The following is a 44,334-nucleotide window of genomic DNA, read 5'->3' on the forward strand; positions in this document are numbered from 1 at the left end:
GATCATGACCGCGCGCGCCGCGCTCGCCACCCATTATCCGACGATCGAGATGCTCCACCTGATCGGCGCGACCGACCGCCAGATCACCCGCTTGTTTCAGCGCCGCATCGCGATCGACACCGCCTATGGCATCGCGCTCGGCACGACGGTCGCCACCGCGATCCTGCTGCTGATCGGATGGCAATGGACCGGGGTGACCTCGGGACTCGCCGCGACCGCCTCGCTCGGCCCCGCCGGCTGGCTGCTCTTGCTGGCCTTGCCGCTATTGGCTATCGCGCTTGCAGCCCTTACCGCGCGGCAAACCCTGCTCAGCGCGCTCAAGAAGATTTTATGATCAAGCGCCTGATTTCCTTGCTCTTCCTGGCCTGGGTGCTTGGCTTCGCCTGGTTCGCGCTGCTCTTGCCGCTGCCCGCCAAGGATCAGAAGACCGACGCCATCGTCGTCCTGACCGGCGGCCCCGGCCGGATCGACCGCGCGCTCGAACGGCTGGAGGCGGGCGATGCAAAGCGGCTGCTGATCAGCGGCGTCGCGCGCGAGGTCAAACCGCGCGAACTCGCCGCAACCTATCACCGCCCGATGAAATTATTCGATTGCTGCATCGCACTGGGGTTCGAGGCGGAGGATACGCGCTCGAACGCGACCGAAGTCGCGACCTGGGTTGCGCGGCGCAACTATCAGAGCATCCGCCTGATCACCACCGACTGGCATATGCGCCGCGCCGAATATGAAATCGCCCGCGCAATCGGCGACAAGGTGACGATCCTGCCCGACGCGGTGCGCAGCCAGCCGAACTTCGCGACGCTGTTTCGCGAATATCACAAATATCTGGCGGGAATCGCCGGCGGATGGCTGGGCCTGTGAAGTATATGATCGCCCTGATCCGCTCGATCCTGTTCTGGATCGCCTTTTTCGTGATGAGCAGCATCAGCTCGATCGGCGGCGTTATCGCGCTGCCTATCTCGCATCGCGGCACCATTTTCTTCGTGCGCATCTGGGCGACGTCGCACCGCTATTTCTGCCGCTTCCTCCTCGGCCAGACCATCATCGTCGATGGTGAAATGCCCGACATTCCGGTGCTCTATGTCTTCAAGCATGAATCGGCGTTCGAAACGGTCGAGCAGCCGATGCTGTTCAAGCACCCCGCCGTGTTCGCAAAGGAAGAGCTGTTCTCGATCCCGGTGTGGGGTCAGGCGGCGCGCTTCTATGGCCTGATCCCGGTCGACCGCGATGGCGGTGGCAAGGCGATGCGCGCGATGCTCGGCGCCGCCAAGGCCGCGCTCGCGGCGGGCCGGCCGCTCTGCCTGTTCGCCGAAGGGACGCGCGTTCCGCATGGCGAGGCGCCGCAATTGCGCGCCGGTTTCGCGGGCATGTACCGCCTGCTCGGCGTGCCGGTCATCCCCGTCGCGGTGAACAGCGGCGTCGCCTATCCACCGCGCCGCTGGGTCAAATGGCCGGGGACGATTATCTACAAGGTCGGTGAGACGATCCCCGCCGGGCTCCCGCGCGAAGAAGCCGAAGCGCGGGTCCGCGCCGCGATCAACGCGCTGAACCCGCCCGAGGCGTTGTTGGAATCCTGAACGTCCCCCCCGCGAAGGCGGGGGCCACTGGCAACCTTGCGCTATCTCGATAGCGGCCCCCGCCTTCGCGGGGGCGACGATGGTATCAATGCTTCCGCCCGAAATCGGGCGCCGGATCATCCTGCCCCTCGGCGATGATCGACCGGCGGATCGCGCGGGTGCGGGTGAACCAGTCCTCCAGCTTGCCGCCATCGCCGCGGCGGATCGCCTGCTGCAACACCGTCAGATCCTCGTTGAACCGCTGCAGCGTCGCGAGCACCGCATCCTTGTTCGCAAGGAACACGTCGCGCCACATCACCGGGTCGCTTGCCGCGATGCGGGTGAAGTCGCGGAAACCGCCCGCCGAATATTTGATCACCTCGCTCTCGGTAACCTCTTCCAGCTCGCTTGCGGTGCCGACGATCGTATAGGCGATCAGATGCGGCAAATGGCTCGTCACCGCCAGCACCATGTCGTGATGCGCGGCGTCCATGACGTCAACCTTGGCGCCCAGCGCCTTCCACAGCGACGACACCGCCTCGACCGCATCGGCGGGGGCGTCGGCGCCCGGGGTCAAAATGCACCAGCGCCCCTCGAACAGCGTCGCAAAGCCCGCCGCGGGGCCGCTATTCTCGGTCCCGGCGACCGGATGGGCGGGAATGACGACATGATCGGGCAGCGTCTTGGCAAGCGCGGCGGCGACCCCCGCCTTCGACGATCCGACGTCGGAGATGATCGCATGCGACGCCAGTCCCGGCGAGATCGCCTGTGCGGCGTCGGCCATACCGCCAACCGGCACCGCGAGGATGACGATATCGGCATTTTCGACCGCCGCCGCCGGATCGTCCGCCAGATGGTCGCACAATCCGAGCCCGCGTGCGGTCTCGCGCACCGCTTCGCTCGCGTCATGGCCGGTCACGACGACCTGCGGCAGCCGTTCCCTGACCGCGCGCGCGATCGACGATCCGATCAGGCCCAGCCCGACGACCGCCACCCGTTCGACGCTGCGCGCCATCGCGCTCAGCCTTCCAGCGCGGCGCGGATCACCGCCGCGAGTCCGCGCGTCTCTTCTTCGGTGCCGATCGTCATACGCAGCGCATGCGGCAGTCCCTGCCCCGGCAACCAGCGGACGATATAGCCCGCGTCCATCAGCGCATTGTTCATCGCCTCGGCACTGACCTTGCCTTCGAACAGCACGAGCAGGAAATTGGTCGCCGACGGCACGACGCGCACGCCATGGTTGCCAAGGCTCTCGAGCTCGCCCGCCAGCCAGCGGCGCCATTCGGCATTCTGTGCGCGGCTGCGGTTGACGAAATCATCGTCGCCGATCGCCGCAATCGCCGCTTCCTGCCCGCAACGCGTGACGTTGAACGGCGCGCGAATCTTGTGGAGCGCCGAAATCACCTCGCTCGACGCATAGCCCCAGCCGATGCGCTCGGCAGCAAGGCCGTGGATCTTCGAAAAGGTACGCGTGACGAAAACATTGGCCGCAGTTTCGGCGAGCGCCAGTCCGGCGTCATCCTCATCGGGCTCCAGATATTCCGCATAGGCCTGATCGAGCACGAACAGCACATCGGCGGGCAGCCCGGCGTGGAGCCGCGCGATATCGGCGCGCGACGACAATGTGCCGGTCGGGTTGTTCGGATTGGCGACGAAGACGACGCGCGTCTTGTCGGTCACCGCCGCGAGGAGCGCGTCGACGTCGGTCGCATAGTCGCGATCGGGCGCCTCGACCGGCGTCGCGCCGACCCGGCGCGCGGCGATTTCATAGACCGCGAAACCATAGCGCACATAAAGCACCTCATCGCCCGGCCCCGCATAGGCGCTCGTCGCAAGGTGGAGCAGCTCGTCCGAACCGGTGCCATAAATGACACGCGCCGGGTCGAGGTCATATTTCGCCGCGATTGCCTCGCGCAGCGCGGCCGCGCCCGGATCGGGATAACGCGCCAGATCGTCCGCCGCGGCGCGAAACGCCGCGCGCGCCTTTTCGCCCGTGCCGAGCGGATTTTCATTCGCCGACAGCTTGACGAGCGGCCGGCCGTCGGCGCCCGCCGATTTGCCGGGAACATAAGGAGCGATGCCGCTGATCCACGGCTTCGGCTGCAAGATACGGGTCGTTTCGGTCATGCGCGGCGTTTAACGCGTGGCGGCGCTGAGTCCAGTCCGTTGACAGCCCGCCCGCGCGCCCTTAGCCCCGCCGCATCATGGCGAGCATGCTCCATCAGATCCAGCACCAGAGCGTGACGATCCGCGCGCCACTGCCGCTCGACAGCGGCCAGCGGCTCGATGCGGTCACCATCGCCTATCAAAGCTATGGCACGCTGAACGCCGACAAATCCAATGCGGTGCTGATCTGCCACGCGCTGACCGGCGACCAATATGTCGCGAGCGACCATCCCGCGACGGGCAAACCGGGCTGGTGGGCCCGCATGGTCGGTCCGGGCAAGCCGATCGACACCGACCGTTTCCACGTTATCTGCGCCAATGTGCTCGGCAGCTGCATGGGCTCCAGCGGCCCGGCCACCCCCGACGCGATAACCGCCCAGCCGCTCGCTATGCATTTTCCCGTCATCACCATCGGCGACATGGTGCGTGCGCAGGCAATGCTGCTCGATCATCTGGGGATCGCGCGGCTTCATGCGGTGGTCGGCGGGTCGATGGGCGGGATGCAGGCGCTCGCGTGGACGGTCCATTATCCGGAGCGCATCGCTTCGGCGGTCGTCATCGCCAGCGCGGCGCGCCATTCGGCACAGAATATCGCCTTTCACGAGGTCGGGCGGCAGGCGATCATGGCCGACCCCGACTGGCAGGACGGCCAATATTACGCCAGCAACCGCGCACCGGCCAAAGGCCTCGCGGTCGCCCGCATGGCGGCGCACATCACCTATTTGTCTGAAGCCGGGCTGACCGAAAAATTCGGCCGCCGTCTGCAGGCGCGCGACATCAAAAGCTTTGGTTTCGATGCCGATTTCCAGATCGAATCCTATTTGCGGCATCAGGGGCTGGCCTTCACCGATCGCTTCGACGCGAACGCCTATCTCTATATCACCCGCGCGATGGATTATTTCGACCTCGCCGATCCACACGAGGGACGGCTCGCCGGAGCGTTCGCTGCGGCAAAGGATGTGCGCTTCACCCTGGTCAGCTTCGACACCGACTGGCTCTATCCGACCAGCGAATCGCGCCGCGTCGTCCAGGCGCTGCAAAGCGTCGGCGCCGCAGCGAGCTTCGTCGAACTGTCGGCGCCGTTCGGCCACGACAGCTTCCTGCTCGACGTGCCCGCGCTCGACCGGATCGTCGCCGGCGCCTTGACGGCGAACATCTGACGATGGCGCTGCGTCCCGACCTTGCGACCATCGCCGGCGCCGTACCCGCCGGCGCGCGCGTTCTCGACGTCGGCTGCGGCGACGGCGAATTGATGGCGGCGTTGCAAGCCAAGGGCGTCGATGCGCGCGGGCTGGAGATCGACCCCGCCAATGTCACCGCCGCGATCGCGCGCGGCCAGTCGGTGGTACAGGGTGACGCCAACCGCGACCTCGCCGACTATCCCGGCGATGCCTTCGATTATGCAATCCTGTCGCAAACGCTGCAGACGACCGAACGCCCTGATCGCGTGATCGACGAACTTCTGCGCATCGCGCCGCGTGCCTTTGTCAGTTTTCCCAATTTCGCGCACTGGCGCGTGCGGCTCGCGCTGCTCTGGGGCGGCCGGATGCCGGTGACGCGGCTGCTGCCCGTTGCCTGGTACGAAACCCCGAACATCCACCACGTCACCGTCAGCGATTTTCGCGATCTCGTGGGCGGCAAAGGGATTTCGGTCGAGGCCGCATGGTATCTGTCGGGCGACCGGCCGACCAGCGACGCCGCAGCAAGCTGGCGCGCCGAACACGCCATTTTCCTGATCAGCCGCGCGGCTTCCTGATCCCGTCGGCGATCAGCGCATTGGCGCGGCCCGCGACGCCGGCAATATCTTCGCGCCGGTCCCACACGCCGTAACGCAGCCCCAGAAACACATTCATTCCCATGATCGCCCAGGCCTCGACCTCGCCGATCCCGCTCCTGAGCTCGCCCGCGTCGGCCCCGGCGGCAAGGCGTGCCGCAATGCGCTCCGCGGTCGTCGTATAATGGCCGCGAAAGCTGTCGGGATCGACGAATTCGGCCTCGTCGACGATGCGATAAATTTCCTGATGCTCGCGCGCGAAGTGCAGGAAGGCGGCCAGAGCGCGGCCCTCGGCGTCGATCGCGCCCTTTGCGCCCTCCATCGCCGGGGCGACATGGTCGCGCACCCGGCCCGACATGTCGGCGACAAGCGCCCGGAAGATCGCATCCTTTGAATCGAAATAGGTATAGAAACTGCCCAGCGCGGTGCCTGCGCGCCGCGTGATGCCGCTGATCGAGGCGTCGTGAAATCCACGCTCGCCAAACTCGATCGCCGCAGCGTCGAGCAATTTGCGCAGGGTCCGCCGGCCACGCTCGGTGCGCGGCGTCTTGTCGGAAGCTCCGGGCTCGTCCCCTGTCGCGACGTGCGGCTGATCCATGGCAGGCTGCATCCCTTCCCCGTGCGGTGCGCTCGCGCTGCCATCGTGGCTTTTCAGCACCACTGGCAAGCAAAAAACGCATCGCAATATTTCCAAGTTGAAACTTGGTTCACCTTTCATTATTGGATGCGGCGCGGCTTGGCAAGCACCGGGCCCGGAAAGTCAGAACAGAAAAATGACAAGGGTGACGAAGGGTCACCCGTCTATTGGGAGACTCGTTCATGCGTCCTTTCGCCCGCCAGCTTCGTCGTGCCGTCCTCGCCACCAGCGCTCTGTCCCTGCTCGCCTTCGCGCCGACCACCGCTTTCGCGCAGGATGAAGGGGCAAGCACCGACGCCAGCGACGGCGACATCATCGTCACCGCGCGCCGCCGCGACGAACGGCTGATCGACGTGCCGATCGCGGTCACCGCGATTTCGGGCGACGCGCTGGCCGCCGCGGGCGCGATCGACATCACCGACGTCGCCAATATGACCCCGAACACGACGCTCGAAAATTCGCGCGGTACCAATTCGACCCTGACCGCCTTCATCCGCGGCGTCGGCCAGCAGGATCCGGTTCCGGGTTTCGAGGCCGGGGTCGGCATCTATCTCGACGACGTCTATCTCAACCGGCCGCAGGCCGCGGTGCTCGACATCTACGACGTCGAACGCATCGAGGTGCTGCGCGGGCCGCAGGGCACGCTCTACGGCCGCAACACGATCGGCGGCGCGGTCAAATATGTGACCCGCGCGCTCAATCCCGATTCGCCCGAGCTTCGCATTCGCGGGACTCTGGGCACCTATAAGCAGGCCGATCTGGTCGTGACCGCCAGCGCGCCGATCAGCGACATCCTGCGCGTCGGCGGATCGGTGGCACGCCTGTCGCGCGGCGGCTTCGGCGATAATCTGAACATCGCGGGCCTTGAAAATTACAACAAGGACGTCTGGGCGGGGCGCGGTACCGTCGAATTCGGCGGCAATGGCGCGCCGGTGCTGATCCGCATTTCGGGCGATTATACCCGCGACAAGTCGGACCCGCGCAACGGCCACCGCCTCATCCCCGGGCTCGTCTCGGGCGCCCCGGTCCTCGACAATGTCTATGACACGCGCGCCGGCCTCAACAGCCCGAAACAGGATATCAAGGCCTATGGGCTGGCGATGAATGTCTCGGCCGGACTGACCGACACGATTACCCTCCGCTCGATCAGCGCGTGGCGCAAGGACACCAGCTTCACTCCGATCGACTTCGACGCGCTTCCCTCCGTCGATGTCGATGTGCCGGCGGTCTATCGCAACGAGCAGCTCAGCCAGGAATTCCAGCTGCTCTATGAGGGCGACCGGGTGAACGGACTGGTCGGTTTCTACTATCTCGACGCCCGGGCATCGACCTCGTTCGACGTGCTGCTCGGCCTTGCCGGCGCCGCCAATCCCCCCGCGCTCGGCGGCCCGCTGCCCGGCCTCAACGCCTATACGGCGGGCGACGTGCGGACCAAAACCTGGTCGGTGTTCGGCGATGTCACTTTCGATTTCACCGATCAATTGAGCCTGTCGGTCGGCGGCCGCTATACCAACGACCAGCGCAGCGCCTTCGTCTATAAGGCGACCCGGATCACCGGCCTCTCGCCCGAATTCGGCGGCACGCTGACCCCCGTCGCGATCGCTGTGGCGACCAACTTCCGCGGCGACCGCACCTTCAAGGAATTTACCCCCCGCGCTTCGCTGAGCTTCAAGTCCGACGAAAACAACATGGTCTATGCCTCCTATTCCAAGGGCTTCAAGGGCGGCGGCTTCGATCCGCGCGGATCGGGCACCTCGGCGCCGATCAGCAACCCGGCGGCCGGCCGTTCCTATGATGATATCTACAACTTCCTCGCCTTCGACCCTGAAAAGGTCGACAGCTATGAACTGGGTTACAAGGGCTCGCTGTTCGACCGCCGGCTGACGCTCAGCCTCGCGGGCTTCTACATGGACTATAAGGATGTGCAGATCCCCGGCTCGGTCGGCTGCCTTGTCGGCGGAGTCCAGAGCTTCTGCGGCATCACCACCAACGCGGCAAAGGCGCGGCTTCAGGGGATCGAGGCCGAAGCCAATGCGGTCCTCGCGCGCGATTTCGCGGGCGCGGGCTCGACCTTCCGCTTCAACGGCGCGCTCGGCTATGTCGATGCGAAGTACAAGCGCTTCATCGGCCCCACCGGCGCCGACGTCGCGGATATCCGCACCTTCCAGAACACGCCGAAATGGACGCTGTCGGGCACGATCGCTGCAGGCATTCCGGCGATGGGCGGCAATGTCGATGCCTCGACCACCCTGTCGTACCGCAGCCTGACGCATCAGTTCGAGGTGCCCATCCCCGCGCTCGATCAGCCGGGCTATATGCTGTGGGACGCCAGCCTCGTCTGGACGGCGGACAGCGGCGATTATTCGATCGGCATCCACGGCAAGAATCTGACCGACAAGCAATATATCACGTCGGGCTATAATTATCAGAATGCCGCCGGGGGCTCGACGCTGGGGCTCGAGGGCGTGCAGACCGCCTTCTACGGCAACCCGCGTCAGGTCTTCGTCACCGGCACGGTCAAATTCTGAGCCGGAACAGGGGCTGAACCGGCCAGCCAGATGACGACGGCGACGAAGGATATTGCGGGAGGGTCTTGCTCAGCCAAGCCCCTCCCCTAATCCACGTGCCGAAACGGCATATGTCCTTCCAGCCATTCCAGTTCCTGCGTTTCTGCCGCGCGCTCGCGTTCCAGAAACTCGGCAACCGCGCGGCGAAAGCCCGGATCGGCGATGAAATGCGCCGACCAGGTCGCCACCGGGCCATATCCGCGCGCAAGCTTGTGCCCGCCCTGCGCCCCCGCCTCGACCCGCGCCAGCCCGCGTGCGATCGCAATGTCGATCGCACGGTAATAGCATAGCTCGAAATGCAGATAGGGGATGTCGGTGAGGCAGCCCCAGTAACGCCCATAAAGCGTATCGGCGCCGACGAAGTGCATCGCCCCCGCCACCGGACGCCCAATCCCTTCGGCCCCCTCATAAGCGATCAGCAAAATCACCCGGTCGGCCATATGCTCGCCAATCAGGTCGAAGGCCTCCCGCGTCAGATAGGGCTGCCCCCATTTGCGCGCGCCGGTGTCCTGATAGAAAAGCCACATCGCGTCCCAATGATCGGGGCCGATCGCATCGCCGGTCAGCTCCTCGATCCGCAGCCCCTGGACCGCGCGGGCGCGCTCCTTGCGCAGCTGCTTGCGCCGCGCCGAGGTCAGCGTCGCCAGAAACGCCTCGAAATCACCATAGCCGCTGTTGGCGAAATGAAACTGGACGTCGCGGCGGACGAGCCACCCGGCCACCTCGAACAACGCCATCTGCCCGGGCGCGACAAAGGTCGCATGCGCCGACGACAGCCCGTTCTGCCGCACCACCGCCTCGGCGGCGCGGATCAACAGCCGGGCCTCCTCGTCATCCTTCGCGAGCAGGCGCGGCCCCGGCACGGGGGTAAAGGGCGCCGCAATCTGCAGCTTGGGATAATAATCGCCGCCCGCCCGCGCCCACGCATCGGCCCAGCCCTGATCGAAGACATATTCGCCCTGGCTGTGCGATTTAAGATACGCGGGGGCGGCGGCGACCAGCGCGCCGCCCTCATCCTCGACCAGCAAGGGCGCCGCCTGCCAGCCGGTCCCCGGCCCGACACTGCCCGAATTTTCGAGCAGCGACAGAAAATCATGGCTGACGAACGGATTGCCGCCATCGTGGAGCGCGTCCCACGCGCCCCGCTCGATCGCGGCGACCCCGGTGCCGAGCGAGATGGTCCGCGCGGGCGGTTCGGCTTCGGCCATCAGGCGCCTGCGTCCTACGCCGGGCGCACCGCGACGATCGCATCGACCTCGACCGCCGCGCCCAGCGGCAACACCGCAACGCCGACCGCGCTGCGCGCATGGCGGCCGACATCGCCGAACAGCGCCTCCATCAGTTCCGACGCGCCGTTCGCGACCTTCGGCTGCGCGGTGAAATCGGGGCTGCTGCTGATGAAGACGCCCAGCTTGACGATCTTTTCGACCCGCGACCAGTCGCCATCTACGGCCTTCCCGATCTGCGCGACCAGCATCAATGCACATAGGCGCGCGGCATCATAGCCCGACGTCTCGTCCATATCGGCGCCCAGCCGGCCGGTGACGACCGCGCCGTCGCGAAAGGGCAATTGCCCGCTGATGTGGAGCAGCCCGCCCACTTCGACGACGGGAACATAGGCGGCGACAGGCGCTGCGGGCTGGGGAAGTTCGAGGCCGAGTTCGGCGAGTTTGGCGGCGATATCCATGGGATCAGTCCTTTTCTGCAAGCGCGGGGGAGGGCGCGGGGATGTTTTCGGCGAGGCGCGCCAATATCCATTCGCGCGCCTCGGTCCAATCGTCGATTCGCGCATGGGCATGCCGCGCGGGCGCAATCTTGTCGGCAATCACGGGTTCGCCGACCAGATGGAGCCGCCACACGTCGGGCGCAACCTCTGCGACCGATGTATGATGCCCCGGAAGATCGTCGATGAACACCGCGACCGAGGGTTTATATTCCTCGATCAGTCGGCGCACCGGCTCGCCCTTGCCGCCGCGGCTGCCGATCACCGGCGCGTGAAAATCATGGAGCGCGAGCTGTTCGACGCGCGCCGCCTGATGTTCGGGGCCCACGTTAGTCAGCACGACGATATCGGCCTCGGCGCCGATTGCCGCCATCGCCGCCAGCGCCCCGTTGATCGGATATTGCCGCGCCATTTCCTTGCGGAAGAAACCGTCGAGCAACGGCCAGACCTCAGCCGCCTCCAGCGGCGTGCCGCATTCCTTGCGCTTCAATGCCCCGGCAAAGCTCGCATCCTCGATTCGGAACAGCACGCCATGTTCGGCGTCGACCCATTCGGCAAAGGGCACGACCATGTGCATCAGCACCTCGTCGCAGTCGGTGATCACCAGCGGGCGGTTCATATGTCCATTCCTTCCAGCCCCTCAAGGCGATGCGCCGCAGCGGCAAGATGTTCGGGTTTGACCTGCAATGCCCCGGCGCAGGCGACAAGATCGCTTTCATGCGCGGTCAGAAAGGACAGGATCGCCGCCAGCGTCGCACGCTCGCCCAGCGAATCGCGCAATTCACCGGGCGCGAGCCCGGTCAGCGCAAGCAGCCGTTCGGCGCGCGGCTCGTCGGCCAATATCCATCCGAGCGCACCCAGCGCCAGTGCCGCATCGTCGTCATCGAGCAAAGCATATGTCCCTTCATCGGGAGGCAATTGTGTCATGGCGCCGATTCGCCTAAACGGACCGCGGACGCAAGCGGGGAAAACGCAACATCATGGGTAAGACCATATTGGTCGTCGAAGATAATGAGCTCAACCTCCGCCTCTTCTGCGATCTGCTCAACGCGCATGGCTATCATGCACATCCCGTGCGCGACGGCCGCGACGCGTTGGCCAAGGCGCGCGAAGTGTCGCCCGACCTCATCATCATGGATATTCAGCTGCCGCATGTCAGCGGGCTCGAACTGATCGGCCAGATGAAGGCCGACCTGACCTTACGCGCCGTCCCGATCATGGCGGTCACCGCCTATGCCGGAACAGGCGACGAGGAACAGATTCGCGCCGCAGGGGCCGAGGCCTATGTATCGAAACCCATTTCGGTGATCAAATTCATCGAAAGCGTCGGGGCCTTCGCCTGACGAAAGGCGCCGGGCTGCGCCTGATCGCGCCGAGCGGTTAGCTTCACCAGAGCGCTGGCTTGGCCACCATCAACCAGAATATGGCGATCAGCCCCAGAAAGGCTGGCCACCCCAACAGAAACCACCAACGCATCGCCCGATCATAATCTGCGCCGAGCGGTTGTTGGCGTTCCGCCGCCAGTTGGGCAAGGCGCTGCGCTCTGATCTGCAAACCAACCACCGGCACCCAACATGAAAATGCCAGCAAATATAAGCCATAGGTGGTGACGAGCCAGGGCTCGGTCAGCGAGTAGCCCGCTCGATGAACAAGCCACAATCCGCTTAGGGGCTGCACAATCCCGCTGGTGCCGGTGAACAGCCAGTCGGCGCGCACCACCATCCGGCCGACCGCCGCGATCGTCGCGGGATCGCGCGTCAGATGCGCATTCCACAAATACCAGGCGGTCCCCGCCCCGAAACCGAACAAGATGGTGCTGCTGACGATATGCAGGATTTTCACCAGGAAATAGGGATCGATCATCGTTTGTCCCCGACCACGCCATGCACGGCGACCAGCAGCAATATCGGCAGATTTTTAATCAGCGGACCAAGCGGATCGAACCACAGATGGGGCAGGGCAAGGCCGATAACGACCGTATATCCGGCGATGAGGCCGATCTGGACAATCGTGCTCCAACGCGCCTTTCGATCGGACAGGACAAGAGCCGCAACCGCGATGTCGGCCAGCGAGGCGCCGATACGAAGCGGATCCGCCGCAGCGGCGGTCAGCCCCAGGCTGGCGACAAGATCGCGCGTCGCCTCCCCTCCATGGACGAAACCCAGCCATGCGGAGGCCAGCCACAACAGGATCAGCATGGCCCGGATCGCCGGGGCCAGAAAGAACAGGCGCGCATGCCATCGATCCTGAACCTCTGCCGGGCGGAGCAGGAGCGCGTCGTCGAGCCTCCGCTGTTCGAAACCGATTTGCCGGGCATAAGCCGCACTGTCGCCCGCATTCCCGGCCATAAGTTGCGCCAGACTGTTGCTGGCGATTGGCCCGTCGCCGGCTATATCCCCGATTCGGCCAAGCGCCCGCATTACGGGAAGAGGGATGGTCAGAAAACGGGCGCGGCCGAATCCCAGCCAGGCGCGGTAACGACGAAGCAGCGTGCGAAGGTCAAGGGTTTCGGGACCAACCGGCTCGAGTTGCTGCCCGGCAAAGGACGCATCGCCGCAAATCCTGACAACGCCCCGGGCCAGGTCGCCTACGTGGATCGGAGTAAAATCATATGTGCCTTGGCCCGGAAGCGGGATGAGCCCGGGCAAAGCCGCCATGCCGCGCAACAGCGATGTGCCGCCATAGCTTCCGTCGCCATAGACCAGCGAGGGTCGCAGGATCGTCCAGCGCACCCCAGAGGCGCGAAGCACTGCTTCACCCGCCAGCTTCGATTGCGAATAGTCGGTTCGAATCTCTGGACGTGCGCTGATCGCCGAAATCAACAGAATATGTTCGACGCCCGCCCGACGCGCGGCGGCGTATAGCGCCAAGGGCATATCGACATGGATCGCGGCCATTTGCGGCCCGCGCAAGATTCCAGCCGCATTGACGATGTGCGTGATGCCCCGAAACACATCGCTTTGGAAATGATCGTGCCATATCGCCTCGGCGCCTTGCCGGGCGAGGTCCATCTCGACGAAAACAGCCTGCGGAAAGCTGTCGCCCAGATTGCCGGCTTTGCGGACAACCGCGACGACATCATGCCGTTCCGCCAGCAGCGCGGCCATGATCTGGCGCCCGATGAATCCGCCAGCACCCAGAACCAATATGCGCATGTCGCCTTCCCTCCGGCGGAACATGTAGCGCCACCGGTCAGGATCGTCATTAGAAACAGGCACTTCGGCCTTGGAAACGCTCGTCGCAATTGCGAGGCGAAAAGGGGGCGACACAACGGGTCGCCCTCCAATCTGTCAATATCCTGCGCTTCGCAGGACCCGCAGCTTGGCTCAGGCTGGGCGGTTGCCGCCTTTGCGCCGCGCCGGATACGGCGACGCCGTCGACCCGCTCCACGGCGCGGCATAATGCACGGCCACGGCGGCGGCGGACGCTTCGGTCATGGCGGCCCAGACACGGCTGAGCCAGTTTGTTTCGGGGTGCTGGTTCATCGTCAATCTCCTTGCGTCCGGGCCGCCTTAAGGGGGGAGGGAGGGCGACCCGGACACCGCCCATCTACGCCGGAGCAAATGGCTATTGGCGCCGAAATTGAGCATGAAAGCGACTAATTTTCGCGCTATGAAGGCAATGATGCGAAAAATGATCGATCTCGACAATTTCGACCGCCGCCTGCTCGAAGAAGTGCGCCGCGACAATCTTCAGCCCGCGCGGGTGCTGGCGGACAGGATCGGCCTGTCACTGTCGGCGGTGCTCCGCCGTCTGCGCCGCCTGCGCGACGAGAAGGTGATCGTCGCCGACATCGCGGTGGTCAATCCGGCGCTCACCGGATCGGCACTGACGATGCATGTTCTGGTTCAAATGCAGCAGGCGGGGCCGCAGACGATGGACAATTTCGGGCGCGAGATCATGCGCCATCCCGAAATCACCGGCGCGTGGGACGTGACCGGCGACGATGACTTCCTGCTTAAGGTGCAGGTCGGCTCAATGGAGGATTACGACGTCTTCACACGCCGCGCGCTAGGCGAGGACAAGGGCGTCCACTCGTTCAAAACCCTTATCTCGATCCGCACGCTCGTCGAGGACGATGTATCGCGGCGCCCCCTGCGCGATCGGTAAGGGGGAATTGCCAATCCTCCCTGTGGCCGCAGGCCATGGGGAGGGGGACCGTCCGCGAAGCGGATGGTGGAGGGGCAAGCGCCAAAGCCCCTCCGTCAGCGCTGCGCCCTTGGCGCAGTTTATCCTGAGCGCCTGCAAGGCAGCCGAAGGGCGCTGCCACCTCCCCACGCCTTCGGCGCAGGGAGGAGTACGCCCGACATGTCCCGCGCGCACGAAAAAGGGCGGCGCAAAGGGCCGCCCCGGTCCCCGGCTTTCGCCGGGATGATACATGTCCGTCCCGCGCGCCTTTCAGCGCACGGGCCGATGCATCACTTGATCTTCGATTCCTTGAACTCGACATGCTTGCGCACGACGGGGTCATATTTGCGCACGGCCATCTTCTCGGTCATCGTGCGGGGATTCTTTTTCGTCACATAGAAAAAGCCCGTGTCAGCGGTGCTCACCAGCTTGATCTTGACGGTCGTCGGCTTGGCCATGGCCCTGTTCCTCGAAATATTGGCGCATCTGCCGCCGGGCGGCTTATGCGGCGGGACCAGGGCCCCGACTGCTTATGGTGAAAACATATAAGGGCCGCGCACGTGGCGCCGCCCCCGATATCCCGGCGCCTTTGGCGGGATTCGCCCTTTCTGTCAAGCGAAAGGCGTGAAGCCGAACAGTCGGCGGGCGGCATCGGCCACCCGCCATTTTCGCGCTCAGCCGTTGCGAATCTGGAAACGGACGGTCATCGTCTTCCAGCTTTCTTCGGCAACGCCGCCCCGCGTCGCGGGTTTGAAGCGCCATTTGGCGAGCGCGCGCCGCTTCGTTTCCTCGAAAAATCCCTGGCTGTCGGTGCTCACCAGTTCGACCGCCTTCACCCGGCCGTCGGTGCCGATCAGCACGCGGACCTTGGCCATGCCCTCGATCTCGCGCCGCTGTTCGCTCGCCGGATAATCGGGCTGGAACGCCCCCGCATAGCGCGGGTCAAGCTCGGCAAGAACCAGCGGCGGCTTGGGCAGCGGCGGCGGATCGACGATCGTCGTACCCGTTCCGCTTCCCGCCGGCGGGACATAGGGCTGCGACGGCGGCGCCGCGGGCGGATCCTCGGCCAGCGGCGGCAGAATGGTGTCCGGGGCCGTAAAGCGCGTCTCGGTCTGCTTCGTCTGCGGCTTTGCGTCAGGCTGCGGCTCGGGTGGTTTCGGCTTGGGCAGCGTGATCGTTTCCCACGGCTCCGATGCGATGTGCGGGGCCTGTTCGATGATCATCGGCGACAGCGCGACCGCAACGACCAGCGCGGCAGGCAGCCCGATCGCCAGCACCGCCGCCAGCGGGCGATGCCCCCCGCCCGAATCATAGGAACCGCGCCGGGAAAGCTCCGTCGCACCGACCGGTGCCGTCACCGTCTCGGGCGTCGCGACGATCGCCGAAATCAGGGGTATCAGGGTCATGGCCTCTCTCCTTGCCTAACGACCCGGCCGCGCCGCGTTCCGACCGCAGCTGTCGACGAGGTCAGATGCAAAGAGATATTATAACATTACTAACATTGTCAAGCGACCAAGTCGGCAAGCGCACCGCGCGCGAAAACGCGCCTTTTAGCTGGCGGAAAGCCGCGCCACCGCCTGATCCTTGGCGATCAGCGGCAGCAGCTCGGCCATGTCGGGGCCATGATCGCGTCCCGTCAACGCGCGGCGCAGCGGCAGGAACAGCGCGCGGCCCTTCGCCCCCGTCGCCTCCTTCACCGCAGCCGTCAGCGCGTGCCAGGGGTCTGCATCCCAGTCGATCGCGGGCGCGGCCGCGGCGGCGGCGGCCATCACCGCCCGATCCGCTTCCTCGGCGGGCGGCGGCGCAAAGGGGCCGTCGAACACTGGAGCCCACTCGGCGGCTTCGGCAACCGTCATCAAATTCGGGCGAATCGCGTGCCAGCGCGCAGGCGTGATCGCACCGGGCAGCCGATCCGCGACCGCCTCATGGTCGGTGTGGTGCAGGATCTTCTGATTGAGCAGCGCCAGTTCGGCTTCGTCGAAGCGCGCCGGCGCCCGGCCGAAGCGCGCGAAGTCGATGCTCTCGATCAGCGGTTCCAGCGATGTCACCGGCTCGACCGGATCGCTCGTCCCCAATCGCGCGAGCAGGGCCGCAAGCGCGATCGGCTCGATCCCAGCCTCACGCAGTGCCTCCATGCCAAGCGAACCCAGCCGCTTCGACAATTTGCCCTCGGTCCCGACGAGCAGCGCCTCGTGCGCAAACGCCGGCGGCTTCGCGCCCAGCGCTTCGAACATCTGGATCTGCGTCGCGGTATTCGACACATGATCCTCGCCGCGCACGACATGGGTGATCGCCATATCGATATCGTCGATCACGCTCGGCAGCAGATAGAGCCAGCTGCCGTCGGCACGCCGCACCACCGGGTCGGACATGGTTTTCGGCTCGAAATGCTGATCGCCGCGCACCATGTCGGCCCAGATGATCGGCGCATCATGGTCGAGCCGGAAGCGCCAGTGCGGCGCCACGCCCTCGGGCACCGGGGCATCGGCCGCCTTGCGCTCATAGACCGGGGGCAGTCCGCGTGAGAGCAGGATCTTGCGGCGGATATCCAGCTCCTCGGGCGTCTCGTAACAGGCATAGACGCGCCCGGCCGCCTTCAGCTTCGCAAACTCGCGCTCATACAGATCGAAGCGCGCCGACTGGCGCTCCTCGCCATCCACATCGAACCCCAGCCACGCCAGATCGGCACGGGTCGCATCGACATATTCCTCTTTCGACCGTTCGAGGTCGGTGTCGTCGATGCGCAGCAAAAAGCGCCCGCCATGCTTGCGCGCCCACATCCAGTTGTGGAGCGCGGTGCGGACATTGCCGACGTGAAGGGTGCCGGTCGGCGACGGAGCGAAACGGGTGATAACGGTCATGCGCGCGCCTATAAACGCTTTGACCGCCGCGTGGCGAGATTTATCCCGCACCGGCGCGCCGCTCCCTCCCTCGCTACCCCGTCCGAAAACCGTGGGTGATCGGATAGCGCCGGTCGCGCCCGAAATTGCGCGTCGACAGCTTTACCCCCGGCGGCGCCTGACGCCGCTTATATTCGGCGAGCATCAGCAACCGCTCGATCCGCACCACCGCCTCGCGGTCAAAGCCATATCGCGCGACGACATCGTCGACGCTCGCTTCCTCCTCGACCAGCATATGGAGCATGCGGTCGAGATCGGCATAGGGCGGCAGGCTGTCCTCATCCTTCTGGTCGGGGCGCAGCTCGGCGCTCGGCGGCTTGGTGATGATGGTGTCGGGCATCACCGGGGTCACCGGGTTGCGCGACAGGCGCGGCACATTCTCGTTGCGCCATTTCGACACCGCGAACACCGTCAGCTTATAGGCGTCCTTCAACGGATTATAGCCACCCGCCATATCGCCATAGATGGTCGCATAGCCGACGCTCATCTCGCTCTTGTTGCCCGTGGTCAGCAGCATCGGGCCGAATTTGTTGCTGAGCGCCATCAGCGTCACGCCGCGGATGCGCGACTGGACATTCTCCTCGGTGATATCGACGTCGCGATCGGCGAAGCTCCCCGCGAGCATGTGATCGAACGCCTCGACCGCCGGCGAAATCGCGATCGTGTCGAGCCGGCACCCGATCATCCGTGCGCAGCCCGCCGCATCGTCGAGGCTCGCCTGGCTGGTGAAGCGGCTCGGCATCATCACGCACCACACCTTGTCGGGGCCCAGCGCATCGGCGGCGATCGCGGCGCAAATCGCCGAATCGATCCCGCCCGACAGGCCGAGTACGACGCCGGGAAAATGGTTGCGCTCTACATAGTCGCGCAAGGACACGACCATCGCGCTGTAAATATCGGCGGGATGCGCCTCCCACTCGGCGATCGCACCGCTGTCGCAAGTCCAGCCATCATCGCTGCCCTTCGTCCAGCGGGTAACGCGCTCCTCGGCTTCCCAGTCGACCAGCCGGTGCGCGGCCGTGCCGTCGGCACCCAGCACGAACGAACAGCCATCGAACACCAGCTCGTCCTGCCCGCCAATGCGGTTCAAAAAGATCAGCGGCAGGCGCGTTTCGGCGACCCGGCTCGCGAACACTTGGCTTAGTCGCCGCTCGTCCTTGTCGATCTCATATGGGCTGCCGTTGACCGAGATCAGCAGCTCGGCGCCCTGATCGGCGAGATGGCGGCACACCGTCGGCAACCAGCCATCCTCGCAGATCGGCAGGCCTAGCTTCACCCCGCGCCATTCGACGATGTCGGGCAGCGGCCCGGGCGCGAAGACGCGCTTTTCGTCGAAAGTGCCATAATTGGGCAGCTCATGCTTGCGCCGCGTCGCCACGATTTTGCCGCCGTCGAGCAGCGCGACGATATTATAAAGCGCATCGCCGTCACGCTCGACCGACCCCACGAGCATCGCGGGACCGCCATCGGCGGTTTCAGCCGCCAGCCCGGCCAGCATCGCCGCCGCACGCTCGGCCAGCGCGGGCTTCAGCACCAGATCTTCGGGCGGATAGCCGATCAGCTGCAACTCGGGATAGAGGATCAGGTCGGCGTCACCGTGCCGCGCGCGCGTGGCACGCATCGCATCGGCATTGGCGGCAAGGTCGCCGACGACCTGCGTCATCTGGGCAAGGACGATGGTAAGCTTTTGGGTCATGGATGCGGTTTAGGACGAACCACCCGGAATTCAACCGCGGACCCGTGCGATCGGCCGTTATGGGGTGGGAAGTGGACATCAGCTCTCCACTCGAAATGGATGGCTTGGATTATCAGCGATGAACTTTGCTACGTCGCGAAACTGTTGTGGATAGGGTTCGACCTCGCGCCAGCCGGTATTGGGGAAGAACCGAAACCCGGCGCGCCACAGCGCCTCAACCTTTCTCCACTGATCTTCGTCCGTTTTCTTTGGGGCTTTGAAAGCTCGTCCCATCCAGCTCGCAGATTTTCCGCACTGCGGACAAGTTCCGGTGCTTTCCTCGGGCAGCTTCCACGATTTTCGACAATCGAAGCAAGCGTGAGCTACGAGATACTCCGGGCCGCGATGATAAGGCGGAACATAGGGGGCAGCGATGACCCTGTTCCCGATTGCCTTGCGCAACTCCATGCGTTCGGATTTGGACGGTGAGGGTTTCATTCGCCGAATAGTGCCGCAATCTTCCAATGGCTGCAATCGGTCGTAAGCTGCCCTGCTCAATCTCCGACCCCTTCGCTCGACCTTATGCATCCCCAAGCCCATCAAAGGCCCGAACACGACCGCCATGGCTTTAACCCCTTCCCCTATCGGTCCGCGCTGGCTAAGGGGGCGCGCAATCCCATCCCCGCGCGAAAGGGCTTTGCACCCCATGAAACTCATCTCCGGAAACAGCAACCTTCCGCTCGCCCGCGCGATCGCGGACTATCTGGAACTCCCGCTGACCGATTCCAGCGTCCGCCGCTTTGCCGATGAGGAAGTCTTCGTCGAGATTCACGAGAATGTGCGCGGTCAGGATGTCTTCATCGTCCAGCCGACCAATTTCCCGGCGAACGACAATCTGATGGAACTGCTGATCATCACCGACGCGCTACGCCGCGCCTCGGCGAAGCGCATCACCGCCGTCATCCCCTATTTCGGCTATGCCCGTCAGGACCGTAAACCCGGCCCGCGCACGCCGATTTCGGCGAAGCTCGTTGCCAATCTCATCACCACCTCGGGCGCCGACCGCGTCCTCGCGATCGACCTCCACGCCGGACAGATCCAGGGCTTCTTCGATATCCCGACCGACAATCTCTATGCCGCGCCGGTGATGAGCGCCGACATTCAGGCGCGCTTCGGCGGCAAGAATCTGATGGTCGTGTCGCCCGACGTCGGCGGCGTGGTGCGCGCCCGCGCGCTCGCCAAGCGGCTCGACAACGCGCCGCTGGCGATCGTCGACAAGCGCCGCGAACGCGCCGGCGAATCGGAAGTGATGAACATCATCGGCGACGTGAAGGGCCGCTTCTGCATCCTGATCGACGATATCGTCGACTCGGCAGGCACCCTCTGCAACGCCGCCGCCGCGCTGAAGGCCGCAGGCGCCGAGGGCGTCGTCGCTTATTGCACCCACGGCGTCCTGTCGGGCGGCGCGGTCGCGCGCGTCGAGGCGAGCGAACTCACCGAACTGGTGATCACCGACTCGATCCAGCCGACCGACGCAGTCAACGACAGCAAGAAGGTCCGCGCACTGACCGTCGCGCCGCTGCTCGGCGAGGCGATCAAGCGCATCGCCGACGAAAGCTCGGTCAGCAGCCTGTTCGACTAAGGCCCAGCGGGGCGCAATCCCCGCATTGCCATAGCATCGCTTTGCGCCCAGACTTTGCGTGAGGAACGTGAGGCATGGGGCATGACGATGGCAGACGAAGGTCGGCGGATTGCCTGAACAAGCGCCACCGCGCAGGCAGCGTTTCGTCCGGCGCATGCTGACGTCGCTGATCTTCCTGACCGGCAGTTTTGCGCTGCTCGCGCTGGCGCTGTGGGCGGCCTTTCCTTTGCCCTCGCTCGAGGGACGGCGCAGCAGTCAGGCGCTTGCGGACCAGACCACCCCCGTCGCTGCGGCGATCGCCCCGGTGTCGGCGCGGCATCCGGGGAAAAGCGGCATCTATCTGCTCCCCGATGCGCTCGACGCCTTTGCCGCGCGGGTCGAAATGATCCGCGCCGCGCGGCAGTCGGTCGATCTGCAGTATTATATCTGGCACAATGATCTGTCGGGCCGCATCCTGCTGTCCGAACTGGTGAAGGCCGCCGACCGCGGCGTGCGCGTCCGCCTGCTCATCGACGATAATACCACCGCCGGGCTCGACCCGATGCTTGCGGGCGCCAACGCCCATCCGGGGATCGAGGTGCGGCTGTTCAACCCGCTGACCCTGCGGCGCGTCCGCCCGGCCAATTATCTCTTCGCCTTTCCGCGCCTCAATCGGCGCATGCACAACAAGTCGCTGACGATCGACGGCGCGGTGACGATCGTTGGCGGGCGCAATGTCGGCGACGAATATTTCGGCGCCGAACAGGATGGGCTGTTCATCGACATGGACGCGCTGGCGATCGGCGCGGTGCTGCCCGCGGTGTCGGCGCAGTTCGACCAATATTGGAACAGCCGCTCGGCCTATCCCGCCGAACTGCTGCTCGCCGCCGACCGCGCCGTGCCCATGGACGGGCTGCGCGATCCGCCCGAATCGAATAGCCTTCGCGGCCGCCAATATCGTCAGGCGATCGCAGGGACCGCCTTCATCCAGGGCGCCATGTCCCAGACGCTGAACTGGCAATGGACCGACGTGCAATTGTTCAGCGACGATCCGGCAAAGGCGCTGGGGGCCGAACCGCCCGAATCGCTGCTCATCAACCGGCTGAAGCCCGTGATCGCCGATGCCGACGACAGCTTCGACCTCGTCTCGGGCTATTTCGTTCCGGCGACCTTCGGCACCGGCCTGCTCACCGGCCTCGCCGCGCGCGGGGTCGACACCCTCGTCGTCACCAACAGCTTTGCCGTGACCGATGTCCCGCTGGTCCACGCGGGCTATGTGAAAAAGCGCAAACCCCTGCTGAAGGCCGGCGTCCGGTTGTTCGAGGTTCGCCCCGGCCCGCAGGCCCCCGCCGAAGAGCCCGGACCCCGCGCCACCCGCTTCAGCGGCGGTGGCGAAAGCCTGCACGCCAAGACCTTCGTCATCGACCGCCGGCTGCTGTTCGTCGGCTCGTTCAATTTCGACCCGCGTTCGGCCGATCTCAATTGCGAAATGGGTTTCCTGATCGACAGCCCCTATTTGTCGGGACTGGTCGCCGACGGACTGCGAACGCGCCTGCCCGAACATAGCTATGCTGTCACGCTGTCGGCCGGGGACCGGCTGCAATGGAGCGACACGGCGAACGGACGGCGCGGCATATTGACCACCGAACCCGGAACGACCACATGGAACCGCACCGCCGTCTGGCTGCTCTCGCATCTGCCGATCGACTGGCTGCTCTGACATGATTTTGATCCGTGACAATCGCACCGCCGGGCGCCAAGGCGTCCGGTCATGACCCAACGGAGCCCCCATGCGCACTGACGATATCGCCCTCGCCCATCGCCTCGCCGACGCCGCAGGCGCCGCGATCCGCCCGCTGTTCCGCGCCGAATTCACCCATGAGGCAAAGGCAGATGCGTCGCCGGTGACCGAGGCTGATCGCGCCGCCGAAGCCGCGATGCGCCGCATCCTCGATGCCGAAGTTCCCCGCGACGGTATCATCGGCGAAGAATATGGCGCCGAACGCGCCGATGCGACGCGGCAATGGGTACTCGATCCGATCGACGGCACGGTCAGCTTCATGGCCGGCCGCCCGATCTTCGGCACCCTGATCGCGCTGCTGCAGGACGGCTGGCCCGTGCTCGGGATCATCGACCAGCCGATCAGCGGCGAACGCTGGGTCGGCGCGCTGGGCAAGCCGACTTTGTTCAACGGCCAGCCGGTGCGCACCCGCGCCTGCCGCGAACTTGCAAATGCGACCCTCGCAACCACCGGCCCGCAATATTTCAGCGACCATGACGCCGAACATTTCATGGGCCTCGCCGCGCAGACCGCGCACAAGCGCCTGATCTTCGGCGGCGACTGCTATAATTACGGCCTGCTCGCCAGCGGCCATATCGACCTCGTCGTCGAGGCGGGGCTGAAGCTTCACGATTATGCCGCGCTCGTGCCCGTAGTCGAGGGCGCCGGGGGCACGATGTGCGACTGGAACGGCGACCCGCTGAACGCCGACAGTGCCAATGAAGGTGGGGGCCATGTCCTCGCGCTCGGCGATCCGGCACGGCTCGAGGACGTGATCGAAGGACTGGCCTGCCACCATTGACCGGAAAGGATTGATCCATGGCTTTTCAGGGCAGCTGCCATTGCGGCGCAGTGACCTATAGTGTCGAAGGCGAAATTCCGGATACGGCGATGAGTTGCAACTGTTCGCACTGCCGGCGAAAAGGATTTCTGCTCGCCTTTGTCCCGATCGACCAGTTTCGGCTGACAAGCGGCGCAGACAAGCTCAAGTCATACCAGTTCAACAAGCATAATATCGACCATCAATTCTGCTCCGACTGCGGTTGCCAAGGCTTTTCGGTTGGCACCGGCCCCTCGGGCGAGAAGATGGCGGCAGTGAATTTACGCTGCGTTCCCGACGCCAACCTGGATGCTCTGACAATCCACAAAGTCGATGGCGCAAGTTTTTAGGAAAATTTCCAGTATCTTCGCTTTACACCCGCGACAATACTGCTACCGGCACCCCCGACGCTAAGGATAGCGTCCACTATATTTGGGGGAATAAATGAAAAGACTGATTTTGGCTGCGGCTTGCGCGGCCGGTTTTGCTGCGCCCGCACTCGCGAAGGAAGGCGAAAGCAATGCCAAGGCGGGCCTGCGCGTCGAAGCGCGCGCGGTCTATGAAACGCCGACCGTCAGCGACATCGATGACGAAGATGATGACGTCTACAAGCTCGGCAGCGCGGTGGCATTTGGCGGCGAAGTCGGCTTCGATGTCGCGGTCAGCTCGTCGCTCGTCGTCGGCCCCTATCTCACCCTCGAAAAATCGTCGGTCAAGACCAGCGACGGCACCGACTATCTGAAGGTGAAGGACAATCTCGCCGCGGGCCTGCACATCGGCTACGCCGTGGGCAGCAAAGGCCAGATCTACGGCAAGCTCGGCTATGCCAAGCTGCGTCTCGAAGCGCAGGTTGGCGCGTTCCGCGAGACCGCAAGCGGTTCGGGCGTTCAGGGCGCGATCGGCTATGAACATGGTTTTGGCGACAAATTCTATGTCCGGGCCGAAGCCGGTTATGGCGACAATGGCCGGATCGGCGGAATCAAGTTCCAGCGCCGCCACGTCGGCTTGGGAATGGGCGTTCGTTTCTGACGCGAATGAGCGGGGGTCCGGCAACGGGCTCCCGTTTCTTTTGATACCCGGCGTCGCTTGCATTTTCACGCGAATCCGTCTAGGCGCGCCGCTTCCGATTGTAACGACTGGCTGAAAGGGCTGCCATGTCGCTACGCAAACGGACTTCCTGAGGAGACCAAAATGCCCAAAATGAAGACCAAGAGCGGTGTGAAGAAACGCTTCAAATTCACCGCATCCGGCAAAGTGAAGCACGGCGTCGTCGGCAAACGTCACCGCCTGAGCAGCCACAATGCGAAATATATCCGTACCAACCGCGGCACCAGCGTGCTCAGCGAAGCGGATACGGCACATGTGCGCCTCTGGGCGCCCTACGGCCTGAAGTAAGGAGCCCCTGGAATGTCACGCATCAAACGCGGCGTTACCACGCGCGCCAAGCACAAACGCGTATTGGAACAGGCGAAGGGCTATTATGGCCGTCGCAAGAACACCATTCGTGTCGCCAAGCAGGCGGTCGAAAAGGCTGGCCAATACGCCTATCGCGACCGCAAGGTTAAGAAGCGCAACTTCCGCGCTCTGTGGATCCAGCGCATCAACGCTGCGGTTCGCGCCGAAGGTCTGACCTATTCGCAGTTCATGCACGGCGTTAAGCTGTCGGGCATCGAACTCGACCGGAAGGTCATGGCAGACCTCGCGATGAACGAAGGCGGCGTGTTCGCTGCGATCATCGCGCAGGCAAAGGCGGCACTGCCCAAGGCAGCTTAAGCCCCATCGCCAGACAGTTCAAAAAGGCGGAGCAGCTTCGGTTGCTCCGCCTTTTTTTCTGGGCGGAAACCTAGGCAATCGTCGAAATGGCTGCCCGCACCCGGCGTGCCTTGGGCAGCACCGAGCTGTCACCGCAGGCACCACATCCCGCTCGCCGTGCACAGGATCGCAAGGTCGAAGTGATGATCCCGAGGGACCAATCGGGCCGGGTCCACGCGCCCGATGTGGAAGAGGCGGTGCGGAGCTTTCGCCCCGCGCCGCCCCGACAATGGCCCCCAATGGCAAACCATCGCCCCCCGTCCGTGCCGAATAGCCGTGGGTCGCAGAAAGCCGCCGGCCGGAACGAAGCTCTGGAAAATTCGTCGTTTATTTCAGGTCCACACCAATCCCAATCCGTTGGTGCCAACGCCCGAAACTTCCCTCCTGTGCCCGCTCCCCCTCCCCAGCGGGACACTTTGTTATGCGCCAGTCCGCGGCAGCAAAATTGTAGAAACCCGACAATCAGGATACGGTAACATTGTTCTTTATCCGCCTTGTCAGCTAGATGTATCGATCATGCCCGGCCGAACAGCCTCGCCCTTCATCACGCCACCCGGCGTCCAGGTCGCCACGCGCTTCTTTCCCCTGTCGGCAAAGCTGGCCCCCTATGTCAGCGCAATCTATATGAGCGATATCGCGGTACCGGCCGGCGAACGGATCGAAGATTATCTGCATCCCGAATGGGCGAATTTGCGCTTTGTCGAGGGCGAGGTGCCGATCGCGGCGATCGGCGACGCCGCCCCGGCCGCGATTCCGCGATTCACCGTTACCGGCCCGACGAGCCACGCGACCTATTTCGCTGCGGGCAATATGCGCGTCTGGGGCATCGGCATCCTGCCGATGGGCTGGGCGAAGTTCATCCCGTTGCCCGCCGAGGATCTCGCCGACAGGTTTTGCGATGGCGCCGAACATTCCGCCTTTGCGGCCTTCGCCCCGCTCCTTGGCGCGCTGCCACAGGCGAGTAGCACCGAAGCGGCGGCGGCGATGATCGATGCCCATATGGTCGGCCTGCTGGCGGCCGCACCGCCCGACGATCCCGCGATTCTCGCGGCGCACCGTGCGCTGGTCGATGATGATCTGGCGAGCGTCGCCGATCTTTCGGCCAAATTGTCGCTGTCCGAACGCTCGGTCGAACGGCTGAGCCACCGCGCCTTCGGCTTTTCGCCAAAACTTTTGCTGCGCCGTCAGCGCTTTTTGCGCTCGCTCGGACGCTTCATGCTCGACCCCTCGATGGCGTGGATCGACGCACTCGATCATCAATATTGCGACCAGGCGCAATTCACCCACGACTTTCACCGCTTCATGGGGATGAGCCCCCGCGCCTATGCCGCGCGGCCAAAACCGATCCTCGGCGCGGCCGCCTTTGCCCGCGCCGCCGCTGCTGGCGCTGCGGTTCAGGGACTCCACAAACCCGCCGGATAGCGCCGTTCGGGGTTGACCCATGCCGCGCCTTCGGTGCAAGCGGCGGCAAGGCAAAGGCGGACTCCCCGCACCCAATAAACCGACAAAGAAGCAAGCGGCGGCGCAGCATGCGTCCCGCCGCGGCAGGACGAATGACGATGAGCGAACTTCAGGCGATGCAGACCCAGCTGGTGGGCGACATAACGACAGCGGCCGATCTGGATGCGCTGGAAGCCCTGCGCGTCGCCGCGCTGGGCAAGGCCGGAAGCGTCACCGCGCTTCTGAAGACGCTTGGCGGCCTGTCGCCCGAGGAACGCCAGTCGCGCGGGCCGGAGATTCAGGGGCTGCGCGAAGCGGTGACCGCGGCGATCGCGACGCGCAAGGCGGCGCTGGATGCTGCTGCGCTCGACATCAAGCTCGCCGCCGAAGCGATCGACATGTCGCTCCCCGCCGACACCGCCCCGCGCGGCAGCGTTCACCCGGTCAGCCAGGTGATGGACGAGCTCGCCGAAATCTTCGCCGACATGGGCTTTGCCGTCGCAACGGGCCCCGAGATCGAGGACGACTGGCACAATTTCACCGCGCTCAACATTCCCGAGACGCATCCCGCGCGCGCGATGCACGACACTTTCTATTTCCCCGACACGAACGCGGACGGGCAGAAAATGCTGCTGCGCACCCACACCTCGCCGGTGCAAATCCGCACCATGATGAACGAAGAGCCGCCGATCCGCATCATCGCGCCCGGCCGCGTCTATCGCAGCGACAGCGACGCAACCCACACTCCGATGTTCCACCAGGTCGAGGGTCTGGTGATCGATCGCGGCATCCATATGGGCCACCTCAAATGGACGCTCGAAACCTTCCTCAAGGCCTATTTCGAACGTGACGATATCGTTCTGCGCCTCCGCCCCAGCTATTTCCCCTTCACCGAACCATCGGCCGAGGTCGATGTCGGCTACCGTCAGGAAAAGGGCCGCCGTATCGTCGGCGGAAACGGCGACGACGAAGGCCATGCGTGGATGGAACTGCTGGGCAGCGGCATGGTCAACCGCCATGTGATCGCCAATTGCGGGCTCGATCCCGACGAGTGGCAGGGTTTCGCATTCGGGGTCGGGGTCGATCGGCTCGCGATGCTCAAATATGGCATGGACGACCTGCGCGCCTTCTTCGACGGCGACCTGCGCTGGCTCGCCCATTACGGATTTAACGCGCTGAGTGTTCCGACGCTCAGCGGAGGAATTTCGGCATGAAGATCACCCTCGACTGGCTGAAAGCCCATCTCGAAACCAATGCGACGGTCGATGACGTCGTCGCCACGCTGAACCGCATCGGCCTCGAGGTCGAAGGCGTCGAGAATCCGGCCGAGAAGCTGACCGGTTTTCGCGTCGCCAAGGTGCTGACCGCCGAACGCCATCCGCAGGCCGACAAATTGCAGGTGCTGACCGTCGATACCGGCGACGGCGGTACTCCGCTGCAGATCGTCTGCGGCGCGCCCAATGCGCGCGCCGGTCTGGTCGGCGTGCTCGGCCTGCCCGGTGCGGTGGTTCCCGCGAACGGCATGGTGCTGAAGGTGGCGGCTGTCCGCGGTGTCGAATCGAACGGCATGATGTGCTCGACCCGCGAGCTGGAACTCGGCGACGATCATGACGGCATCATCGAATTGCCCGCAGATGCGCCGATCGGGGCGAGCTTCGCCGACTATTCGGGTGCAGGCGAGCCGGTGATCGACATTTCGATCACTCCGAACCGGCAGGATTGCATGGGCGTGCGCGGAATAGCGCGCGATCTCGCGGCCGCCGGGCTTGGCACGCTGAAACCGCTCGACGTCCCGACGATCGTCGGCGAAGGCACCCCCGCGACCGAAATCCGCACCGACGATGTCGAAGGTTGCCCGGCCTTCTTCGGCCGCACGATCAGCGGCGTCACCAATGGACAGGCCCCCGAATGGATGCGCCGCCGCCTCGAAGCCGTCGGCCAACGGTCGATCTCGGCGCTTGTCGACATCACCAACTATGTGATGTTCGATCTTGGCCGCCCCAGCCATGTCTATGATCGTGCGCAACTGAGCGGCGCACTGGTCGCCCGCCGCGCCCGAAATGGTGATACGGTGACCGCATTGAATGGCAAGCTATTCACCCTCACCGACACGATGACCGTGATCGGCGACGATCATGGCGTTCACGACATCGCGGGCATCATGGGCGGCGAGCATAGCGGATGCAGCGATACGACGACCGACATCGTCTTGGAAATCGCCTATTTCACTCCCGAACGCATCGCGCTGACCGGACAAGCCCTCGCGCTGACCAGCGATGCGCGCAGCCGCTTCGAGCGCGGGGTCGATCCCGCCTTCCTCGATGATGCGACCGCGATCGTCACGGGCCATATCCTCGCCATCTGTGGCGGCACGCCGTCCGCTGTAACCCGCGCCGGAACGCCGCCCGCGGCAACGCACCAAATCGACTATGACCCGGATCTGTCCGAAACCTTGGGCGGCATCGCGATCGCGCCCGAGCGCCAGCGCGACATATTGACCACGCTCGGCTTCGGCGTGGTCGAGCAGGGCAGCCGCTGGCAGATCGCCGTGCCGAGCTGGCGCCGCGACATGGATGCCGCGCCCGACGTCGTCGAGGAAGTCACGCGCATTCACGGTTTCGATGCGATTCCGTCGACTCCGCTGCCCCGCAGCGAAGGCGTCGCAAAGCCGACCGCAACCGCCGACCAGCTGCTCGAGCGTCGCATGCGCCGCGCGGCGGCGGCGGCAGGTTGCCACGAAGCGGTGACCTGGTCTTTCATCAGCGAACGCGAGGCTGCCCCCTTCGGCGGCGGCGCATGGAGCCTCGCCAATCCGATCAGCGAAGACCTCAAGGTCATGCGCCCGTCGCTGCTGCCCGGCCTGCTCGCCGCGACGCAGCGCAACCAGCATCGGGGCGCAACCAGCATCCGCCTGTTCGAAATTGGTCGCCGCTATCTCGCGGATGCCGAGCATCCCACGCTGGCGATCGTCATGGCGGGCAACAAAAGCACCCGCAGCTGGCAGACCGGCAAAGCCGCGCCATTCGACGCGTTCGACGCCAAGGCTGCGGCCCTCGCGCTGCTCGAGGCGGCAGGCGCGCCGACCGACCGGTTGCAGGTGATGGAGGCGGTCGCCGAAGGCAGCATCTGGCATCCGGGCCAGTCCGCAACGCTGCGGCTCGGTCCCAAGGCGGTGCTCGCCGAATTCGGTGCACTCCACCCGCTGCTGACCCGGGCCTTCGACGTCGAAGGCCCGGTGATGGCGGTGCAGATTTTCCTCGATGCGATTCCGGCGAAGCGCGCGAGCGGTCCGGCGCGGACCGCCTTCACCCCGCCCGCCCTGCAGTCGGTACGCCGCGACTTCGCCTTCCTCGCCCCCGACGCACTGACCGCCGCCGATCTGGTGCGCGCAATCCGCGGCGCCGACAAGGTGAGCATCGTCGACGCGCGCCTGTTCGACCGCTTCGCCGGGCAAGGCGTGCCCGAAGGACAGGTCAGTCTGGCCGTCGAGGTTGAACTGCAACCGCAGGACAAGAGCTTCACCGACGCGGACCTCAAAGCGATCGCCGACAAGGTGGTCGCGGCGGCGGCGAAAGCGGGAGCGACACTGCGCGGCTGACACGGCCTCGCGCCGACGAGACAAAAAAGGGAGAGTTTTGCCATGGACACCCGCCACCTCGTCGACCGCGAGATCGCGCCTATCATCGACCTGTTTCCGCGGGTTGAACTCGATTCAGCGCCGATCACCGACATCCGCGCCAGGGCGGCACAATCCTATTCGATCTTGCCGCCCCCGGTGATTGCGCCCGAAGAGATAATGGTGCCGTCAATCCACGGCGGGCCTGACATTCCGGTTTTCCTTTATCGCCCCGCCGAAACCCGCACCGGCGGCGGCGCGATCCTCCACATCCATGGCGGCGGCATGGTGATGGGGTCGGTCAAACAGATGCAGGCGGGGCCCGCCGCCATGGCGGCCATGGCCGGCGTACCCGTCGTATCGGTCGAATATCGCCTCGCCCCCGAACACCCCTTTCCCGCGCCGCAGGAGGATTGCCATTCGGCGCTGACATGGCTCGCGGGCCGGGCGGATGATCTGGGTTTCGACGCGAGCCGGATCGTCGTCGCCGGCGAAAGCGCGGGCGGCGGTCTTGCTGCGGCGCTCGCCATCATGGCGCGCGATTTGGGGGGCCCGGCCATCGCCGGGCAGCTTCTCACCTATCCGATGCTCGATCACCGCACCGGCGGCGACGCCTGCCCCTATTGCAATCCCACGACCGGCGAGTTCATCTGGACGCGCGCGAGCAACCGCTTCGGCTGGCGCGCGCTGCAGGGCGACTATAGGGCAGACGACGCACGGCGCGGCTGGTTTTCACCGAGCCTTGCCGATGATCTGACGGGCCTGCCCCCCGCCTATATCGCAACCGGCAGCCTGGACCTCTTCTTCGACGAGAATCTGGATTATGCGCGCCGCCTCACCGCGGCGGGCGTTCCCGTCGATCTGCACAGCTATGCCGGTGCGATCCATGCCTTCAACGCGATCCCCGACGCCGCGCTGTCGCAACGCTTCAACGGCGGGTTGCTCGCCGCGGCGGCAGCCATGGCAGGCCCGCCGGCGGGCTGAACCCAGCGCGGAGAACATGGTTTTCGGTCAGACGCGGCCCTATATATCCTTATCGACGATGCAGGATCGGGTATGGCGAGCCACAACCAGTATCAGCTTTTCGAAACAGCGGCAGGCGTGGCAGCGATCGGCTGGCAGGGCGCCGCGATCACATGCTTTCGCTTGCCCGCCCCCCACGCGTCCGAAGCCGAACGATCCCTCTTGCGCCGCCTGCCCGGCGCGGCGCGTGCAGAGCCCCCGGCCGGCATCGCCACGGTCGTCGCGGCCGCGATTCGCTATTTCGAAGGCGAGCGGGTCGAGTTTTTCGAGACCACGGTCGATCCGGGCCCGCAGCCACCCTTCTTCGCACAGGTCTATGCTTTCATCCGCACGCTCGGCTGGGGCGAAACGACCACCTATGGCGCTGTTGCACGGGCGCTGGGCGCGGGTCCCGAACACGCCCGCGCGGTCGGACAGGCGATGGCGACGAACCCCGTTCCCCTGATCATTCCCTGCCACCGCGTCATGGCGGCGGGCGGCAAGATCGGGGGTTTCTCAGCGCCCGGCGGCTCGACATCCAAAGCTCGGATGCTCGAACTCGAAGGCGTGCCGATCGCCATGGCGCCGGTTCAGCACGGGTTTGATTTCTAGGCCGCGACCGCCGCATCGCTGTTGTTGGCCGCCGCCTCCAGCATACGCTTTTCCAGGCTCTTTACCCGCGCGGCACTGTCGATCTTGTCGCCCAGCAAATCGGTAACATAAAAGGTGTCGACCGCACGCTCGCCATAGGTGGCGACATGCGCCGAATGCACCGTCACTTTCGATTGGAAGAGCGCATAGGCAAGCTGGTTGAGCAGCGCGGGGCGGTCCTGCGCATTGACCTCGATCACCGTGAATCTGTTGGAAGCCTTGTTGTCGACGAAGACATTGGGGGCGATGGTGAAAGCCTCCGCGCGCGGGCGCGGCAACGCGCGGGCCGTGAGCTTCGGCAGCAGTTTCTGGCGGCCGGCCAGAGCATCCTCGATCGCGCGCGTCAGCCTGACAATCTGTTCGGCCTCCGCAAACGGCCGGCCGAGCGGATCCTGGACGAGGAAATTGTCGAGCGCGAGGCCGTCGCGCGTCGTGTGGATGCGCGCGTCGATGATATTGCCCCCGGCGAGGTGGATTCCGCCGGCTATGCGATAGAAAAGCCCCGCATGATCGGCCGCCAGAACCATCACCAACGTCGCGCCGCGATCATCGTCGGGAACCGCGGCGATATGCAGCGGCGTGTTGCCCGCGTTCTGGATATGGATCAGATTGGCGGCAATGACCTCAACGGGTTCGGCAATCCAATAGCTTTCGGGCAAGCGGCGGGCCAGATTGGCGAAGGTCTTTTCGTCGAGCCGGAGGAGTTCGGCGACCGCTTCCTTCTTGCTGGCGATCCGCACCTCGCGCCCGCGCTGCTTGTGGCCGAGCCGCAGCACCTCCTCCGCGGCGTCATACAGCTCGCTCAAGAGCTGGCGCTTCCAGCTGTTCCACACCCCGGGGCCGACCGCCCGAATATCGACGACGGTAAGGACGAGCAGCAAGCGCAGCCGTTCGGGCGATTGCACCTGCCCCGCGAAATCGAGGATCGTCTTGAAGTCGGCCAGGTCGCGCTTGAACGCGGTTGCCGACATCAGCAGGTGATAGCGCACGAGCCACGAGACGGTTTCGGTCTCCGCGTCGCTGAGCCCAAGGCGCGGACAAACCCGCAGCGCAAGTTCGGCGCCAAGCACGCTATGATCGCCGCCGCGCCCCTTGGCGATGTCGTGGAGCAGCACCGCGACATAGATGACGCGGCGCGACTGGATCTGTTGCAGGATCGCGGTCGACAGCGGATGGTCGTCCTTCAGTCGTCCCTGTTCGATATCGGCGAGCAGACCAATGGCGCGGATCGTATGCTCATCGACGGTGTAGTGATGATACATGTCGAACTGCATCTGCGCGACGACGCGCCCGAAATCGGGCACGAAGCGGCCGAACACGCCGGCCTCGTTCATCCAGCGCAGCACCGTTTCGGGATCGCGCGGGGAGCTCAGCACATCGAGGAACAGCGCATTGGCGCGCGCGATCCGCCGCACCCCGCGCGCGTCGATCAGCTTCGCGTCGTGGCGCGCCTGGCGCATCGCCTGCGGATGGATTTCGAGCCCGTATTTGTCGGCGAGCGCGAAGATTTCGACCAGCCGAACCGGGTCGTCGCGAAAGAAATCATCCGCTGGCAACGCGAGCCGCCCGCGATCGAGAACAAAGCCATTGAGCTTCCCCGGCCGGCGGCGGATCGTCGGCAGAAAGCGTCGCCCGCGTGCCGCAAGCTGGTCGTCGAGATGCGCGAGGAAGGTACCGGTAACGTCTCCGACGCTTTTGGCGTGGATGAAATAGAGCTGCATGAAGCGCTCGACCGCACTTTTTCCCGGCCGCTCGGCAAAATGCATCCGGCGCGCGATTTCGGGCTGGAAGTCGAAGGTCAGCCGGTCCTCGGCGCGGCCCGCGAGGATATGGAGGTGGCAGCGTACCGCGAGAAGGAAATTTTCGGCGCGCTCGAACTGCCGAAGCTCGCGCGCCGATAGCAGTCCGGCATCGACCAGCTCGGGAACGGTGCGGACACGGTGGATGAACTTGCCGATCCAGAACAGGGTGTGAAGGTCGCGAAGCCCGCCCTTCCCTTCCTTCACATTGGGTTCGACGACATAGCGCGAATCGCCCATTTTCTTATGCCGCTCATCGCGTTCGGCCAGTTTTTCGGCGACGAAGGCCCGCGCATTTCCTGCGACGACCTCGGCATCGAAACGCGCGCTTGCCTGATCATAAAGATCGCGGTCGCCCCAGATGAAGCGCGCCTCGAGCAGCGCGGTACGGATCGTCAGATCGTCCTTCGCGGCGCGGACCATCTCGTCGACCGAACGGCTCGAATGGCCGACCTTCAGCCCGAGGTCCCACATCGTATAAAGCTGGGCCTCGATCACCTGTTCGGTCCAGCTGGTCTGTTTGAACGGGGTCAGAAAACCGATATCGATGTCGCTGTGCGGTGCCATTTCCGCGCGGCCATAACCGCCCACCGCGATCAAGGTGATCCGCTCGCCCGCAGATCTGTTGCTGGCCGGATAAAGATGACCAACGGTAAAGTCGTGGCTGAGGCGGACGATCTGGTCGATCAGAAACGCCGTCGCACTCGCGGCAATCCGCCCCGAAGAGGGCCGGGCGAGCAGCCGACGTTCAATCTCTGCCCGGCCGTCGTCGAGCGCCGCCTTGAGCAGCGTCACCATCGCGCGGCGCCGCGCACCGCCATCCTTGCTCTCCGCCGCAATCTCGTCGAGCTCGCCCGCAATGCGGCGCCGGTCGATAATCGCCCGGCGGTCGTCGAGATGAGCGAACAAATCGCTCATGACGCGTCGGTCATCAGGCGTTTGAGCGCGTAGAGCGCCTCAAGCGCGTCGCGCGGTGCGAGCGCATCGGGGTCGATCGCCGCCAGCGCCTCACGCAGCGCATCCTTCGCGGCGGCAGGCGCCGCGGCGAGGGTCGCGGCAAACAGCGGCAGATCATCGAGCCCCGCCGCGAGGCCGCCGGTCGCCTCGCGGCCCGCCTCCAGCTTTGCCAGCACCGCTTCGGCGCGCTTGACGACGTTCGCGGGAACGCCCGCAAGGCGCGCGACGGCAAGGCCATAGCTGCGATCGGCCGGCCCCTCGGCGAGTTCGTGGAGCAGCACCAGGTCGCCCTGCCATTCGCGCGCGCGAACATGGTGGAGCGACAGCGCATCGAGCGTTTCGGCGAGCCGCGTCAGTTCGTGATAATGGGTCGCGAAGAGACAGCGGCACTTGTTCACCTCATGCACCGCCTCGACCACCGACCAGGCGAGCGCGAGCCCGTCATAGGTCGATGTGCCGCGCCCGACCTCGTCGAGGATCACGAAACTCTGCGGGGTCGCCTGCGCGAGGATCGCCGCGGTTTCGACCATTTCGACCATGAAGGTCGAACGCCCGCGCGCCAGATTGTCGCTCGCACCGACGCGGCTGAACAAGCAATCGACAAGACCCAGCTTCGCCGACGCCGCCGGAACAAAGCCCCCCGCCTGTGCGAGGACGACGATCAGCGCGTTCTGGCGCAGGAACGTCGACTTACCGCCCATGTTCGGACCGGTGACCAGCCAGAGGCGATCGTCGGGCGCCAGCGACACATCATTGGGAACGAAACGGTCGCCCGATTTCGCGAGTGCGGCCTCGACCACCGGATGGCGGCCGCCGACGACCTCGAGGCAGGGTTCATCGGCAAGGTCGGGGCGACACCAATTGTGGCTCATCGCATGATCGGCCAGCGCGGCGGCGACATCGATTCGCGCAAGAACATCGCAGCTCGCAGCGATCGCTTCGCGGCGCGCCACGGCGGCTTCGGTCAAGGCCTCCAGATGCGCAGCCTCGGCCGCGAGCGCGTGGACGCCCGCCTGCGTCACCCGGATCGCCGCTTCATGAAGATCGGACGAGTTGAAGCGCACCACCCCGGCGAGCGTCTGACGATGGGTGAAACCCGAATCGGGAAGCATCAGCGCATCGGCATGTTTTGCGGGTACTTCGACATGATAGCCAAGAACGCCATTGTGGCGGATCTTGAGCGAGGCAATGCCGGTGCGGTCGCGATAGCCCGCCTCGAGCACCGCAATCGCCTTGCGCCCGTCGCGCGCGGTTTCGCGAAGCGCATCGAGTGCCGCGTCATAACCCTCGCTGACATATCCGCCCTGCGCCGCATCGACCGGCGGGGTTTCGACGAGCGCCCGGCTGAGTTCATCGACCAGCGCGCCATGGCCGTCGAGTCCGGGAAGCAGGCGCGCGAGCAAAGGCGGCAGATCGGCACGCCGCGCCAGATGTTCGCGCAGCAGACGCGCGCCGCCGAGCGCATCGCGAAGCTGCGCAAGATCGCGCGGACCGCCGCGTCCTGCGACGAGCCGGCCAAGCGCACGCCCCGCGTCGGGTAGCGCACGCAGCGCCGCACGCAACTCGCCGCGCCACAGCGCATCGCGCGCGAGCGCATCGACAAGATCGAGCCGGTCCAGAATCGCGCCCTTGTCGGTGAGCGGGCTCGCCAGATCATCGGCGAGCAGCCGCGCACCCGCGGCGGTCACGGTCCGGTCGATCGTACCAAGCAGACTGCCGTCGCGCGCACCGGTCATCGTGCGAACGAGTTCCAGACTCTCGCGCGTTGCCGCGTCGATCGCCATGCGATCGCCCGACTGGTGGCGGACCGGCGGCTGCAGGAAGATCGGCTGGCCGGTGGCGACATGGTCGAGATAGGCGGCGATCGCTCCCATCGCCGCCATTTCGCCGCGCGAAAAACTGCCAAAGCCATCCAGCGTCTGGACCCCGAACATTGTCTCGAGCCGTTTCTGGCCGGGTCCGCTCGCGAAATCGCCCGCCGGGCGCCTTACGACCTGCCGCACGCTCCAGTCGGGTATGTCGCCCGCCGCGTCGCTGACGAGCAATTCGGACGGCGCGAGCCGCGCGAGTTCGGCATCGACAGCATCGCGGCGCACCGCGACCACCTCGAACCGTCCGGTCGAAATGTCGGCGGCAGCGATCGCCACATCGCCCTCGCTGCCAATTTCAGCCAGCGCCGCAAGGCGGTTGGCGCTGCGCCCCTCCAGCAGGCTTTCCTCGGTCAGCGTCCCCGCCGTAACGAAACGCACGATCGCACGCGCGACGAGCGCCTTCGACCCGCCGCGCGCCTTGGCTTCCGCAGGGGTTTCGACCTGTTCGGCGATCGCAACGCGATGGCCGGCGCGGATCAGGCGGGCGAGATAGGATTCGGCGGCATGAACGGGAACCCCGCACATCGCCACCGGCGCGCCGTCATATTCACCGCGCGAGGTCAACGCGATATCGAGCGTAGATGCCGCGGCCTTCGCATCATCGAAAAAAAGCTCGAAAAAATCGCCCATGCGGTAGAAGAGCAGGCAGTCGCCGGCCTTTTCCTTCAGCGTCCAATATTGCGCCATCATCGGCGTCGCCGCAGGCGCGGACGCGGAGCTGGAGGCTTGGGAGGCACGGGCGGTCGCGGTGGCAGGCATTCGCCCTGCTTAGTGATTGATGGCGGCATGGCAAGGCAGGCAGCGTCGAGATTGCAGGTTACTTTTTGCAGAATGCGACGCTAGGGAACGGGCTTGAACGCACATCCTGTGGTTTTAGGGGATAGAAAATGGACAGTGGTAGCAAGGTGCAATTCTCGGACCGCGAGGCGCTACTCTACCACGAATATGGCCGCCCCGGAAAAATCGAGATCGTCGCATCGAAGCCGATGGCGACGCAGCGCGACCTCAGCCTGGCCTATTCGCCCGGCGTCGCCGTGCCCGTGCTCGCGATCGCCGAGGATCCGGCAAAGGCCTATGATTATACGATCAAGGGCAATCTGGTCGCGGTCATCTCCAACGGCACCGCGATCCTCGGCCTCGGCAATCTGGGCGCGCTCGCATCCAAGCCGGTGATGGAAGGCAAGGCGGTGCTGTTCAAACGCTTCGCCGACGTCGATTCGATCGACCTCGAGGTCGATACCGAAGATCCTCAGGCCTTCATCGACGCGGTGGCGTTGCTCGGGCCCAGCTTCGGCGGCATCAACCTCGAAGATATTGCGGCGCCCAACTGCTTCATCATCGAAGCGGCGCTGAAAGAGAAAATGAACATTCCGGTGTTCCATGACGACCAGCATGGCACCGCGATCATCACCGCCGCCGGTCTCATCAACGCCTGCCACCTGACGGGCCGCGACCTTGCGACGGTGAAGGTCGTCGTCAACGGCGCCGGCGCGGCGGCGATTGCGTGCACCGCGCTGATCAAGGCGATGGGCGTGCGGCATGAAAATGTCATCATGTGCGACCGCAAAGGCACCATCTATCAGGGCCGTACCGAGGGCATGGACCAGTGGAAGTCGGCGCATGCGGTACCGACCGAGGCACGCAACCTGACCGAGGCGCTGGTCGGCGCCGACGTGTTCCTCGGCCTGTCGGCCGCGGGCGCGCTCAAGCCCGAAATGGTCAAGGATATGTCGCCCGCCCCGATCATCTTCGCGATGGCGAACCCCGATCCCGAAATCTCGCCGCCCGATGCCCGCGCAGCACGGCCTGACGCGATCATCGCCACCGGGCGCTCGGACTATCCGAACCAGGTCAATAATGTCCTCTGCTTTCCCTTCATCTTCCGCGGCGCGCTCGACGTGCGTGCGACCGCGATCAACGAAGAGATGAAGATCGCTGCCGCCTATGCGATCGCCGACCTCGCGCGCCAGCAGGTGCCGGAGGAAGTCGCCGCAGCTTATGGCGGGCGCGCTTCAAGCTTTGGTCCCGAATATATCATCCCGTCGCCCTTCGATCCGCGGCTGATGGAAATCGTCCCTGCGGCGGTCGCCCAGGCGGCAATGGACACAGGCGTCGCGCAATTTCCGATCGCCGACATGGACGCCTACCGCACGCGGCTGCGCGCACGGCTCAACCCGACGACGTCGGTCCTGACGCTCGCTTATGAAGCCGCACGCGCCAATCCCAAGCGCGTCGTCTTTGCCGAGGGCGAAGAAGAGGTCGTGCTGCGCGCCGCCATCCAGTTCCGCGACGGCGGCTATGGCATCCCGGTGCTGGTGGGGCGCGAAGGGCTGCACGACAAGCTGCGCGCGATGGGCGTCGCCGATCCCGAAAGCTTCGAGGTCCACAACAGCGTCAATTCGCCGCATGTGCCGCAGATGGTCGACATGCTCTATGAACGGCTGCAGCGCCGCGGTTATCTGCGCCGCGACATCGAGCGGATGGTCAATCGCGACCGCAACATCTTTGGCTCGCTGTTGCTCAAGATCGGTCTCGCCGATGCGATGATCACCGGCACGACGCGTACCTATTCGCAGACGATGCGCGAAGTCCGCCGGGTGATCGACCATGCCGAGGGCAAGACGCCGTTCGGCATCCATGTGCTCGTCGACCAGCATCACACCATCTTCATGTCCGATACGACGGTCAACGAACGGCCGACGGCGGAAATGCTGGCCGATATCGCCGAACGCACCGCGCAGGTCGCGCGGCGCATGGGGCATGAACCGCGCGTCGCCTTCCTGTCCTATTCGACCTTCGGCAATCCGCCGGGATCATGGCTCGACAATATTCGCGAAGCGGTGGCGATCCTCGACCAGCGCCAGCCGGGCTTCGAATATGAAGGCGAAATGGCGCCCGACGTCGCGCTGAACGAAAAGGTGATGAAAAACTATCCCTTCTGCCGCCTGTCGGGGCCCGCGAATGTGCTGGTCATGCCGGGACTGCAATCGGCCAATCTGTCGGCCAAGCTGCTGCGCGAACTGGGCGGCGGCGCCGTCATCGGCCCGATGCTGGTTGGCATGGAAAAGCCGGTGCAGGTTGCCACCATGGCATCGACCGCGTCGGATCTGGTGACCCTCGCCGTCCTCGCAGCGGGCGGGATCGCCCAGTAAACATACCAGTAAATAAAATCGGCGCCCTTGCGGAGGCAAGGGCGCCGATTTTGCTCTGATTATGTTGGCAGACAATCTGCCGACGCGGGCGCCGCGTTCTACTGTCCGGGAGCGCCTGCACCCGGGGCGCCAACGGCGCCGATATTGCCGAAGATATCCTCGAAGAAGCTGCGGCTTCGACCCAAGGTCGGCGTCTTGTCGCCCGACGGGCTCAGCTTGCTGACGAGTTCGATTCCGGTGCGATCGACCGCAACGACATTACCGGCAGGATCGAAACGAACCCGCAGCACCTGCTGCGAGATCGGGCGCGGCTTGGCAAAAGCCAGCTGGCGCGTTTCGCGCGACACATAATAATATTCATTGTTGCTGAACTGGCCGACGAAAGTCGGGCGGCCGAGCGTTTTTTCCACCGACTCGCGATTGTCGACGCCGACCGAGACCGAATCGGTCAGCACAGGGTCGACAATATAGCCCTGCCGGCCTTTGAGCTGCGAACAACCGCTCGCGGTCAGCGCAACGATCAGGCCGAGGGCGATCAGGCGCGCGCGCGGGGCGGAAAGCGAAAGGATCGAAGTGGGCATAATTATCTCCATAGCGCCTGTCCGCCGCGTCTCCCGGCGGTCGGCGCTGGCTCTCGCGCCTCTTAACCGCAAGCGCCCGGCGCGCACAAGCCGCTTGTGCCGCGACAAAGCTTGCCACAAGCTGACCGGCGGGCCTTTTCCGCCGGCCCGAATGCGACTAAGCGAGGCCCTATGTTCTCACTTGGCAAATTGTTCAAACCCGGCCCCGACCCGCGCGAGGCGCGCCGTCCGCTGTGGAACGCCGTCGTCGCCACCGCGCGCGCGCCGCACTGGTATGTCGAAGGCACCGTCCCCGACACGCTCGACGGGCGGTTCGATATGGTCAGCTTGATCCTCGCGCTCGTCCTGCACCGGATCGACGATGCCCCGTCACACGGCCTCGCGGGGGTCGAACTCACCGAATTGTTCGTCAACGATATGGACGGCCAGATGCGCCAGATCGGGTTCGGCGACATGGTCGTCGGCAAACAGATCGGCCGGATGGTCGGCGCGCTCGGCGGCCGGCTCGGCGTCTATCGCGCCGCCGACGGGTCCGACGAACTCAGCGCCGCGCTGGTCCGCAACCTGTGGCGCGGCAACGCCCCCGCCGCATCGGGACTCGCGCATGTGATGACACAGGTCGCCGCACTGCGCCGCGCCCTCGCCGCCACGCCGGTCGAGACGCTCATCGAAACCAATAGCCTCCCCGGACCACCGACATGAACGACGCGCCCGAATTTTCGCATATCGTGACGCTGGGCGACGCTGCGCATGGCCGCCCGATCACGCTGGAAGCCGACGCCGACGCCCGCGCGCGCATTGCCCGGCGGCTCGACCTTGTCGAACTCGGCGAATTTGTGGTGACAGCCGAGGTTCGGGCAATTGCCGGAGGGATCGCGGCCAAAGGCGAAGTGCGCGCGAAGCTCGTCCAGCGCTGCGCTGCGACCGATTTACCCGTTCCCGCGGCACTGACAGAGACCTTCGACCTTCGCTTCCTGCGCAACGTGGATGCGGCGGCTGACGATATGGAAGAGATTGAGATCAGCAGCGAGGATTGTGAAACGCTGCCGCTTGAAGGCGACCGTATCGACCTCGGCGAAGCAGCGGTGCAGACATTGTCGCTCGGTCTCGACCCCTTTCCGCGTCACCCCGATTCCGCGCGCATCCTCGCCGAAAAGGGCGTGTTGAGCGAGGAGGCGGCTGGCCCTTTCGCCGCGCTGGCCAAATTGCGCGGCGACAAACCCGCTTCCTGAACGGCTCCCCCTAGCGGTCGCCTTCCTTCATCTGGTCCTCGCCCAATGCTTTGGCCAGCCCGGCAAGCTGTTCACCGATCACACTGTCGACGGCGGGGGCGATGTCGCCGACCTTGAAGTGCATATAGCCGCCGACGACATAGTCGAAGCGGATCGACGAGCCGGTCGGTATTTCCTTGATCTGGATCGTCAGCGTCCCTGACAGCGCCTCACCTTGAAGCGGCCCGAAGGCGCCCGACAGACGCAGCATCTGATTTGGCTGAGCGAAGAGGATACGCGCGTGCTGGACGCTGCCGGGCCTGCCCCCACTGTCGGGGAGCTTTTCGCAGAAACAACCGCCGGCTTGCGAATCCAGCCAGAAATTGGCGGCGTCGCCTGACCAGCTATGCTCTTTCGACCACCATTTATCCGGCCTGCGAAGCAGCTTCCACACGTCGGCGGGGGTCGCGGTGACCTCGACCGTATGCGCAACGGTGAAGCCGATCTCGCTTTGATCGACGACCTCCGCCGCGGCAGGCGACGCCGGCAGCGCTATGCCGGTCAACGCAGCCACTGCGGCGTATATTCTGCTATCCATGGCCACTCCCCTTTGCCGCCAATGTAGGCAGCGCGGGAAATGGTGACTAGTCTGCGGTGGCGGCTGCGAGAATGGTTTCGATCGCGTCGTTGACCTGATCGATCGGCGCCATGCCGTCGACATGGGTTACGATCCCACGCGCGTCATAGATCGGCAGGATCGGCGCGGTCTTGGCGCGATATTCGGCCATGCGCGTGCGCACCGTTTCCTCATTGTCGTCGGGACGGCGCTTGAATTCGTCGCTGCCGCAAACGTCGCAAACATTGTCCACCTTGGGGCGCTTGTAACGGTCGTGATAGCCGGCGCCGCATTTCGCGCAGGAGAAGCGTCCGGTGATGCGATCGACCAGTGCGTCTTCCTCGACCTGCAGCTCGATCACATGATCGAGCTTGCGGCCACGGGCGCTGAGGATTTCGTCGAGCGCGTCGGCCTGTGCTGCGGTGCGCGGATAGCCGTCGAAGATCACCGATACGTCAGAGCCCAGCTCATCGAGGCGTTCGCCGATCAGGCCCGAAACAATAGCGTCAGAGACCAGTTCGCCCGCGTCCATCACGGCCTTCGCCTGCAGACCGATCGGCGTTCCCGCCTTGACCGCAGCGCGCAGCATGTCGCCGGTCGACAGCTGGACCATGCCATGCTCTTCTTCCAGACGCACTGCCTGCGTTCCCTTGCCCGCCCCCGGCGGACCCAGCAAAATGATATTCAGCGTCATGGAAGCCCCTATACCCTGCCCTGCGCGTTGTCCGTAGCGGGCACCTTAGCGCCGCGCAACGCCGCCCTTCAATTTGGCCTTCTTGATCAGATCGCCATATTGATGCGCGAGCATGTGGCTTTGAATCTGGCTGATCGTGTCGATGGTGACATTGACGATAATCAAGAGGCTGGTGCCGCCGAGCTGGAAAGGCAGGCCCGACTGCGCGATGAAATATTCCGGCACCAGACAGATCGCCGCCAGATAGGCCGCGCCAAGCACCGTGATGCGGGTCAGCACGAAATCCAGATAGGCCGCGGTATTCTTGCCCGGACGAATCCCCGGAATGAAACCGTTCTGCTTCTTGAGATTGTCGGCGGTTTCTTCGGGATTGAAGACGACCGCGACATAGAAGAAGCAGAAGAAGATGATCCCCGCGGCATAAAGCGCCATATAGAGCGGCTGGCCGTGCGCGAGATACTGGTTGAGCGTGATCAGGAAATCGCCGGTCGCGGTATCGCCCTGAACATTCTGCCCCATCATCTGGGTAATCGTCAGCGGCATCAGCAGCAGCGACGACGCAAAGATCGGCGGAATGACGCCCGCGGTATTGACCTTCAACGGCAGATGGCTGCGGTCCGCCTGCATCACGCCACGCTGGGTCGCGCGCTTCGGATATTGCACGAGCACGCGGCGCTGCGCCCGCTCCATGAAGGCGATAAAGGCGATAACAAGGATCGCGCCGCCAATAACGGCGAAGACCGTGCCGCCGCCCATCGATCCTTCGCGGACCTGCGTGAACATCTGCGAGAAGCTGCGCGGCAGCTGCGCGAGAATGCCCGCCATAATAATCAGCGAAACGCCGTTGCCGATGCCGCGGCTGGTGATCTGTTCACCCAGCCACATCAGGAACAGGGTGCCGCCGACGATGCTGATCACGGCACCAATGCGGAACAGCATCCCGGGATCGACGACCGCCGCAATCGCCTGGCTCTGGCCCAGCGATTCAAGACCGACAGCGATGAAATAGCCCTGGATCGCGGTCAGGCCGACGGTGCCATAGCGCGTATACTGGTTGATCTTCTTGCGCCCGCTTTCGCCCTCTTTCTTGAGAGCTGCGAGGCTGGGCGACAGCGCGGTCGCCAGCTGAACGACGATCGACGCCGTGATATAAGGCATGACGCCGAGCGCGATGATGCTCATCCGCTCCAGGCTGCCGCCCGAGAAAGTGTTGAAAATATCGAGAACGCCGCCCGAGGCCGCCTGGCTGTACAGCTGCGACAATGCCACGGGGTCGACGCCCGGCAGTGGCACATAGGACAGGAAGCGGAAGACGATCAGCGCACCGATCGTGAACCAGATGCGGTTCTTGAGCTCGGTCGCCTTGCCGAACTTCGAAAAATTCAGATTGGAAGCAAGCTGGTCGGCGCGAGAGGCCATGGTGATCTTTCCTCAGTGGGCGGACCGCGCCCCCCGCGATCCGGCGCCTATGTGCGTTCGCTCGGCGCGAAGCGCAAGGGGAAAGGCCCATTTTTGCCATGTCGCGGGGGGGGGGGGGCCCCCCCCCCCCCCCCCCCCCCCCCCCAACCCGGGGGGCCCCCCCCCA

The 44,334-nt window shown here is 64.9% G+C and carries 44 protein-coding genes (1 of these 44 cut by a window edge); 23 read left to right on the plus strand and 21 right to left on the minus strand.

Annotated features, from left to right (window positions below; translation table 11 throughout):
- The 3 genes in view from ACSYDV_RS05695 to ACSYDV_RS05705 are tightly spaced (at most 5 nt apart) and all read left to right on the plus strand, a layout consistent with a single transcriptional unit that may run on beyond the window.
- Positions 1-334: the 3' portion of a cell division protein FtsX gene (locus ACSYDV_RS05695; protein ID WP_438322770.1), read on the plus strand. Its footprint begins 572 nt before the window's first position; 334 of the gene's 906 nt are visible here — the last part of the coding sequence; its start codon lies off the left edge, out of view; its stop codon occupies positions 332-334.
- A complete protein-coding gene (locus tag ACSYDV_RS05700) occupies positions 331-861 on the plus strand; it encodes a YdcF family protein (protein ID WP_438322771.1) in 531 nt (176 codons plus the stop codon). Before ACSYDV_RS05695 ends, ACSYDV_RS05700 begins: the two co-directional genes overlap by 4 nt.
- 5 nt (positions 862-866) lie before the next feature.
- A complete protein-coding gene (locus ACSYDV_RS05705) occupies positions 867-1,577 on the plus strand; it encodes a lysophospholipid acyltransferase family protein (RefSeq protein ID WP_438322858.1) in 711 nt (236 codons plus the stop codon).
- A gap of 85 nt (positions 1,578-1,662) precedes the next feature.
- Here ACSYDV_RS05705 and ACSYDV_RS05710 read toward each other — a convergent pair whose 3' ends face one another.
- Both ACSYDV_RS05710 and hisC read right to left on the minus strand, forming a co-directional pair.
- Entirely contained in the window at positions 1,663-2,571 is a 909-nt protein-coding gene (locus ACSYDV_RS05710; protein WP_438322772.1) for a prephenate/arogenate dehydrogenase family protein, read from the minus strand.
- A 5-nt stretch (positions 2,572-2,576) separates the two neighbouring features.
- Positions 2,577-3,683 carry a histidinol-phosphate transaminase gene (hisC, locus tag ACSYDV_RS05715; RefSeq protein ID WP_438322773.1) on the minus strand — a complete coding sequence of 369 codons (1,107 nt, stop codon included), beginning with the start codon at positions 3,681-3,683 and terminating at the stop codon, positions 2,577-2,579.
- Between the two features lie 77 nt (positions 3,684-3,760).
- Between hisC and metX the strand changes: the two genes are divergently transcribed.
- Entirely contained in the window at positions 3,761-4,882 is a 1,122-nt protein-coding gene (gene metX, locus ACSYDV_RS05720; protein WP_438322774.1) for a homoserine O-acetyltransferase MetX, read from the plus strand.
- Positions 4,883-4,884: 2 nt separating this feature from the next.
- Positions 4,885-5,478 (plus strand): methionine biosynthesis protein MetW, encoded by a 594-nt coding sequence (gene metW / locus ACSYDV_RS05725; protein ID WP_438322775.1) that lies wholly within the window; start codon positions 4,885-4,887, stop codon positions 5,476-5,478.
- Here the strand turns inward: metW and ACSYDV_RS05730 are convergent.
- Positions 5,459-6,094, minus strand: coding sequence for a TetR/AcrR family transcriptional regulator (locus ACSYDV_RS05730; protein ID WP_438322776.1), 636 nt, complete (start codon positions 6,092-6,094; stop codon positions 5,459-5,461). The genes metW and ACSYDV_RS05730 overlap by 20 nt on opposite strands.
- A gap of 221 nt (positions 6,095-6,315) precedes the next feature.
- On the opposite strand from ACSYDV_RS05730, the gene ACSYDV_RS05735 reads away from it, so the two are divergent.
- Positions 6,316-8,661 carry a TonB-dependent receptor gene (locus ACSYDV_RS05735; protein WP_438322777.1) on the plus strand — a complete coding sequence of 782 codons (2,346 nt, stop codon included), beginning with the start codon at positions 6,316-6,318 and terminating at the stop codon, positions 8,659-8,661.
- Positions 8,662-8,747: 86 nt separating this feature from the next.
- Here ACSYDV_RS05735 and ACSYDV_RS05740 read toward each other — a convergent pair whose 3' ends face one another.
- From ACSYDV_RS05740 to ACSYDV_RS05755, 4 genes are read right to left on the minus strand one after another with little or no spacing between them, the layout of a single operon-like run.
- Positions 8,748-9,908 (minus strand): GNAT family N-acetyltransferase, encoded by a 1,161-nt coding sequence (locus ACSYDV_RS05740; protein WP_438322778.1) that lies wholly within the window; start codon positions 9,906-9,908, stop codon positions 8,748-8,750.
- A gap of 14 nt (positions 9,909-9,922) precedes the next feature.
- Positions 9,923-10,387 carry a RidA family protein gene (locus ACSYDV_RS05745; protein WP_438322779.1) on the minus strand — a complete coding sequence of 155 codons (465 nt, stop codon included), beginning with the start codon at positions 10,385-10,387 and terminating at the stop codon, positions 9,923-9,925.
- Between the two features lie 4 nt (positions 10,388-10,391).
- Complete coding sequence (locus tag ACSYDV_RS05750; RefSeq protein WP_438322780.1) at positions 10,392-11,042, minus strand: HAD family hydrolase; 651 nt, start codon at positions 11,040-11,042, stop codon at positions 10,392-10,394.
- On the minus strand, positions 11,039-11,350 hold the full coding sequence (locus tag ACSYDV_RS05755) for a DUF3572 family protein (RefSeq protein ID WP_438322781.1): 312 nt from the start codon (positions 11,348-11,350) through the stop codon (positions 11,039-11,041). Before ACSYDV_RS05755 ends, ACSYDV_RS05750 begins: the two co-directional genes overlap by 4 nt.
- 53 nt (positions 11,351-11,403) lie before the next feature.
- Between ACSYDV_RS05755 and ACSYDV_RS05760 the strand changes: the two genes are divergently transcribed.
- Positions 11,404-11,766 (plus strand): response regulator, encoded by a 363-nt coding sequence (locus tag ACSYDV_RS05760; protein ID WP_438322782.1) that lies wholly within the window; start codon positions 11,404-11,406, stop codon positions 11,764-11,766.
- Positions 11,767-11,809: 43 nt separating this feature from the next.
- On the opposite strand, the gene ACSYDV_RS05765 is transcribed toward ACSYDV_RS05760, so the two are convergent.
- The 3 genes from ACSYDV_RS05765 to ACSYDV_RS05775 all read right to left on the minus strand — a co-directional run bounded on the left by ACSYDV_RS05765 (position 11,810) and on the right by ACSYDV_RS05775 (position 13,908).
- Entirely contained in the window at positions 11,810-12,286 is a 477-nt protein-coding gene (locus ACSYDV_RS05765; protein WP_438322783.1) for a DUF2269 family protein, read from the minus strand.
- Positions 12,283-13,578 carry an SDR family oxidoreductase gene (locus ACSYDV_RS05770; RefSeq protein ID WP_438322784.1) on the minus strand — a complete coding sequence of 432 codons (1,296 nt, stop codon included), beginning with the start codon at positions 13,576-13,578 and terminating at the stop codon, positions 12,283-12,285. The genes ACSYDV_RS05765 and ACSYDV_RS05770 overlap by 4 nt, the downstream gene beginning before the upstream one ends.
- A 171-nt stretch (positions 13,579-13,749) precedes the next feature.
- Positions 13,750-13,908: a hypothetical protein gene (locus tag ACSYDV_RS05775; protein WP_438322785.1), complete on the minus strand. Its 159-nt coding sequence runs from the start codon at positions 13,906-13,908 to the stop codon at positions 13,750-13,752.
- A gap of 148 nt (positions 13,909-14,056) precedes the next feature.
- Between ACSYDV_RS05775 and ACSYDV_RS05780 the strand changes: the two genes are divergently transcribed.
- Positions 14,057-14,533, plus strand: a complete 477-nt coding sequence (locus ACSYDV_RS05780; protein ID WP_438322786.1) for an Lrp/AsnC family transcriptional regulator — start codon at positions 14,057-14,059, stop codon at positions 14,531-14,533.
- A gap of 308 nt (positions 14,534-14,841) precedes the next feature.
- Here ACSYDV_RS05780 and rpmG read toward each other — a convergent pair whose 3' ends face one another.
- From rpmG to ACSYDV_RS05805, 5 genes are all read right to left on the minus strand, one after another.
- Positions 14,842-15,009, minus strand: a complete 168-nt coding sequence (rpmG, locus tag ACSYDV_RS05785; RefSeq protein WP_088473680.1) for a 50S ribosomal protein L33 — start codon at positions 15,007-15,009, stop codon at positions 14,842-14,844.
- 216 nt (positions 15,010-15,225) lie between these two features.
- The gene (locus ACSYDV_RS05790; protein ID WP_438322787.1) at positions 15,226-15,957 is read right to left on the minus strand and encodes an energy transducer TonB; all 732 of its coding nucleotides are present in this window, start codon (positions 15,955-15,957) and stop codon (positions 15,226-15,228) included.
- A gap of 144 nt (positions 15,958-16,101) precedes the next feature.
- The gene (gene gltX / locus ACSYDV_RS05795; RefSeq protein WP_438322788.1) at positions 16,102-17,412 is read right to left on the minus strand and encodes a glutamate--tRNA ligase; all 1,311 of its coding nucleotides are present in this window, start codon (positions 17,410-17,412) and stop codon (positions 16,102-16,104) included.
- A 73-nt stretch (positions 17,413-17,485) separates the two neighbouring features.
- Positions 17,486-19,147, minus strand: coding sequence for an NAD+ synthase (locus tag ACSYDV_RS05800; protein WP_438322789.1), 1,662 nt, complete (start codon positions 19,145-19,147; stop codon positions 17,486-17,488).
- Between the two features lie 78 nt (positions 19,148-19,225).
- Positions 19,226-19,750: a hypothetical protein gene (locus ACSYDV_RS05805; RefSeq protein WP_438322790.1), complete on the minus strand. Its 525-nt coding sequence runs from the start codon at positions 19,748-19,750 to the stop codon at positions 19,226-19,228.
- An 82-nt stretch (positions 19,751-19,832) separates the two neighbouring features.
- On the opposite strand from ACSYDV_RS05805, the gene ACSYDV_RS05810 reads away from it, so the two are divergent.
- The 12 genes from ACSYDV_RS05810 to ACSYDV_RS05865 all read left to right on the plus strand — a co-directional run bounded on the left by ACSYDV_RS05810 (position 19,833) and on the right by ACSYDV_RS05865 (position 31,829).
- A complete protein-coding gene (locus ACSYDV_RS05810; protein ID WP_438322791.1) occupies positions 19,833-20,768 on the plus strand; it encodes a ribose-phosphate pyrophosphokinase in 936 nt (311 codons plus the stop codon).
- A 109-nt stretch (positions 20,769-20,877) separates the two neighbouring features.
- Positions 20,878-22,467 (plus strand): phospholipase D family protein, encoded by a 1,590-nt coding sequence (locus ACSYDV_RS05815; protein WP_438322792.1) that lies wholly within the window; start codon positions 20,878-20,880, stop codon positions 22,465-22,467.
- Positions 22,468-22,537: 70 nt separating this feature from the next.
- Entirely contained in the window at positions 22,538-23,329 is a 792-nt protein-coding gene (locus ACSYDV_RS05820; protein WP_438322793.1) for an inositol monophosphatase family protein, read from the plus strand.
- Positions 23,330-23,346: 17 nt separating this feature from the next.
- On the plus strand, positions 23,347-23,697 hold the full coding sequence (locus ACSYDV_RS05825; RefSeq protein ID WP_438322794.1) for a GFA family protein: 351 nt from the start codon (positions 23,347-23,349) through the stop codon (positions 23,695-23,697).
- 94 nt (positions 23,698-23,791) lie between these two features.
- Positions 23,792-24,376 (plus strand): outer membrane beta-barrel protein, encoded by a 585-nt coding sequence (locus ACSYDV_RS05830; protein ID WP_438322795.1) that lies wholly within the window; start codon positions 23,792-23,794, stop codon positions 24,374-24,376.
- A 162-nt stretch (positions 24,377-24,538) separates the two neighbouring features.
- Positions 24,539-24,742 carry a 50S ribosomal protein L35 gene (rpmI, locus tag ACSYDV_RS05835; protein ID WP_088473669.1) on the plus strand — a complete coding sequence of 68 codons (204 nt, stop codon included), beginning with the start codon at positions 24,539-24,541 and terminating at the stop codon, positions 24,740-24,742.
- Positions 24,743-24,754: 12 nt separating this feature from the next.
- Positions 24,755-25,120: a 50S ribosomal protein L20 gene (gene rplT / locus ACSYDV_RS05840; protein ID WP_438322796.1), complete on the plus strand. Its 366-nt coding sequence runs from the start codon at positions 24,755-24,757 to the stop codon at positions 25,118-25,120.
- Between the two features lie 555 nt (positions 25,121-25,675).
- The gene (locus ACSYDV_RS05845; RefSeq protein WP_438322797.1) at positions 25,676-26,581 is read left to right on the plus strand and encodes a helix-turn-helix domain-containing protein; all 906 of its coding nucleotides are present in this window, start codon (positions 25,676-25,678) and stop codon (positions 26,579-26,581) included.
- 137 nt (positions 26,582-26,718) lie between these two features.
- Positions 26,719-27,813, plus strand: a complete 1,095-nt coding sequence (gene pheS, locus ACSYDV_RS05850; protein ID WP_438322798.1) for a phenylalanine--tRNA ligase subunit alpha — start codon at positions 26,719-26,721, stop codon at positions 27,811-27,813.
- The gene (gene pheT, locus ACSYDV_RS05855) at positions 27,810-30,197 is read left to right on the plus strand and encodes a phenylalanine--tRNA ligase subunit beta (RefSeq protein WP_438322799.1); all 2,388 of its coding nucleotides are present in this window, start codon (positions 27,810-27,812) and stop codon (positions 30,195-30,197) included. The genes pheS and pheT overlap by 4 nt, the downstream gene beginning before the upstream one ends.
- A gap of 42 nt (positions 30,198-30,239) precedes the next feature.
- Positions 30,240-31,199, plus strand: a complete 960-nt coding sequence (locus tag ACSYDV_RS05860) for an alpha/beta hydrolase (RefSeq protein WP_438322800.1) — start codon at positions 30,240-30,242, stop codon at positions 31,197-31,199.
- A gap of 72 nt (positions 31,200-31,271) precedes the next feature.
- Complete coding sequence (locus ACSYDV_RS05865) at positions 31,272-31,829, plus strand: methylated-DNA--[protein]-cysteine S-methyltransferase (protein WP_438322801.1); 558 nt, start codon at positions 31,272-31,274, stop codon at positions 31,827-31,829.
- On the opposite strand, the gene ACSYDV_RS05870 is transcribed toward ACSYDV_RS05865, so the two are convergent.
- Together ACSYDV_RS05870 and mutS are read right to left on the minus strand one after the other, a co-directional pair.
- Positions 31,826-34,585 (minus strand): [protein-PII] uridylyltransferase, encoded by a 2,760-nt coding sequence (locus tag ACSYDV_RS05870; RefSeq protein WP_438322802.1) that lies wholly within the window; start codon positions 34,583-34,585, stop codon positions 31,826-31,828. The two genes, ACSYDV_RS05865 and ACSYDV_RS05870, sit on opposite strands and share 4 nt — an antisense overlap.
- Positions 34,582-37,254 (minus strand): DNA mismatch repair protein MutS, encoded by a 2,673-nt coding sequence (mutS, locus tag ACSYDV_RS05875; RefSeq protein ID WP_497198768.1) that lies wholly within the window; start codon positions 37,252-37,254, stop codon positions 34,582-34,584. The genes ACSYDV_RS05870 and mutS overlap by 4 nt, the downstream gene beginning before the upstream one ends.
- 128 nt (positions 37,255-37,382) lie before the next feature.
- Between mutS and ACSYDV_RS05880 the strand changes: the two genes are divergently transcribed.
- Positions 37,383-39,647, plus strand: a complete 2,265-nt coding sequence (locus ACSYDV_RS05880; RefSeq protein WP_438322803.1) for an NADP-dependent malic enzyme — start codon at positions 37,383-37,385, stop codon at positions 39,645-39,647.
- A gap of 98 nt (positions 39,648-39,745) precedes the next feature.
- Here the strand turns inward: ACSYDV_RS05880 and ACSYDV_RS05885 are convergent, their stop codons facing one another.
- Positions 39,746-40,228: an outer membrane protein assembly factor BamE gene (locus tag ACSYDV_RS05885; RefSeq protein WP_438322804.1), complete on the minus strand. Its 483-nt coding sequence runs from the start codon at positions 40,226-40,228 to the stop codon at positions 39,746-39,748.
- Positions 40,229-40,399: 171 nt separating this feature from the next.
- Between ACSYDV_RS05885 and ACSYDV_RS05890 the strand changes: the two genes are divergently transcribed.
- Both ACSYDV_RS05890 and ACSYDV_RS05895 read left to right on the plus strand, forming a co-directional pair.
- Positions 40,400-40,930: a ubiquinol-cytochrome C chaperone family protein gene (locus ACSYDV_RS05890; protein WP_438322805.1), complete on the plus strand. Its 531-nt coding sequence runs from the start codon at positions 40,400-40,402 to the stop codon at positions 40,928-40,930.
- Positions 40,927-41,460, plus strand: a complete 534-nt coding sequence (locus ACSYDV_RS05895; RefSeq protein ID WP_438322806.1) for a YceD family protein — start codon at positions 40,927-40,929, stop codon at positions 41,458-41,460. Before ACSYDV_RS05890 ends, ACSYDV_RS05895 begins: the two co-directional genes overlap by 4 nt.
- Before the next feature lie 10 nt (positions 41,461-41,470).
- On the opposite strand, the gene ACSYDV_RS05900 is transcribed toward ACSYDV_RS05895, so the two are convergent.
- From ACSYDV_RS05900 to secY, 3 genes are read right to left on the minus strand one after another with little or no spacing between them, the layout of a single operon-like run.
- Positions 41,471-42,037 (minus strand): SRPBCC family protein, encoded by a 567-nt coding sequence (locus ACSYDV_RS05900; RefSeq protein ID WP_438322807.1) that lies wholly within the window; start codon positions 42,035-42,037, stop codon positions 41,471-41,473.
- A 46-nt stretch (positions 42,038-42,083) separates the two neighbouring features.
- A complete protein-coding gene (locus ACSYDV_RS05905; RefSeq protein ID WP_438322860.1) occupies positions 42,084-42,743 on the minus strand; it encodes an adenylate kinase in 660 nt (219 codons plus the stop codon).
- Positions 42,744-42,794: 51 nt separating this feature from the next.
- Positions 42,795-44,168, minus strand: coding sequence for a preprotein translocase subunit SecY (secY, locus tag ACSYDV_RS05910; protein ID WP_438322808.1), 1,374 nt, complete (start codon positions 44,166-44,168; stop codon positions 42,795-42,797).
- Positions 44,169-44,334: the final 166 nt, after the last annotated feature.

The organism is Sphingopyxis selenitireducens, assembly GCF_051550705.1.
Classification (GTDB): domain Bacteria; phylum Pseudomonadota; class Alphaproteobacteria; order Sphingomonadales; family Sphingomonadaceae; genus Sphingopyxis.

Bases quoted from the DNA above. Each gene is read 5' to 3' on its own strand.
- ACSYDV_RS05700 (WP_438322771.1), top strand. From the start codon at position 331: ATGATCAAGCGCCTGATTTCCTTGCTCTTCCTGGCCTGGGTGCTTGGC.
- ACSYDV_RS05705 (WP_438322858.1), top strand. From the start codon at position 867: ATGATCGCCCTGATCCGCTCGATCCTGTTCTGGATCGCCTTTTTCGTG.
- ACSYDV_RS05710 (WP_438322772.1), bottom strand. From the start codon at position 2,571: ATGGCGCGCAGCGTCGAACGGGTGGCGGTCGTCGGGCTGGGCCTGATC.
- hisC (WP_438322773.1), bottom strand. From the start codon at position 3,683: ATGACCGAAACGACCCGTATCTTGCAGCCGAAGCCGTGGATCAGCGGC.
- metX (WP_438322774.1), top strand. From the start codon at position 3,761: ATGGCGAGCATGCTCCATCAGATCCAGCACCAGAGCGTGACGATCCGC.
- metW (WP_438322775.1), top strand. From the start codon at position 4,885: ATGGCGCTGCGTCCCGACCTTGCGACCATCGCCGGCGCCGTACCCGCC.
- ACSYDV_RS05730 (WP_438322776.1), bottom strand. From the start codon at position 6,094: ATGGATCAGCCGCACGTCGCGACAGGGGACGAGCCCGGAGCTTCCGAC.
- ACSYDV_RS05735 (WP_438322777.1), top strand. From the start codon at position 6,316: ATGCGTCCTTTCGCCCGCCAGCTTCGTCGTGCCGTCCTCGCCACCAGC.
- ACSYDV_RS05740 (WP_438322778.1), bottom strand. From the start codon at position 9,908: ATGGCCGAAGCCGAACCGCCCGCGCGGACCATCTCGCTCGGCACCGGG.
- ACSYDV_RS05745 (WP_438322779.1), bottom strand. From the start codon at position 10,387: ATGGATATCGCCGCCAAACTCGCCGAACTCGGCCTCGAACTTCCCCAG.
- ACSYDV_RS05750 (WP_438322780.1), bottom strand. From the start codon at position 11,042: ATGAACCGCCCGCTGGTGATCACCGACTGCGACGAGGTGCTGATGCAC.
- ACSYDV_RS05755 (WP_438322781.1), bottom strand. From the start codon at position 11,350: ATGACACAATTGCCTCCCGATGAAGGGACATATGCTTTGCTCGATGAC.
- ACSYDV_RS05760 (WP_438322782.1), top strand. From the start codon at position 11,404: ATGGGTAAGACCATATTGGTCGTCGAAGATAATGAGCTCAACCTCCGC.
- ACSYDV_RS05765 (WP_438322783.1), bottom strand. From the start codon at position 12,286: ATGATCGATCCCTATTTCCTGGTGAAAATCCTGCATATCGTCAGCAGC.
- ACSYDV_RS05770 (WP_438322784.1), bottom strand. From the start codon at position 13,578: ATGCGCATATTGGTTCTGGGTGCTGGCGGATTCATCGGGCGCCAGATC.
- ACSYDV_RS05775 (WP_438322785.1), bottom strand. From the start codon at position 13,908: ATGAACCAGCACCCCGAAACAAACTGGCTCAGCCGTGTCTGGGCCGCC.
- ACSYDV_RS05780 (WP_438322786.1), top strand. From the start codon at position 14,057: ATGATCGATCTCGACAATTTCGACCGCCGCCTGCTCGAAGAAGTGCGC.
- rpmG (WP_088473680.1), bottom strand. From the start codon at position 15,009: ATGGCCAAGCCGACGACCGTCAAGATCAAGCTGGTGAGCACCGCTGAC.
- ACSYDV_RS05790 (WP_438322787.1), bottom strand. From the start codon at position 15,957: ATGACCCTGATACCCCTGATTTCGGCGATCGTCGCGACGCCCGAGACG.
- gltX (WP_438322788.1), bottom strand. From the start codon at position 17,412: ATGACCGTTATCACCCGTTTCGCTCCGTCGCCGACCGGCACCCTTCAC.
- ACSYDV_RS05800 (WP_438322789.1), bottom strand. From the start codon at position 19,147: ATGACCCAAAAGCTTACCATCGTCCTTGCCCAGATGACGCAGGTCGTC.
- ACSYDV_RS05805 (WP_438322790.1), bottom strand. From the start codon at position 19,750: ATGGCGGTCGTGTTCGGGCCTTTGATGGGCTTGGGGATGCATAAGGTC.
- ACSYDV_RS05810 (WP_438322791.1), top strand. From the start codon at position 19,833: ATGAAACTCATCTCCGGAAACAGCAACCTTCCGCTCGCCCGCGCGATC.
- ACSYDV_RS05820 (WP_438322793.1), top strand. From the start codon at position 22,538: ATGCGCACTGACGATATCGCCCTCGCCCATCGCCTCGCCGACGCCGCA.
- ACSYDV_RS05825 (WP_438322794.1), top strand. From the start codon at position 23,347: ATGGCTTTTCAGGGCAGCTGCCATTGCGGCGCAGTGACCTATAGTGTC.
- ACSYDV_RS05830 (WP_438322795.1), top strand. From the start codon at position 23,792: ATGAAAAGACTGATTTTGGCTGCGGCTTGCGCGGCCGGTTTTGCTGCG.
- rpmI (WP_088473669.1), top strand. From the start codon at position 24,539: ATGCCCAAAATGAAGACCAAGAGCGGTGTGAAGAAACGCTTCAAATTC.
- rplT (WP_438322796.1), top strand. From the start codon at position 24,755: ATGTCACGCATCAAACGCGGCGTTACCACGCGCGCCAAGCACAAACGC.
- ACSYDV_RS05845 (WP_438322797.1), top strand. From the start codon at position 25,676: ATGCCCGGCCGAACAGCCTCGCCCTTCATCACGCCACCCGGCGTCCAG.
- pheS (WP_438322798.1), top strand. From the start codon at position 26,719: ATGAGCGAACTTCAGGCGATGCAGACCCAGCTGGTGGGCGACATAACG.
- pheT (WP_438322799.1), top strand. From the start codon at position 27,810: ATGAAGATCACCCTCGACTGGCTGAAAGCCCATCTCGAAACCAATGCG.
- ACSYDV_RS05860 (WP_438322800.1), top strand. From the start codon at position 30,240: ATGGACACCCGCCACCTCGTCGACCGCGAGATCGCGCCTATCATCGAC.
- ACSYDV_RS05865 (WP_438322801.1), top strand. From the start codon at position 31,272: ATGGCGAGCCACAACCAGTATCAGCTTTTCGAAACAGCGGCAGGCGTG.
- ACSYDV_RS05870 (WP_438322802.1), bottom strand. From the start codon at position 34,585: ATGAGCGATTTGTTCGCTCATCTCGACGACCGCCGGGCGATTATCGAC.
- mutS (WP_497198768.1), bottom strand. From the start codon at position 37,254: ATGCCTGCCACCGCGACCGCCCGTGCCTCCCAAGCCTCCAGCTCCGCG.
- ACSYDV_RS05880 (WP_438322803.1), top strand. From the start codon at position 37,383: ATGGACAGTGGTAGCAAGGTGCAATTCTCGGACCGCGAGGCGCTACTC.
- ACSYDV_RS05885 (WP_438322804.1), bottom strand. From the start codon at position 40,228: ATGCCCACTTCGATCCTTTCGCTTTCCGCCCCGCGCGCGCGCCTGATC.
- ACSYDV_RS05890 (WP_438322805.1), top strand. From the start codon at position 40,400: ATGTTCTCACTTGGCAAATTGTTCAAACCCGGCCCCGACCCGCGCGAG.
- ACSYDV_RS05895 (WP_438322806.1), top strand. From the start codon at position 40,927: ATGAACGACGCGCCCGAATTTTCGCATATCGTGACGCTGGGCGACGCT.
- ACSYDV_RS05900 (WP_438322807.1), bottom strand. From the start codon at position 42,037: ATGGATAGCAGAATATACGCCGCAGTGGCTGCGTTGACCGGCATAGCG.
- secY (WP_438322808.1), bottom strand. From the start codon at position 44,168: ATGGCCTCTCGCGCCGACCAGCTTGCTTCCAATCTGAATTTTTCGAAG.